This window comes from Burkholderia sp. SRS-W-2-2016 (assembly GCF_001931485.1).
In the GTDB taxonomy this organism is placed as follows: Bacteria; Pseudomonadota; Gammaproteobacteria; order Burkholderiales; family Burkholderiaceae; genus Paraburkholderia.
Map to the genome: position 1 here is coordinate 57,672 of NZ_MSDV01000060.1, position 56,884 is coordinate 114,555.

Consider the following 56,884-nt stretch of genomic DNA (forward strand, 5'->3'; position numbering starts at 1 on the left):
GCGCCAGGAAATCGCGATGATCAAGGTCGCCGCGCCGAACATGGCCTGCCAGGTGATCGACTGGGCGATGCAGGCGCACGGCGGCGGCGCGGTCAGCGACGACTTCGGCCTCGCGCGCGCATACGCGAGTTCACGCACGCTGCGCTTTGCCGACGGCCCCGACGAAGTGCATCGCAATGCGATTGCGAGCATGGAACTCGGACGCTATCTGAAGCGCTGATCGAATCGCGAGGGGGGCCGGGCTTGACCCCGACGCGCCCCTCGAAGCGTGCGCGCAAACGTACCGCGGGCGCACATAGAACAAGCCGGAGACGCGTATGAACGAACACCATTTCCCGCATTGGCCACCGCAAGTGACGCGGCATCTGACGCTGCCGCAAACCAACATCTTCTACAACGCCGAAGTATCGGCAACGCGTTTTCCCGACAAACCGTTCATCGTCTATTACGACACGCCGGTCACGTTCGCGGAGTTCCGCGACGAGGCCGAACGGCTCGCCGGCTTTCTGCAGCAGGAATGCGGCGTGCAGGCGGGCGATCGCGTACTGCTGTACATGCAGAACAGCCCGCAATGGATCATCGCGTACTACGGCATTCTGCGTGCGAACGCGGTGGTGGTGCCGGTCAATCCGATGAACATGAGCGCGGAGCTCGCGCATTACGTCGAGGACAGCGGCGCGACCACGATCATCGCGCCGCAGTGTCTGTTCGACAACGTCGAGCCGCTGCTCGGCAACAGCCCCGGCCAGGGGCTCGAACGTGCGATCGTCGCGACCTATAGCGATTATCTGAAGCGGCCGTCGCCGATCGCGGTGCCCGAGTTCGTCGCGGCGCCGCGCAAGCGGATCGAGCGCGCGGGCGTGACCGCATGGCAGGACGTGCTCGAACGACGCATCGCGCCCGGTCCGCTGACCGCCGGCCCCGACGATCTGTGCGTAATGCCGTACACGTCGGGCACGACAGGGCGGCCGAAGGGCTGCATGCATACGCATCGCAGCGTGATGAGCACGCTGCTCGGCGGCTGTGTGTGGTTCGGCGCGGCGGCCGACGGCGTGCATCTGTCGGTGCTGCCGTTTTTCCACGTGACCGGCATGCAGGGCGGAATGAATTCCGCGCTGTACTCGGGTGTGACGATCGTCGTGATGTCGCGCTGGGATCGCGATGCGGCCGCGTTCTGCATGCAGCGCTACCGGATCACCGCGTGGCAATCGATCTCGACGATGATGGTCGATTTCCTGTCGAACCCGCGGCTCGGCGAATACGATCTGTCGAGCCTGTCCGGCACGCGCGGCGGCGGCGCGGCGATGCCCGACGCGATCGCGAAGAAGCTGAAGGCGCTGACCGGGCTCGATTATGTGGAAGGCTACGGGATGACGGAGACGATCGCGGGGACCCACATCAACCCGCCGCAGCGGCCCAAGCCCCAGTGCCTCGGTATTCCGGTGTTCGACGTCGACTCGCGGGTGATCGACCCCGTCACGTTGCAGGAAGTGCCGCGCGGCGAGACCGGCGAGATCGTCGTCAACGCGCCGCAGGTGATGCAAGGTTACTGGCGCAACCAGAAGGCGACCGACGAAGCATTCGTCGAACTCGACGGCAAGCGTTTTCTGCGCACCGGCGACCTCGGCCATATTGATGAGGATGGCTACTTTTTCATGACCGACCGCCTCAAACGGATGATCAACGCGTCGGGCTACAAGGTCTGGCCGGCCGAGGTCGAAGCGCTGATGTACCGGCATCCGGCGATTCACGAGGTTTGCGTGATCGGCGTGAAGGACGAGAAGCGCGGCGAGACCGTCAAGGCGTTGGTCGTGCCGACGCCGGCGCGCGCCGCCGATATCAGCGCGCAGGAAATCATCGACTGGGCGCATGAGCAGATGGCTGTATACAAGGCGCCGCGTATCGTCGAATTCGTCGCGTCGCTGCCGAAGTCGGGCAGCGGCAAGATTCTGTGGCGCAAGCTGCAGGAAGAAGATGCCGCGCGGACCGCGGCAGCCAATGCGGTTGATGCAGGCAACGGAGGCGCGACGCAATGAACTGGCTCGACAGCTTGATGGACCAACCGTTCGTCTGCATCACCGACATGCTGCGGCGCTTCGCGAGCGAGCGTGCCGAGCATCCGGCGCTGATCTGCGGCGACGAAGTACTCAGCTATGCAGCGCTCGATGCGCGCGTCGACCGCTTCGCCGCCGCGTTGCAGCGCGACGGCATCCAGCCGTGCGACGCGATTGCGTTGTGCGCGAACGCATCGATCGACTACGCGGTCGCGTTTCTCGGCGGCTTGCGCGCGGGCGCGGCGGTGGCGCCGCTCGCGCCGTCCTCGAGCGCGGCGAGTCTGGTCGGGATGATCGGCAATTCCGGCGCGCGGCTGCTGTTTCTCGACGCCGAGGTCAAACGCCTGCTCGAACCGGTCGCCGCGCAAATCAGCGCAACGCCGGTCGCGCTCGACGCGCACGCCGGCAGCATCGCGCTCGACACGTGGCTCGCCCCTGCGGGCGCAACGCCCACGCCGGTCACGATCGATCCCGCGTGGCCGTTCAACATCATCTATTCGTCGGGCACGACCGGCACGCCGAAGGGCATCGTGCAATCGCACGGGATGCGCTGGGCGTACGCGCTGCGCAGCGTGCAACGCGGCTACGGACCCGATGCGATCACGCTGATCTCGACGCCGCTCTATTCGAACACGACGCTGGTCAGTTTCATGCCGACGCTGACGTTCGGCGGCACCGTCGTGCTGATGCCGAAGTTCGACACGACGCGCTACCTCGAACAGGCGCAACGGCATCGCGTCACGCACACGATGCTGGTGCCGGTTCAGTATCAGCGGCTGATGGCGCATCCGGAGTTCGACCGCTACGACCTGTCGAGTTTTCAGGCGAAGTTCTGCACCAGCGCGCCGTTCGCGGCGAGCCTGAAGGCCGACGTCGTGCGCCGCTGGCCCGGCCGGTTGACCGAGTACTACGGGATGACCGAGGGCGGCGGTTCGTGCCAGCTGGAAGCGGACGAGTGGCCGGACAAACTGCATTCGGTCGGCCGGCCGATGGACGGGCACGACATCCGTCTGATCGACGAGCGCGGCAACGAGGTCGCGATGGGCGAGGTCGGCGAAGTGGTCGGCCATTCGCCGGCGATGATGACCGGCTATTACCGCCAGCCCGACAAGACCGCCGACGCCGAATGGTACGACCCGCACGGCAAGCGCTTCATCCGCACCGGCGACATGGGCCGCTTCGATGCCGACGGCTTTCTGACGCTGCTCGATCGCAAGAAGGACATGATCATTTCGGGCGGCTTCAACGTCTACCCGAGCGATCTCGAAGGCGAATTGCGCCAGCATCCGGAGGTCGCGGATGCAGCAGTGGTCGGCGCGCAGTCGGAGCAGTGGGGCGAGACGCCGGTCGCCTTCGTGGTGCGGCGCCCGCACGCGCGGATCGACGAGGCCGCGCTGCTCGCGTGGGTCAACGTGCGGGTCGGCAAGATGCAGCGGCTGTCTGCGCTGAACTTTCTCGACAGCCTGCCGCGCAGCGCGATCGGCAAGGTGCTCAAGCGCGAGTTGCGCGAGCAGTTCTATCCGGCCACATCCATCCGCAATGGGGCAACGCATGAATAATTTCGCAGAAAAGGTCGCGGTCATCACCGGCGCGGGCTCCGGCTTCGGCCGCGAGTTCGCGCGGCTCGGCACGAAGCTCGGCATGCGGCTCGTGCTCGCCGACGTGCAGCAGGACGCACTCGACGAAACCCTCGCCGAAGTCACCGCGGCCGGCGCGCAGGCGATCGCGCGGCGCGTCGACGTATCGAACGGCGAAGCAGTGGACGCACTCGCGCGCACGACGCTCGATACATTCGGCGGCGTGCATCTGCTGTTCAACAATGCGGGCGTCGGCGGCAACGGCGGGCTCGTGTGGGAAAACACCGAGCGCGACTGGCAGTGGCTGCTCGGCGTCAACCTGTGGGGCGTGATTCACGGCGTGCGCGCGTTCACGCCGTTGATGCTTGACGCCGCGAAGCGCGATGCCGGCTATCGCGGGCATATCGTCAATACCGCGTCGATGGCGGGGCTGCTCGCACCGCCGCTGATGGGGCCGTACAACGTGTCGAAGCACGCGGTGGTCGCGCTGTCCGAATCGCTGTATCAGGATCTGTCGCTGGTCACGCAGCAGGTCGCGTGTTCGGTGCTGTGTCCGTACTTCGTGCCGACCGGCATCGCGAACGCGCAACGCAACCGTCCGGCCGAGCTGTCGAACGACGTACCGCCGACGCTGTCGCAACGCGTGGCCCGCGCATTGAGCGAGAAGGCGGTCAGCTCGGGCAAGGTCAGCGCGGAAGCGGTCGCGGCGATGGTGTTCGACGCGATCCGCGACGAGCAGTTTTATATCTACTCGCACCCGCATGCGCTGAACCCGGTGAAAACGCGCGCGGAAGATATCGTGACGCCGCGCAATCCGACCGATCCGTTTGCGGAGCGGCCGCAGGTGCGCGAGCAGATCGTTGCGGCGCTGAAGGGGTAATCGAACGAAGCGAAGCGGGGATAACGGAACCGGGGAGGTTTCCGCCCGCTGTAGAAAGCAAAGGCGCCGTGAAATTCACGGCGCCTTTTTCATGCTGCTGCTTTCGCGGTTGCTTCGGCTAGAGCGCTTATTTCGCCGCCGTCAACGAACTGAGCGACGCCTCCTTCAACTGGCCGCCCTGAATCACCGCCGCGAGCGGATTGCCGATCACGAAGCCGCCACGATCGTCGACGCCGGTCACGCTCTGCGGATTGTTCTGCGGCGGCAACGCCTTCACGGCCTTGTCGAACTGATTGCGGATCGCGGTCGCATCGCTGGTGGTGCCGGCGAGTTTCATCGCGAGTGCAGTCGCATACACGGCCGTGTAGTTCAGCGACACCTCCTGGCTCGGATCGCGTCCGTTGTGCGTCTTGCGGAAACGTTCGACGAACGACTTCGCGTTCGGCGTCGTCTCGTTGGCGAGCGGCAGCACGCCGATCGCGCCGTTCAGCGGCGCGTAGCCGTTGGTGACCTTCGCGACCTCGTCGAGCTTGGCCTGGTCCATCACGATGAAGCCGCCCTTGAAGCCGAGTTCGCGCGCCTGCTGCGCGACGAGACCGGTCGGCTCCGACGGTCCGCCGATGAACATCACGTCCGGCTTCGCCGCGAGCACGCGGCTCACGCCGCTGTAGAAGTCGGTCGCGCGGTTATACGACATTGCGTTGTCCGCGACGATCGTGCCGCCGGCCGCTTCCCATGCGGGCTTGAACGCGGCGACCCAGACCTTGCCGTAGTCGGTATCGGTCGCCGCGAGCGCGGCCTTCTTGCCGTAGGTCTTCATCTCGTACTTGATGAACGAGTCCAGATACGACGTGAACGCGGGCGGAATCCGCACGGTCAGCTTGTTACCGCGTTCGCTGATCTGCGGCACGCTGGTGTACGACAGCAGCAACAGCTTCTGCTGCTCGTTGCTGGTCTGCACCGCGAAGCCGCCGCCCGAATGCGGGACCAGCACGACCGCGGCCTGCTGTTCCTGGGCGAGCCGCCGCGCGTTGATCGCGGTTTCGCTCGGGTTGTATTTGTCGTCGAGCGGGACGATTTCGAGTTTGATCTTCTTGCCGGCCACGTCGACGCCGGCCTGGTTCACGTCGTCGGCGGCCATCCGCATCCCGTCGAGCACTTCCTGGCCGTACTTTGCGGCGCCGCCGCTGAGCGGCCCCGAAAAGCCGATGTGCACGACCTGCTGCGCCATCGCGGCGCCCGAGCCGAGCAGCGCGGCGGCCGCGGCGATCGCCAGCAGTCCGGTGCGAGCGCGCAAGCGTTGTTTCGTCATACCTGTCTCCATGGGATGGTTGCCCGTTCTGCGGGATGAGATGTGTAGAGGTGCGAAGCGTCGCTAACTAACGGCCGCTAACCGCCGACATACGCGCGCCGCACCGCCTCGTTGTTCATCAGGCTCGCGTGATCGCCTTCGAGCACGATGCGGCCGTTCTCGATCACATACGCGCGATGCGCGATCTTCAGCGCGGCGAACGCGTTCTGTTCGGCAAGCAGCACCGTGGTGCCCGCGCGATTGATCTGCTGGATCACGTCGAACACCTGTTTGACGACCAGCGGCGCGAGGCCGAGCGACGGCTCGTCGAGCAGCAGCACCTTGGGCCGCGCCATCAGCGCGCGGCCGATTGCGACCATCTGCTGCTGGCCGCCGGACAGCGAACCGGCCGCGTGATCCTTGCGCTCCGCGAGCAGCGGGAACAGGCTGAACACCTGGTCGAGATTGCGCCGGTTGCCGGAGCGGTCGCCGCGATGCACGTACGCGCCGAGCGTCAGATTCTTCAGCACCGACATGCCCGGAAACAGCTTGCGTCCTTCCGGGCACTGGATCACGCCGCTTCTGACGATCTGCGCGGGCGTCATCCCGAGCAGTTCTCGATCGCCGAAGCGCAGGCTGCCGCCGGCCGCGCGGCGCAGCCCGCTCATGGTCAGAAAGATCGAACTCTTGCCCGCGCCGTTGGCGCCGAGCAGCACGACGAGTTCGCCGTCGCCGGCATGCAGGTTGATGCCGTCGAGCGCGCGGAAACTGCCGTAATCGAGCGATACGTTGTCAAACTTCAGCATGCTCGCTCCCGAGGTAAGCGTCGATCACGGCCGGGTTCGCGCGAATTTCGGCCGGCGTGCCCTCGGCGATCTTGCGCCCGTAGTTGAGCACCATGATGCGGTCCGCGAGCTTCATGATCATGTTCATCTTGTGTTCGACGAGGCATACCGTGATGCCGTGCTTGACCAGTTTGCGGATCAGTTCGGCCAGTCCTTCGGTTTCCTCAGGATTGACGCCGCCGGCCGGCTCGTCGAGCAGCATCAGGCTCGGCTCGGTGGCGAGCGCGAGCGCGAACGCGACGCGCTTGCGTTCTTCCTGCGAGATATCGCCGGCGAGCCGCTCGGCGACCGCGGCGAGGCCGACGAAGTCGAGCGCTTCGCGGGCTTTCTCGCGACAGACCCGTTCTTCCTGTTGTAGTCGGCGCGTATTCAGCAGCACATCCCACAGCCCCGATTGCGTGCGCAGCCGGTGACCGACGATCAGGTTATCGAGCACCGTCGCGCGATCGAACAGCGCGGTCGACTGGAACGTGCGCGCGACGCCGAGCCGCGCCATCCGGTCGGCGCCGAGTCTGGTCACGTCCTCGCCCTTGAACACGATGCGCCCGGACGAGGGCAGATGCGTGCCGCTGATCAGATTGAAGAAGGTGGTCTTGCCGGCGCCGTTCGGCCCGATGATCGCGTTGATCTTGCCGGCCTCGATGCGGGTGCTGACGTCGTCGACCGCGACGAGACCGCCGAAGCGTTTGCTGAGCGAGTCGATTTCAAGCATGACCGTCTCCATGCGTGGGCCGCGGCGCGCGCGACGATTGCGCCGCATTGACGCCGCCGTTCGATGCCGCCGCGCGACGCGCGCGCTTATGCTGGCGCGCGTGATACAGCCCGACGATGCCGTTGGGCAGAAAGATCACCAGCAGAATCAGGATCGGGCCGAACACCACGAAGCGGTATTCCTGCAGGAACTGCAGATACTGTGTGAGCCACGGCACCAGCAGCGCGCCGAGCAGCGGACCGGCCAGCGTGCCGATGCCGCCGACCAGCATGTACATCGTCATGTCGAAGGTATGTTCGACGCCCGCGAGGTCCGGGCCGAGGAAGCGCACCGCGCCCGCATACAGACCGCCCGCGAGCCCCGCATAGATCACCGACAGCACGAACGCGAGCACCTTGTTGCGCATCAGATTGATGCCGAGCGATTGCGCGAGTCCGTCGCTGTTGCGGATCGCCATGAAAGTGCGGCCGAGCAGCGAATTGACGATCCGGTGCATCAGCCACATGCCGAGCACCAGAAACGCGAAGGTCAGGTAATAGAGCGCGCGCGGCGTCTCGAACGACACCAGCCCGAAACCCGACGGCGCCGGAATGCCGATGATGTCCGTCACCCCATGCGTGAGCGAATCCCATTTCTCGATCACGAGAAACATGATGTAGCCGACGCACAGCGTGAAGATCGAAAAGTAGTGGCCGCGCAGACGCAGCGACACCAGCCCGACCAGCGCGCCGAACACCGCGACCACCACGCCCGCGGCGACGAACGCGAGCCAGAACGGCACCTGATGATCGACAGTCAGGATACCTACGGTATACGCGCCGAGCGCCATGAAACTGCCGTGCGCGAGATTGAACTGGCCGGTGTAGCCGGTGATCAGGTTCAGCCCCACGGTGGCCAGCGCGAAGATGTACGCGGTGGACATCACGGTCAGCATGTAGTCGTTGGCCACGGCGAACGGAAACGCGAGCCCGAGCGCGAATAGCAGCGTCCAGCCCGTCTTGCCCTCGAATAATTTCATGATGCGCGCAGTTGCCTCGTGAAGAGTCCTTGGGGACGTACCGACAGAATCACCACCAGCAGCACGAACGCGATGATGTCCTTGTAGTCGGTCGAGATGTAGAAGGCGCCGAAGCTCTCCGCCATGCCGATGATCAGCCCGCCGACGATCGCGCCCGGCACGCTGCCCATGCCGCCGAGAATGATGATCACGAAGGCCTTCAGGATCACCAGCTGGCCCATTGCGGGATAGACCAGATTGATCGGCGCGTAGAGGGTGGCGGCGACGGCCGCGAGCAGGCCCGAGATGCCGAACGTGAGCATCGTCACCTTGTTGGTGTCGATGCCCATCAGCGACGCGCCTTCGCGGTCCTGCGCCATCGCGATCACGCTGGCGCCGATCACCGTGTAGCGCAGGAACAGTTGCAGCAGCGCGACCAGCGCGAAAGCCGCGCCGATGATCAGCAGCCGCTGCAACGGCGCGCTGACGCTGCCCAGCTCGACGATGCCGGTATAAGGCGTCGGCATCCGGTGAAAATCGGCACCCCACAGCGCCTGCGCGCCGGCTTCGAGAAACAGCAGCAGACCGATCGCGGCGATCATCGGATGCAGCTCGGAAGACTTGCGCAGCGGATGGAACACGAGGCGCTCGGCGAGGATCGCGAGCAGCGCGACCGCGAGGCCCGAGCCGATCATCGCGAACCAGTAATTCACGCCGAGGCGGCTGATCAGAAAGAACGACACGAACGCGCCGACCATATAGAACGCGCCGTGCGCGAAGTTCGGCACCGCGAGAATGCCGTAGACCAGCGTGAGACCGAGTGCGACGAGGCTGTAAATGCCGCCTAGCGTCAAACCGTTGAGGACCTGCTGCAAGAACATATCCACGCTTCGACATCCTCCCACTGGACGTACCGCTGTGCGTTGCATCGACTACGGCGCATGCCGCGCGGCGACACGCGACAGCTGCGGACGGAGCGACGGCCGCGGGTCGAAGTTCAAACCGGACCACGACCGCCGATGCTTGAAACCGCGCGCTTTCGTAGCGCATTGCCGAACACGAAAAGGCGCGGTGGTGCGAGAGAAATTTGGCACGGGCGTTCACTTTTCGTCAATAGGTTTTTGCGCCCGCATGTTCTGCATTGCAGATTATTAGGGAAGTCACTTAGGCGGTTGACGAACGCAGGCGAGACGCTGGCGAGCGATTGCGCGGCGATGCGATGAGCCGCGCCGGTGCTTGCGATCCGTGCGGAAGGCGCGGCAGATCGTACGGATGCGGGGAAGGCTGGCAGGGTTCTAATGACGCGTTGATGGAGCGGACCGCGGGGCTACCTATTCTGCAATGCAGAAGCTATCGAACGGGGCGCACATGTCTGTCGACACATCGCGCTGGCGTTCGACTTTCTAACGCGAATGGGCGAGTGGAACGCGCCGATTAAAGCGGTCCCGATTCGATATGCGCTGGCCGTTTGATCACAGCAATTGGGTCATTTAAAAATCGGGTCCGGTTGTCTTTATTGCTATTAAGCCGCTCGGTTAAATAGCGAAAAGTCCGAAAGCGCATCGTACTTTTCCGAGTGTGCAGCCAATACCAATCACCTTACGCGCCATTTAAGGGCCACGGTTTTGGCAACCCTTTCACGCAATTTTTACCGATATTGCGGCGCTTTTCGCCTCACATCGACATTGTCAATAAATGTCATATAACCCCGGGGATCGGGTTTGTATTCGGATTAGTCCGATTCCCACTACGACAAGCCACAAGTTACGATCGTAAAAAAATTGAAAGCATGGTGCAAGCTTTCGATGCTCAAGTAACCCCGAATACCCCCAGGCGGATCGTATTGCGACTCCGAGGGAACCCTTTTGCTCTTTCGTATAACAGGCATAAAGATGAATAAGGCTTATCGCTGCATCTGGAATAGATCGTTAAATGCGTGGGTTGCGGTGTCCGAACTTGTTGCGCGCAGCGGCAAGTCTAAATCGGGTAGCGATACCATTGCCGCTAGCGCGCGTATCGGGCGTGTTTTCGTCAGAAAGCCGATCGCCGCGGCGGCCGCCCAGATTGCACTGCTGGCGACCGCGCCGTTTGCATCGGCGCAGGTGGTAATTCCGGCGGGAACCGATATCGGCACTTATCTCAATGCCGGCACGAACTGGTCCGCCTCCGCATATGGCTTTACGCTCAATTCCAATTCGACATGGAATAACCCCGTATTGTTGAATACGGCCGCTCATTCCACGCTGGAGCTCGACGGCAATGGCAATACCGTAACGCGCAGCGGTAGTTACGTATTCAACCTGACTGGCGCGGTCAATAATAATTCCATTACGCTTTCAAATCTGAATGTCGGACAAAGCGCTAATTCGGCGTATGCGATTTTCTACGACTACGGCGGCGCGCATACGTCGAATATCAACCTGAACAACGTCACGTTCAACGGCTTGCGGGGCGGTTTCGGCAACGTGTTCTATCTGAACGGCACGACCGGCAGCACGTATATGAACGTGAATGCCGGCAATGGGGCCGATGGCGTCACGTTCTCGAACAACGTATCGACCGGCGACGGCGGCGGCGTGATCTCGATGTACGCCGGCAACATGACGTTAAACGGCGACTACACGTTCGACTCGAACACCACCGACAACCACGGCGGCGCCATCGCGATGTACCAGAACAACGGTGTGATGACGTTCAACGGCAACACCGTATTCAACAACAACTCCGCGATATACCGCTTCGGCGGCGCGATCGACATCTGGGGCGGCGCGTCCACGCTCACGTTCAACGGCGACACCACGTTCACCGGCAACCACGTCGTCAGCGCGCAGACCGGCGTCACCAATCCGCGCGGCGGCGCGATCAATATCGGCTACCTCGACCCCGGCTCGAGCGGGTCGGTTGTGCAGTTCAACGCTCCCGTGCTGTTCGACGGCAACTATGTCGTCTCGACCGGCGCGGGCGGCTCCGCGTACGGCGGCGCGCTCAGCGCGTTCGGCAACGGCGCGTCGTACAACTACCGCTACATCTTCAACGACGCCGCGATCTTCCAGAACAACTACGCGATCAAGGCAGGCAGCGGCGCCGGCGAAGGCTCGGGCGGCGCGATCTACTACGATTCGGCCGCGGCGCTGGTGAGCCTGCAATCGGGCACCCAGTTCCTCAACAACTACGCGTCCACTAACGGCGGCGCGATCTATCTGCAGTCCGGCACGGTCGCGCTGAACGCGCTGACGGACAACATCGTGTTCCAGGGCAATGAACAGGGTGTCCAGTTCGACTCGTCCTACCAGCCGGTCGCGGGCACCGGCACGCCGAATGCGATCTATCTCGGTTCGTCGGGCACGCTGAGTCTGAATACCGCGGCCGGCAATCAGATCCTGTTCTACGATCCGCTCGGCTCGATCGCGGGCTCGACGGTCACGGTCAACAAGACCGGCGACGGCGACGTGGTTTTCCACGGCGACAACGGCGCGACCACGAATTACGATTCGGCGATTCAGGCCAATACATCGGTGCAGGGCGGTAACTTCGTGCTGGCCGACGGCGTCAATTACGGCAGCAAATCGGGCGGCACCTTCACGATCACCACCGGCACCGATAGCTCCGGCAACAGCACCGCGGGCACGCTGCTGGGCAACGACGGAACGAGCGTGCGCGCGCAGACGCTGAACCTGCAAAGCGGCGGCACGATCGACGTCGCCGGCGGCCTCTTCACGCTCGACGCGAACAACATCAACGTCAGCGACGGCGGCCAGATTTCGGGCAGCGGTACGCTCGCGGCCACCAGCAACATCAACCTTAACGGCAATGCACTGGCCACCGTCGAAGCCGGCAACACGCTGAACGTAACGGGCCTGCTGGCCGGCAGCGGCGGTCTCACCGCGCAGGGCGGCGGCACGCTCGAACTGTCGAACGGCGCGAACAGCTATACCGGCGCGACCGTGGTCGCGAGCGACGCCACGCTGCTCGGCACTGTCGCCAATGCGTTTTCGGGCAGCGGCACCGTTGCAGTCGACGGCACGCTGGACCTGAGCCAGAACAACCTCGACCAGACCGCGAACGGCCTGTCCGGCATCGGTTCGGTGCTGCTCGGCACGGCTGACCTGACTTCCGGCGGCAGCGCCACCACCACGTTCTCGGGCGTGATCGACGGCTCGGGCGCCCTGAACAAAACCGGCACCAGTACGCTGACGCTCGCCGGCACCAACACCTACACGGGCGGCACGACGATCTCGGGCGGCACGCTGGGCGCAACCAGCGGCAGCGCGCTCGGCAGCGGCGCGATTGCCAATAGCGGAACCCTGCAGCTCGACTTCGCGAACGACAGCACGCTGGCCAACCAGATCAACGGCTCGGGCACGCTGCTGAAGACCGGCGCGGGCACCGCGACGCTGACCGCGGCAAACTCCGACGCGGGCACGGTCAACGTCACGGGCGGCACGCTCGCGTTCGAGCAGAACGGCGTGTTCACGGTGTCCGATAGCCTGACCACCGGCAGCGGCGCGGCGACCACGCTCGGCGTCGACTCCCAGCTCGAGATCGCCAACGCGCTCACGCAGCAGGCCGACTCGGTGCTCAGCGTGAACGTCAGCAGCCAGAACGGACCGCTGATCACGGCCGATACCGCATCGCTCGGCGGCACGCTGAACGTGTCGGGTTTTAGCGCCGCGCAGCCGGGTTCGGCCAGCGAGGTGACGGACTCGACGATTACCGTGATCAGTACGACGAACGGTATCAGCGGCGACTTCTCGTCGGTGAGCGTGGGCGGCGCGACGAGCCCGGTCGATTATCTGTCGGTCGCGACGCAGAAAAGCGCGGACAACCTCAGCTACGGCGTCGGCCTTGGCCTGACGTGGAACGCTGGCGCGACCGAAGGCAACGGCGCGTTCACACTGACGGATGCGTCGGAGGCGTTCAATCTCGACGTCGCGTTGTCCGACCAGGCGGCGTCGGCCACCGGCTGGAACGGCGCGGATCTGACCAAGAACGGCGCCGGCACGCTGACGCTGTCGCAGCAGAACACCTACACGGGGGCGACCACGGTCAACGGCGGCACGCTCGCTACCGGCATCGACAATGCGTTCGCCGACAGTTCGAGCGTAACGATCGCCAGCGGCGCGACGCTCGCGTTGAACGGCCATTCGCAGACGGCCAACGAGTTGTCGGGCGCGGGCTCTGTGGACCTCGGTTCATCGGCTGACGCGGTGCTGACGGCCAATAACGCGTCCGATCTGACGCTGTCCGGCGAGATCACGGGCGCGGGCAGCCTGACCAAGACCGGCGCGGGCGAACTGACGTTGACCGGTATCAACAGCTACAGCGGCGGCACCACGATCGCGGACGGCGCGCTCGTCGCGACCAGCGCGAGCGCGCTCGGCACCGGCGCGATCACCAACAACGCGGCGCTGCAACTCGACTTCGCCGACAGCGGCGCGTTGTCCGGCAACCTGTCGGGCACCGGCAGCCTCACGAAGACCGGGGCCGGCACCGCGACGCTGAATGCGGCGACGAGCGCGGGCGCGGTATCGGTCGACGCCGGCACGCTGCAACTGAGCCAGAGCGGCGCGTTCGCCGTGACCGACTACACGACGCAAAGCGGCGCGACCACGACGATCGACGGCGCGTCGCAACTCGCGGCGAGCGGCACCTTCACGCAGGCGGCCGATTCGACGCTGAACATTCTGGTGGGCGCAAACGCGCCGGTCGTCAGCGCGGCTAGCGCGAATCTGGACGGCGCGCTGCACGTTACCGGCTTCTCGACGCCTGAGCCCGCATCGGCGAGCGCGCTGACCGGTTCCGTGTTCAACGTGATTCAAACCGCCAACGGCATCACCGGCGACTTCACATCGGTCGACCTCGGCGGCGCGGCCAGCACCGTCGACTATCTGACGCTCGCCGCGCAGAAGAGCGCGGATAACCTGAGCTACGGCGTCGGCTTCGGCCTGAAGTGGGAGGCGGGCGCAACCGACGGCAACGGCAGCTTCACGCTCGCGAACGCAACCGAAACCTTCAACGCCGACACGGTGCTGTCCGACCAGGCCGCGTCGGCCACCGGCTGGAACGGCACGGACCTGACCAAGAACGGCGCCGGCACGCTGACGCTATCGGCGCAAAACACCTACACCGGCGCCACCACCGTGAACGGCGGCACGCTCGCCACCGGCATCGACAACGCGTTTGCCGACAGCTCGGCGGTGACGGTCAACAGCGGCGCGACGCTGGCGTTGAACGACTTCTCACAGACCGCGAACAACCTGGCGGGCGAAGGTGCGGTGAACCTGGGTTCGTCGGCGCAGACCGTGCTGACGGCCAATAACAGCTTGGATACGACGTTCGCGGGCACGATCGACGGCGCGGGCAGCGTCACGAAGACCGGCGCCGCCACGCTGACGCTCGGTGCGGCCAACAGCTACGCGGGCGGCACCACGATCGCCGACGGCACGCTGGTCGGCTCGGCGGCGAGCTTCGGCTCGGGCGCGATCGTCAACGACGGCGCGCTGGTGATCGACCAGTCGAGCGCCGCCACTTTCGCGAATGCGATCAACGGCACCGGCAGCCTGACCAAAACCGGCTCGGGCTCGCTCAATCTGACCGGCGACAGCAACCTGTCCGGCGCGACCACCGTGCAGAACGGCCTGCTCAGCGTGAACGGTTACCTCGGCAATTCGGCGGTGACCGTGCAGAACAATGCGACGCTCGGCGGCAACGGCACGCTCGGCCAGACGAGCATCGAGTCGGGCGGCACGATCTCGCCGGGCAACTCGATCGGCACGCTGCACGTGAACGGTGACTTCTCGCAGGCCGCCGGCTCGACCTACCAGGTGCAGGTCGATCCGTCGAACAACACCACCGACCAGATCGTCGTGAACGGCGCGGCGACGATCGATCCGGGCGCGGTGCTCAATGTCGAGAAGATCGCGCCGGGCGTGTATCCGCTCAACGCGCAGTACACGGTGTTGAGCGCAACCGACGGCGTGACCGGCGCCTACTCGCTGAGCGGCGATCTGAACGGCGCGTTCTACGGGCTGACCGGTGTGTACGACGCGAACAACGTCTACCTGAAGTCGGTAAAGATCCGCAACTTCGTCGATGCCGCCAACACGCGCAACGAAATCGCCACCGCGGCTGCGTTGCAGACGCTGCCCGACGGCAACGCGATGAAGGACGCGGTCAGCATGCAGAGCAACGACGAAAACGCGCGTCTCGCGTTCAACCAGTTGTCGGGCGAGCTGCACGCGTCGGTCAAGACCGCGTTGATCGAAGACAGCCGCTATATCCGCGACACCGCGATCAGCCGCGTGCGGCAGAGCTTCTGCGCGGCGGGCGGTGATGGCGGCATCGCGACGGCGGGCGGCGCCAACGCCGGCTGCTCGGCTCGCGAAACGGAGCCGGCGGTGTGGGCGCGTGCGTTCGGTGCGTGGGGCGACACCGGTAGCGACGGCAATGCCGCGCGTCTGAGCAGCACCACCGGCGGTTTCCTCATCGGCACGGACACGCTCGTTGGCGAACGTTGGCGAGTCGGCGCGCTGGCCGGTTACAGCCATAGCGACCTCAATGTAGACGACCGCAATTCGTCGGCCAGCAGCAATAACTATCACCTCGGCGTTTATGGCGGCACGCAGTTGGGCAACCTGGGCTTGCGAAGCGGTGCGGCGGTGTCCTGGCATTCGCTCGACACCGGCCGTTCGCCGTCGTTCGTCGGCTATTCCGACAGTCTGAGCGGCGGTTATAACGCCCGCACCGCGCAGGTGTTCGGCGACGTCGGCTACAGCTTCAAACTGCCGGCCGCGACGATCGAGCCGTTCGTCAACCTGGCCTATGTGAATCTGCACAACAGCGGGTTCAATGAACAGGGCGGCGCGGCGGCGTTGGCCGGCAAGTCGGGCAACACCAACACCGCGTTCTCGACGGTGGGTGTGCGCGGCTCGACCGACCTCGCGCTCGGCGGCAAGACGAAGGTCACGCTGAACGGCACGCTCGCATGGCAGCGCGCGTTCGGCAGCACCGTGCCCGAGTCGACGCTCGCGTTTGCCGGCAGCGATCCGTTCACCGTCGCCGGTGTGCCGATTGCGCGCAATGCGGCGCTGGTGCAGGCGGGTGTGGACTTCAAGGTGAGCGACGCGACCACGCTCGGCTTGAACTACGCCGGCAAGTTCGGCGGCGGCAACACGAGCCAGACCGTGCAGGGCACGTTCAAGATGAAGTTCTAAGCAGCGCTTGAGATGTAACCCGCGGGCGACGCAATGCCGATCAGGCATGCGTCGCCCGTTTCTTTTTTGGGCGTGCCGCGAGCGGTGCAGGCCTCGTTCAGAACGTATGGCGGATGCCGACGTTCACGCCCGCGGTTGTGCCGGTCGGCAGATTCAGCGCATTGTTGACCGACAGCCCGGTATGCATGCCGCCGTGATTGGTCACGAAGCCGACCTGCGCATAGGTGACCGTTGCTTTGGACAACGAATAGGTGAGCCCGCTCGACGCGAGAATCGAATTGTTCGAGCCGTCGTTCGCGTCGCGCGTGACCCAGATACCCGCATCGATATTCAGCGCCGGCGTGATGCCGTAGCTCGCGCCGCCCGAGTACACGCGATTGTTGAACGAACCGGCGACCTTGTATTGCGTGTACGACGCTTTCAACGTGAGGTTGTCGAACGAGTAGCGCGCGCCGAGCGTGCGTCCCCAGAACGCGACCACGCTCGGAATCGCGATCGATGCCGCGCTGCCGCCCGCGTTGCCGCTGTACAGCCCGCCATCGAGCGTCAGGCCGCCGAAGTGATAGCGCAGGCTCGCCGAGTACTGACGCCCCGCCTGGAAGTTGCCGGCGGCGCCGCCGAACGCGAACATGCCGCTCGCCTGCAAGCCGCCGATTTCCGGCGACGTGTACGAGATCCCGTTCGGGTTGAACAGGCCGGTCACGTACACGTTGTTCAGATAGGTGATGAGACCGCTGCCGAAGTAGCCCATCTCGCGCGGATCGGCGTCGTAGATCGCGAGGAAGAACGGCGAGAACTGCAAGCCGGCCTTGACGTTACCGTAGCGGCCATCGATACCGACCCACGCCTGGCGGCCGAACAGATTGCCGTTCGAGTTGTCGAACGAACCGTTGGCCACGCTGAAGCCGCTTTCGAGCATGAAGATCGCGCGCATGCCGCCGCCCAGATCTTCCACGCCGCGCATCCCGAAGCGCGAGCCGGACAGCCCGCTATCGGTGAACGAGTATTGATGACCGGCATTCTGGCCGGTCGCCGCGTTGAGCGTTTTACTCGTATAAAGCAGCGATCCATCGACGATCCCGAACAGCGTGACGCTGCTTTGGGCCTCGGCATGCGGGGCCGCGCCCAGCGCACATGCACCCACCAGACCAAGAATGGCTCCCACCCTGTTGCGATGACTTGCCGGCATGCTGCTGTCTCCTTGTTTTTACGTTATTGGATAAACGGCGAAACAGGTGCTGTGCTGCGGGGCGGTTTCGCTGGGCAATGAGCTTCCCTCGCAATCGGATAAGGAATGCGAAATATCGATCGATTGACGAGGGGGCCGCAGATCGAACGCGCTTCTTGTAGGTGTGCTGATCTCCTGATCACAGATGACGCGCGCGCTCGGCACTGCGAATGCGCCGCAGCGAATCAAGCCGTTTGCACGCGAAGTGCAGGGCGAAATTTCGCACGATCGTTCGGACTATGTCAACGAGGGAAACCGACCGAAAAACTGCAATGCAGGCCAAAATAGGGAAAACACCTAAATCGCGCGCGGCGTTTTATAGACCGGGTAAGTGGCTGTAATGAATTAAGAAATATGGAATCTACCGATTTGAAATGCTTATTCCCGTGCTCTCGCATATTCTGCATAGCGGAATTCACTCACAATGCGACGTCGTGACTGAAAAGCACGTGGCGTGCAGCCGACCAAGCCTTCGCAACAGGCTTCGAAAGCGCTATCCCAATTCCGCGTATTTGCCTGTAAGCTGCCAGAGACGGATTCGCGAGGGTGGCTACGTTGATCCGTTATGGTGCATTCGCTTTACAGCTGGACTACAACTTATTACCAATTCATTGCAAGGGATAATCAGTTATGAAGAGCTTCGCTATCAAACGAATCATGCTTGGGATTTCGGCTGCCGCATTCATGGCCGGTACGATCCCGCTCGCCTGCGCGCAAGGCACCGATGCCGCCGCGCCGGCCGCAAGCGCCGCGAAGCCCTCCAAGGCCGAGCTTAAGGCCGAACACAAGGCCGCTCGCAAACAGGCTCGCGCGAAGAAGAACGCCGAGTTGAAGAAGCTCGAAGACGCGGGCTACCAGCCGGCGGCTAACGATCCGAACTACCCGAACAAGCTGCAGGAAGCGCAGAAGAAGGTCGGCGCAAGCCAGTAAGCGCGCTCGGCAGACCCGGCGCAACGCATCGGTCATCGAGCGGGCGCCGGGTGTTTTCACTGCCTTCATGATGCTGTCATCCCAGTCGAAATTCCCGGTCGAATTCCGGCCCGCTTCGCCCCCTCCCGTACGCAGATAAAAACACGATTGCTTCTCGCTCACCCCATGTTTTAGGGCCTTTCGTGCCGCGGTTTTCGAATCGGTTACGCTGAGCCGTGAACAACGCGACCCGAACCGCACGAGATCATGGCAACGAAGCATGAAGTCAGGCGCTACAAGGCGAATCTCTCCGACGAACTGCACAGCGCCGCCCTCTACGAGACGCTCGCGAGCGTCGAACCCGATCAGTCCCGCAAGCAGGTTTATCAGGACCTCGCGCAGTCCGAGCATAGTCACGCGCAGGTGTGGGCCGACAAGCTGAAGGCCCACGGCGTGCAGCCGAAGGGTCACGGACACGCGGTGAAAACGCGCCTGATGAAAGGCCTCGTGCGCGTGTTCGGCGCGAACTTCGTGTTGCCGACGCTCGCCGCGGCCGAATACGCGGACCGCAATAAATATCGAGGCCAACGCGACGCGGGCCGCATGTCGGCCGACGAACATCATCACGCGGCCGTGGTGCAGACGCTGGCCGGCGGCGATCCGACTTTCGCCCCGGGCGCGCGCATCGCCGTGGCCGAGTCGTGGCACAAGAGCGCCGCGTCGGGCAACGATCTGCGCGCCGCGGTGCTCGGCGCGAACGACGGTCTCGTGTCGAACTTCTGCCTGATCATGGGCGTGGCGGGCGCGGGCACCGGCAACCAGACGATCCTGTTGACCGGCCTCGCCGGACTGATCGCCGGCGCCTGTTCGATGGCGCTCGGCGAATGGCTGTCGGTCACCAATGCGCGCGAACTGGCGAGCACGCAGATTGCCAAGGAGGCCGAAGAAATCGACGAACAGCCGGAAGCCGAGGAGCATGAACTCGCGCTGATCTATCGCGCGAAAGGGCTCGACGCGAACGAGGCGAAACGCGTCGCCGCGCAGATGATGCGCAACAGGGACAAAGCTCTCGACACGCTCACGCGCGAAGAACTCGGCCTCGATCCGGCCGAGCTCGGCGGCAATCCGTGGTCGGCGGCGGGTGTGTCGTTCTGCCTGTTCTCGCTCGGCGCGATCTTTCCGGTGCTGCCGTTTCTGTGGAGCCAGGGCGTCAGCGCGATCGTTCAGTGCGTGGTGCTCAGCATGCTGGCGCTCGCGTCGATCGGCGTGTTCACGTCGTTGTTCAATGGCCGCGGCGCGGCTTTTTCCGCGTTGCGGCAAATCGTGATCGGCCTGATCGCGGCGGGCTTTACGTTCGGGGTCGGGCGCTTGCTGGGGGTGTCGATTTCGTGAGCGGCGGCGCGCCGGCCGGGTACCCTCAAGCCCTTGCCCGGCAACGCTTTCCCTGCCGTCAAGGCGCACCTTACGGCTGTCAGGTGTCGCATTTCCTCATGTGGTTGTCGTAATTAGTCGGCAACCCACACTTTTTTCTGGCAACTATGTAGTCAATGCGCGGACAACGCTCCGCACGCCAGGAGAGCATCCGATGAATTCCCCCAAGGTCGTGGTCGAAGGGCTGTGCAAAGTATTCGGCAGTAATCCGAAACAGGCGCTCGCGATGCTGGCCGGCGGCGCGACGAAAGAAGACGTGTTCGCGCGCACCGGTCAGATCGTCGGCGTACACAACGTGTCGTTCGAGGTTCAGGAGGGCGAGATCTTCGTGCTGATGGGCCTGTCCGGCTCCGGCAAGTCGACGCTGATTCGCCTGATCAATCGGCTGGTCGAGCCGACCGCCGGCAAGGTGCTCATCGATGGCCGCGACGTCGCCGCGGTGCCGCGCGGCGAGCTGATCGCGGTGCGCCGCAAGGACATGAGCATGGTGTTCCAGTCGTTCGCGCTGATGCCGCAGCGCAACGTGCTGTCGAACGCGGCGTTCGGGCTGGAGGTGGCCGGCATCGGCCGCAAGGAGCGCGAAGCGCGCGCGATGACCGTGCTCGAGCAGGTCGGCCTCGCGCCGTTCGCGCACAAGCTGCCGTCCGAACTGTCGGGCGGCATGCAGCAGCGCGTCGGACTTGCGCGGGCGCTCGCGGTGAATCCGTCGCTGATGATCATGGACGAGGCGTTCTCCGCGCTCGATCCGCTCAAGCGCAAGGAAATGCAGAACGTGCTGCTGGAGCTGCAACGCGAACAGCAGCGCACGATCCTGTTCGTGTCGCACGATCTCGAAGAGGCGATGCGCATCGGCACCCGCATCGCGATCATGGAGGGCGGGCGCGTAGTGCAGATCGGCACGCCGCAGGAAATCATCAAGAACCCCGCCGACGACTACGTGCGCGCGTTCTTCGAAGGGATCGACACGAGCCGCTACCTGACGGCCGGCGATCTGATGCAGACCGACGCGGTGCCGTTGATGCACGCGCCGCAGATCGACGCGTCGAGCGTCGCCGCGACGCTCAACGGCAGCGCCGACTACGCGTTCGTGCTCGACGGCGCGCGGCGGATTCGCGGCTTCGTGTGCCGCGACGCGAGCGGCAGCGCGTCGCCGCAACTCAATCAGATCGAGTCCATTCATCGCAGCACGCCGCTCAACGATGTGGTCGAGCGCGTGGTGGCCAGCCGCGCGCCGCTGCCGGTCGTCGAAGCCGACGGCTCCTATTGCGGTTCGGTCAACAAGACGAACGTGCTGAACGTTCTTTCGCGCCATCGAGGTTCCCATGTCTGAAATCATTCCGATCGGCGCCTGGGTCGATCACGGCGTTCACTATCTGCTCGAACACGACGCGCAGACCTTCGACACGATCGGCAAGGTCATCGAAAGTTTTGCCGCGGCGGTCGAACACGGTTTGCAGGCGGTGCCGATGTGGGCGCTGATGGCGTTCTTCGTCGGCGTCGGTTTATGGCGGGTCGGCTGGCGTTTCGCGCTGTTCACGCTGGCGGCGCTGCTGCTGATCTACGGCACCGGCTTCTGGGATCAGATGGTGATCACGCTCGGCCTCACGCTGTCGTCGACGGTGATCAGTCTTCTGCTCGGCGTGCCGCTCGGCATCTGGATGGCGAAGAGCCGCACGGTCGAGATGATTGTGCGCCCGGTGCTCGATCTGATGCAGACGATGCCCGCATTCGTCTACCTGATTCCGGCCGCGATGCTGTTCGGCCTCGGCCGGGTGCCGGGGATTCTGTCGACGGTGATCTTCGCGATGCCGCCGGCGGTGCGTCTGACCGCGCTCGGCATCAAGCACGTGAATCACGAGATCGTCGAGGCGGGGCAGGCGTTCGGCTGCACACCGTGGCAGCTGCTGTACAAGGTGCAGTTTCCGAATGCGTTGCCGTCGGTGATGACCGGCGTGAACCAGACCATCATGATGGCTTTGTCGATGGTGATCATCGCGTCGATGGTCGGCGCGGGCGGTCTCGGCAACGACGTGCTCGCGAGTATCCAGCGGCTCGATATCGGGCTCGGTTTCGAGAGCGGGATGTCGGTGGTGATGCTGGCGATCATTCTGGACCGCATCACCGAGAGCTTCGGCCGCGCGCCGGGCAAGGCACGCGCGCCGCTGTTCGCCGGGCTGCGCAGCGCGATGAAGGTGCGCCGCGAGCCGGCCGCGCAACACGGCTGATCACGCCGATGAAGCGCGACACGCTCACCGCAGTCGACTCCACCCGGGCCGAGGGGGCCGACCCGCGGCTCGCGAAAGTCGCGCACGTCGGCTTTCTGACCTTGCCGAACTTTTCGATGATCGCGTTCACGAGCGCGGTCGAAGTGCTTCGGATGGCGAACTATGTGGGCCGCGCGCAGCACTACCGCTGGTCGGTGATCACGCCGGACGGCGAACCGGCCGCCGCGAGCAACGGCATCACGGTGAAGCCGACCACCACGCTCGCCGAGGCCGGCGTGCCGGATCTGCTGTTCGTCTGCGCGGGCTGGCATGTACGCGATTACGTGACCGATACGGTGGTCGCGCTGCTGCGCGATCTCGCCGAGCAACAGGTGCCGCTCGGCGGGATCTGCACCGGACCGTACGCGCTGCTCGCGGCCGGCGTGCTCGACGGCTATCGCGCGACCGTGCATTGGGAGGACATGTCGCCGCTGCATCAGCGCTATCCGCACGTGCGGTTCGCCGACGAACTGTTCGTGATCGACCGCGACCGGCTGACCTGCACCGGCGGCACCGCGCCGCTCGATCTGATGCTGCATCTGGTCGGTTTGCGGCTCGGCCAGGCGGCGGCCGCGCAGGTGTCGGAGCAGTTCATCGTCGAGCGGATTCGCGGCTCGACCGACTACCAGCACATTCCGGTCGATGCGCGGGTCGGCTTTTCGCGCGCGGAACTGGTCGAAGTGGTGCGGCTGATGGAAGCGAATATCGAGGAGCCGTTATCGCTCGACGAACTCGCGCGGCTCGTCAAGCTGTCGCAGCGTCATTTGCAGCGGATGTTCAAGATGTTCCTGAACGTATCGCCGACGCATTACTACCTGAGCTTGAGACTGCGCCGCGCGCGCGAACTGCTGCGCAATACCGATGCGTCGATCGCGCGGGTGACCGCGGTGTGCGGTTTTCATTCGCCGTGCCATTTCAGCAAGGCGTATCGCGCGCAGTTCGGGCATGCGCCGAGTGTTGAGCGGCGGGTGGTGGGATAACGTCTCCGTCTCGCCCCCAGGCCCGCCGCTTGCTGCCAACAGCAGCCCGCCACCCTCCACTCGACGGGCGCGTTCCGCTTCGCGGCAGCGAGGCCGCAACCGATCGCCCGCGCCGCATCTGAACCAGGAGAGGTGTGATGGGAGACGACACTCACCAGAATCAGGGCTACGACCGGCGCCGCTTTCTCGCCGGCGTAGCCGCCGTGGCCGGCGGCGTCGCGCTATCGGGTTGCGGCGGCGGGGGCGGCGGGATCTCGGACGGCGGCGACGCGCCCGCGCCGTCGGTCACCGATCTGCCGTCGCCCGACGGCGCCGACCGCTACAGCCTGCCGCGCCCGGCGCTGCCCGCGCCGGCCAGCTCGGGTGTCGACTTCATCGTGCTGGTCACGATGGAAAACCGTTCGTTCGATCACTACCTCGGCTGGGCTCCCAACGCCGAGGGCCGGCCCGCCAGCCAGCAGTTCAAGGACGCGTTCGGCGCGACCCAAACGCCGTTTTCGCTCGCGGCGAATGCCGCGTACGGCTATCAGGCGTGCGCATACCAGGACCCCAATCACAGCTACGACGGCGCCCGCACGCAACTGGCGTCGGGCGAGATGAACGGCTGGCTGCTCACGCCGGCCACCAGCGCGCACCAGGGCGACCTGCTGCCGATCGGCTACTACGAGTCGGCCGATCTGCCGTTCTTCAACGCGGTCGCCAGTCACTACACGATCGGCGATTTCTACTTCAGCGGGATCCTGACCAGCACCTTTCCGAACCGCCTGTACCTGCACAGCGGCGCGACGGACCGGCTCGACGAGCGCATCGACACGTGCTCGCTCGCGACGATCTGGGACCGGCTCAGCGACGCCAATGTCGGCTGCAATTACTACTATCGCGACGTGCCGTTCACCGCGCTGTACGGCACCCGGTATCTCGGCATTTCGAAGCCGTTCACGGACTTTCTCAGCAAGGCGGCGACCGGCACGCTGCCGCCGTTCTGCATGGTCGACCCGACGTTCGCGGGCGAGCTGGCCGGCGTGTCCGGCGACGATCATCCGCACGCTGACATCCGCAACGGCCAGGCGTTTCTCGATCAGGTCTACGAAGCGCTGCGCACGAGCCCGACGTGGAACCGCACGCTGATGATCATCGTGTACGACGAATGGGGCGGTTTCGCCGACCACGTGGTGCCGCCGACCCGGCCGATCAGCAACAGCGAGCATGCGCTCGGCAACGACGGCAAGCTCGGCTTCCGGGTGCCGCTCGCGCTGCTGGGCCCGCGCGTGCCCGCTGGCACGGTCACGCGTTATCCGTTCGATCCGAGTTCGATTCACGCGCTGCTGCAATGGCGCTTCGGCCTGCAGCCGCTCGGCGTGCGCGGCAACGACCCGGCGACCGTCAATCTCGCCTATGCGCTCGATTTCAACGCCGCGCCGCGTACCGACGCCCCGGCGTTCACGGTGCCGCAGGGGCCGTTCGGCGGCCGCTGTGCGCTGACGCCCGCCGCACCGTCGTCGAGTTCGGTGGGGGCGATCGATCAATCCGAACGGGCGCTCAATCCGACCGTGGACCGCTTCGCGGAGCTGCGCGCGAAGGCGGCTTTGTCAGGATTCCAGACCAGCGGCGGCTAAGCCGCGCTTGAACAGACCGGCTTCGTCAGATCGCCTGCGCGCGGCCCGGGAAGGTCTCGTCGTAGCCCGAGCCGTCGTCCACCTCGGCGGCGGTGCCGCGCTGCTCGCGATACATGACCGGCGGGAGTCCGAACTGTTTGCGAAATTCGCGCCCCAGGTGCGACGCATCGGAAAAGCCGCAGCTCGACGCGATATCGGCGACGGTCTTGTCGGAACTGGTGAGCAGCCACGCGGCGGTGCGCAGCCGCACCTGCTTCGCGTATGCCTGCGGCGCCTTGCCGGTCTGCGCCTTGAACAGCCGTTCGAGCTGGCGCGGCGACAGGTCGAGCTTGCGCGCGAGTTCGTCGAGCGACAGCGCGCGGCCCACGTGCTGCTCCATCAGCAGGATCGCGCGCTTGACCTTCGGATGCGCGGCCGGCGCGAGACCCGGCGGATGCGGCTGCGGCGCGTTGCCTTTCTGCAGGTCGTCGACCAGCAGGATGCGCAGCGCCTTTTGCACGGTCGCGGTTTCGAAATGGCGCAGCAGGATCGCGGCGGCGACGTCGATCGATGCGCGCCCGCCCGAGCAGGTGATGCGCCGCCGGTCGATCACGAACAGCCGGTCGGCCACCAGCATCTCTTCGTCGACGGTCGGAAAGCGCTCGATGAAATCCCAGTAGTGAAACCAGCTCACGCAGATCCGGTGGCCGTCGAGCACGCCCGCGCGCATCAGCGAGAACACGCCGGTGCACATGCCGACCAGCGTCGCATCGCGCGCGGCGGCGCGGCGGATAAACGCGAGCGTCGCGTCGCTGGTGGCCGGCCCCGAGTGCAGCAGGCCGCCGACCACCACCACGTAATCGAACGGCTCGGCGCTGTCGAAGGTTTCCCACGGCGTGATCTGGATCCCGCAACTCGCGCGCACCGGAGCCAGGGTTTCCCCGATCACGCTCCATGAACAGCGCACCGGCTTGCTGAAGTCGCCTTCGTCGGCGGACAGGCGCAGCAGATCGACGAAACCCGAGAATGCGGTCAGCGTGAAGTTCGGCAGCAGGATGATGCCGAAGCGGATGCGCTGCTTCGGCGCGCCGTCGAGCGATTGAAGGGGAAGCGAGTCAGCGGGATTCATGCGCGCGGCCGGTCGGCAAAAAAGAAAGCGGGAGCGTACCAGCAACCAAAAAACATCTGCAAATGCGTGCAATAAGCATAGCACCGCGTCGGCGCGAACAAATTCGCCGGCGCCGGCCCGCGGCCGGCCGTCCCAACACTCGATCAAACCGGTCCCGAACCCCGCCCACAGCCGCATTGACGGCGCTATCCCAGCGCGATGCCGTTTTTGTTCTATCGACCGGTTTCTGGCTGCGGTCCAATAAGCGCACAGTCAACCCGGCATCGCAACGCCCCAACGCCCCGCGCAAAGGCCCAGCTATGAACGTCAGCGTCTTCGATCTGTTCAAGATCGGCATCGGCCCCTCCAGCTCGCATACGGTCGGGCCGATGATCGCCGCGTGCCGCTTCGCGTCGCATATCGAGGATGCGAACCTGCTCGGCTTCGTGCGCCGCGTCCGGGCCGAACTGTTCGGCTCGCTCGGCGCGACCGGCAAGGGCCACGGCACCGACAAGGCGGTGCTGCTCGGCCTCGAAGGCAATCTGCCCGATCTGATCGACCCGGACCTGATCGAGCCGCGGCTGCGCGCGATCCGCGAGACCAGACAGTTGAACCTGCTCGGCAAGCAGACGATTGCTTTCGACGAGCGCGAGCATCTCGGCTTTTATCGCAAGCTGATGCCGGGCGCGCCCGGTTCGAGCGTCGTGCATCCGAACGGGATGCGCTTCCAGGCGTTCGACGAGAACGGACAGTTACTGGTGGAGAAAGAGTATTACTCGATCGGCGGCGGCTTCGTCATCAATCGCGAAGGCGACCGCGTGAACGGTCTGCGCGCGAGCGCGGAAGTGCCGTACCCGTTTCGCACCGGCGACGACCTGATGCGCGTATGCCGCGAAAGCGGTCTGTCGATCGCGGCGGTCACGCTGGCCAACGAATGCGCGACGCGCTCCGAGCACGAGGTGCGTGAAGGACTGCTGGCGATCTGGCGCACGATGGCCGCCTGCGTCGAGCGCGGCTGCAAGGCGCACGGCGAGCTGCCCGGCCCGATGCACGTGAAGCGCCGCGCGGCCGACCTGTGCGTGCAATTGCGCACGCGCTCCGAAGAATCGCTGCGTGATCCGCTGTCGATGCTCGACTGGGTCAATCTGTACGCGATGGCCGTCAACGAGGAAAACGCGGCCGGCGGCCGGGTCGTCACCGCGCCGACCAACGGCGCGGCCGGCGTGATCCCCGCGGTGCTGCATTACTACGTGAAGTTCATGCATGCATCGAACGACGCCGGGATCGTCGAATTTCTGCTGACCGCCGCGGCGATCGGGATCATCTACAAGGAGACCGCGTCGATCTCCGGCGCTGAAGTGGGCTGCCAGGGCGAAGTGGGCGTCGCCTGCTCGATGGCCGCCGCCGCGCTCGCGGCGGTAATGGGCGGCACCGCGGCCCAGGTCGAGAACGCCGCCGAGATCGGCATGGAACACAACCTGGGAATGACCTGCGACCCGGTCGGCGGGCTCGTGCAGATTCCGTGCATCGAGCGCAACGCGATGGGCGCGATCAAGGCGATCAACGCCGCGCGCATGGCGATGAAGGGCGACGGCAAGCACGTGGTGTCGCTCGACAGCGTGATCCGCACGATGCGCGAAACCGGCGCCGATATGAAAACCAAGTACAAGGAGACGTCGCGCGGCGGGCTGGCCGTGAACGTCATCGAATGTTGAACCGCTGTTGAACCGCTTTGAACCGTTACACCGCACCAGCGAAACCGCCAAAGGAACCACGATGAGCCGCTATTCGATCTTCAGCCTGTTGCGCAACGGGATGTCGTACCACGAGAACTGGGAGCGGCAGTGGCGCAGTCCCGAGCCTAAAACCGAGTACGACGTGGTGATCGTCGGCGGCGGCGGGCATGGTCTGGCGACCGCGTACTACCTCGCGAAAGAGCACGGCGTGCGCAACGTCGCGGTGCTCGAGAAAGGCTGGATCGGCGGCGGCAATACCGCGCGCAATACCACGATCGTGCGCTCGAACTACCTGTGGGACGAATCCGCGGCGCTGTACGAAAAAGCGATGAAGCTGTGGGAAGGGCTCTCGCAGGATCTGAACTACAACGTGATGTTCAGCCAGCGCGGCGTGATGAATCTCGCGCATACGCTGCAGGACGTGCGCGACACAGAGCGCCGCGTGAACGCGAACCGCCTGAACGGGGTCGACGCCGAATTCCTGACGCCCGCGCAGATCAAGGAAATCGAACCGACGATCAACCTGAACAGCCGCTACCCGGTACTCGGCGCGTCGATCCAGCGGCGCGGCGGCGTCGCGCGTCACGATGCGGTCGCGTGGGGCTATGCGCGCGGCGCGGATCAGGCCGGCGTCGATATCGTGCAGAACTGCCAGGTCACCGGAATTCGCCGCAACGGCAGCCAGGTGACCGGCGTCGATACGACCAAAGGCTTCATCAAGGCGAAGAAAGTCGCGGTGGTCGCGGCGGGCAATACCTCGACGCTCGCCGATATGGCCGGCATCCGTCTGCCGCTCGAAAGCCATCCGTTGCAGGCGCTGGTGTCCGAGCCGATCAAGCCGGTCGTCAATACGGTGGTGATGTCGAACGCGGTGCACGCGTATATCAGCCAGTCCGACAAGGGCGATCTGGTGATCGGCGCGGGCGTCGATCAGTACACCGGCTTCGGCCAGCGCGGCAGCTTCCACATCATCGAAGGCACGCTGGAGGCGATCGTCGAAATGTTCCCGGTGTTTTCGCGGGTGCGGATGAACCGCCAGTGGGGCGGCATCGTCGACGTGTCGCCGGATGCGTGCCCGATCATCAGCAAGACCGACGTGAAGGGCCTGTATTTCAACTGTGGATGGGGGACCGGCGGCTTCAAGGCGACGCCGGGATCGGGTTGGGCGTATGCGCACACGATCGCCAGAGACGAGCCGCATCCGCTGAACGCGCCGTTCTCGCTGGACCGGTTCTATACCGGCCACCTGATCGACGAACACGGCGCCGCGGCGGTCGCGCACTAACGCCGCCCGATGCAACGACAAGGAGATACCACATGCTGCTGATCGAATGCCCATGGTGCGGTCCGCGCGCCGAAAGCGAATTTAGCTGCGGCGGCGAAGCCGATATCGCCCGCCCGCTGAATCCCGAAACACTGAGCGACAAGGAATGGGGCGACTACCTGTTCATGCGCAAGAACCCGCGCGGCGTGCACCGCGAGCAATGGCTGCACACCCAGGGGTGCCGCCGCTGGTTCATCGCGCAGCGCGACACCGTCAGCTACGCGTTCCAGGGTTACGACACGTTCGAGCGGCCGCTGCTCGCGCAGGACGCACCGACGAACACAGCCGCGGTTAATCAGGTACAGGCAGGCCAGTCACAAGAGGGCAAAGCATCATGAGCCAGAACGACCGACTCCCGAACGGCGGGCGCATCAATCGCGCGATCGCGCTGAGCTTCACGTTCAACGGCGTCACCTATCAGGGCTACCAGGGCGACACGCTGGCGTCCGCGCTGCTCGCGAACGGGCTGCGCTTCGTCGCGCGCAGCTGGAAGTATCACCGGCCGCGCGGGATCATCACCGCCGGCGTCGAAGAACCGAACGCAGTCGTGCAGCTCGAAACCGGCGCATACACGGTGCCGAATGCGCGCGCCACTGAAGTGGAGCTGTATCAGGGGCTCGTCGCGACCAGCGTGAACGCGAAGCCGAGCATCGAGAAAGACCGCATGGCGATCAACCAGAAGTTCGCGCGCTTCATTCCGGCGGGCTTCTACTACAAGACCTTCATGTGGCCGCGCAAATTCTGGCCGAAGTACGAAGAAGTGATTCGCGACGCGGCCGGTCTCGGCACCGCGCCGACCCAGCGCGACGCGAACCGCTACGACAAGTGCTTTGCGCATTGCGACGTGCTGGTGGTCGGCGGCGGGCCGAGCGGCCTCGCGGCCGCGCACGCGGCGGCGAGTTCCGGCGCGCGCGTGACGCTGGTCGACGATCAGCCCGAACTCGGCGGCTCGCTGCTGTCGTGTCCGGCGACGATCGACGGCAAGCCGGCGCTGCAATGGGTGCAGAAAATCGAGGACGAATTGCGGCAGATGCCCGACGTGCGGATTCTGAGCCGCAGCACCGCGTTCGGCTATCAGGATCACAACCTCGTCACCGTCACGCAGCGTCTCACCGATCATCTGCCGGTGTCGCAACGCAATGGCACCCGCGAACTGCTGTGGAAGATTCGCGCGAAGCGCGTGATTCTCGCGACCGGCGCGCACGAGCGGCCGATCGTCTTCGGCAACAACGATCTGCCCGGCGTGATGCTCGCGTCGGCGGTGTCGACCTATCTGCATCGCTATGCGGTGCTGCCGGGCCGCAACGCGGTGGTGTTTACGAATAACGACGACGGCTATCAATGCGCGCTCGATCTGAAAGCGGCCGGCGCGCAGGTGACCGTGGTCGATCCGCGTACCGGCGAATCGAAGGGCACGCTGCCGACACTCGCGCGCCGTCACGGTGTGAAGGTGCTGGCCGGCACGGTGGTGACCGCCGCGCACGGCAAGCTGCGGGTCGCGTCGGTGGACCTCGCGGCGTACGCGAACGGCCAGGTCGGCGCGAGCCAGGGCCAACTGTCGTGCGATCTGCTGGCGACCTCCGGCGGCTGGAGCCCGGTGCTGCATCTGTTCGCGCAGTCGGGCGGCAAGGCGCACTGGCATGACGAAAAAGCCTGCTTCGTGCCGGGTAAGGCGATGCAGGCGGAAACCAGCGTCGGCGCATGCGCGGGCGACTTCGCGCTGGCCAGCGGGATGCGCTTCGCACTCGACGCCGGCGCCGAGGCGGCGCGCGCGGCCGGCTACATCGTCACGCGGCCGAAGGCGGTGCAGGTCGCCGAGCAGACCGAAACGAAGATGCAGCCGTTGTGGCTGGTCGGGGGACGCGAGCAGGCGACGCGCGGACCGAAGCAGTTCGTCGATTTCCAGAACGACGTGTCGGCGGCCGATATTTTCCTCGCCGCGCGCGAAGGCTTCGAATCGGTCGAACACGTGAAGCGCTATACCGCGATGGGCTTCGGCACCGATCAGGGCAAGCTCGGCAACATCAACGGGATGGCGATTCTCGCGCAGGCGCTCGGCAAGACGATCCCCGAGACCGGCACGACCACGTTCCGGCCGAACTACACGCCGGTCACGTTCGGCACCTTCGCCGGCCGCGAACTCGGCGAGTTTCTCGATCCGGTGCGCAAGACCGCGGTACACGAATGGCACGTGCAGCACGGCGCCGCGTTCGAGGACGTCGGCAACTGGAAGCGCCCGTGGTACTACCCGAAGGCGGGCGAGGACATGCACGCGGCGGTCGCGCGCGAATCGCTGGCAGTGCGAACCAGTGTCGGCATTCTCGATGCGTCGACGCTCGGCAAGATCGACCTGCAAGGGCCCGACGCCGCGAAGCTGCTGAACTGGGTCTATACGAATCCGTGGACCAAGCTCGAAGTGGGCAAGTGTCGCTACGGTCTGATGCTCGACGAAAACGGCATGATCTTCGACGACGGCGTCACGGTGCGCCTCGCCGAACAGCACTACATGATGACGACCACGACCGGCGGCGCGGCGCGCGTGCTGACGTGGCTCGAACGCTGGTTGCAAACCGAGTGGCCCGACATGCGGGTGCGGCTCGCGTCGGTCACCGACCACTGGGCGACCTTCGCGGTGGTGGGCCCGAATAGCCGCAAGGTGCTGCAGAAGGTGTGCGAGGACATCGACTTCGCGAACGCGGCGTTCCCGTTCATGACCTATCGCGAAGGCACGGTGGCCGGCGTGGCGGCGCGCGTGATGCGGATCAGCTTCTCGGGCGAACTCGCGTATGAAGTGAACGTGCCGGCCAATGTGGGGCGCGCGGTGTGGGAAGCGTTGATGGCGGCGGGCGCGCAATTCGACATCACGCCGTACGGCACCGAAACGATGCACGTGCTGCGCGCGGAGAAGGGCTACATCATCGTCGGTCAGGATACCGACGGCTCGATGACGCCGAACGATATCGGCATGGGCGGGCTGGTCGCGAAGTCGAAAGACTTTCTCGGCAAGCGTTCGCTGAGCCGCTCGGATACCGCGAAGGCGGGGCGCAAGCAGCTGGTCGGACTGTTGACGCAGGAGGCGTCGCTGGTGCTGCCGGAAGGCGCGCAGATCGTCGCCGGGCCGTTCCAGGGCGACATGGCGCCGATGCTCGGGCACGTGACGTCGAGCTATTTCAGCCCGATCCTGAAGCGCTCGATCGCGATGGCGGTCGTCAAGGGCGGCCTCGACAGGATCGGCGAAGCGGTCACTATTCCGCTCGCGGGCGGCAAACAGATCAGCGCGAAGATCACCAGCTCGGTGTTCTACGACAGCGAAGGAGCACGTCAACATGTGGAATGAAACTAGCAGCACGGTGTCGATCGTGGACCGCGCAGTTGGACGGCAAACCGGTGTGTGGCAGGAGTCGCCGCTGGTGGGCGTGGATGCGCTGCTCAAGCAGCATCAGGCTACGGCGACCGCCGCGTTCCGGCTCAATGAGCGGCCGTTTCTCGAACTCGTGAACGTGCGCGGCGATACCCGCGACGCGGCGTTCATGAACGCGGTCGAACAGGTGATCGGCTGCAAGCCGCCCGAGAAGGCCAATACGGTCGCGCGCGGCAACGGCTATCAGATCATGTGGCTCGGCCCGGACGAGTGGCTGATCGGCTCGGCGGCCGCGCACGACGCGACCCGCACCGCGCCGCTCGAAGCGAAACTGCGCGCGGCGTTCGCCGGACTGTTCGCGTCGGCGGTCGATATCGGCAGCGGCTATACGGTGCTCGAAATCAGCGGCGCGCGCACGCGCGACGTACTCTCGCGCGGCTGTCCGCTCGATCTGCATCCGAAGCTGTTCGGCGTCGGGCAGTGCGCGCAGAGCCACTATTTCAAGGCGTCGATTACGCTGCTGCCGACCGGCGCGGACAGTTTCGATATCGTCGTGCGGCGCAGCTTCGCGGATTACTTCGTGAAGATCATGCTCGATGCAGCCGAGCCGCTGAAGGGCTGAGCGTCGTCGAGCGCGAATGCGCGGCCAAGCGGTGGGCGGTGCGTAGCGCATCGTCCGCCGTTTGCCGCGAGTCGTCCGCTTTATCCGTCCACCATGAATTCGACCCGCGTTACGACCGCGCGGCTGACCGCGCTCGCATGCGATCAGCGCGATGCCGGCGCCGCGCTTGCGCTGCTCGATCAAAGCATCGCGTTGCGGCATCGGCGGATCGCGCTGATTCGCTACCTGCTGGCGAAACAACTCGGCGCGCCGCTCGAAGCGCGCCATCATGCTTACGTCGAAAAGATCGCCGCGCGTTTGAGCGCCGAAGCGCTCGCGCAGATTGCCGGCGCGGCGCGGGCGAGGTTGCGGACGTAGAGGCGTCGCTGCGTTATTTCGCGCCTTGTTTCGACTCTCCGGCCAGCGCCGTCAGAATCCGATGCGCGGCCTCGACCCGTGCTTCATTCGGAATATTGCGGTTCGCCAGCATCACGATGCCGATCCGCTGTTGCGGCACGAACGCGACATACGCGCCGAAGCCATTCGTCGAACCCGTCTTGTTGATCCACACATTCTGCTGCGGCGGCAACGGCGGGTCGATCGCGGTCGCCGGCGTGCCGTTCAGAATCAACTCCAGCTTATTGCCGGTTTCCAGCGTGCTCAGCGCGACCGGATACGGATACTGCTCCCAGATCAGATCCTGTGTGAACACGCTCGACTGAAAGTAGCCGGTGTGCGTCGCGGTGATCGCCTGCTGCCAGGTGTTGTCGAGCGGGATCAGGTTCATGTTCGCCTGCACGAAGCGCAACAGGTCGGCCGCGTTGGTGCGGATGCCGTACGCTTCGGCGGCCAGCACGCCGCCGGTCATGCGGACCGGCTTGTCGTCTTTCGCATAGCCCTGCGCATAGTCCGGCATTTTCGCGGCCGGCACATGCAGATAGCTGCTCTTCATCCCGAGCGCCGGAAACACGCGTTGCTCCATCAGCGCGGAAAAGTCCTGATTCATGCTCTTCGCGGTAATCAGCCCGAGCGTGCCGATCCCCGGATTCGAATAAGTGCGGAACGTGCCGGGCGGATGCGCGGGTTGCCAGTCGCGGAAGTACTCGAGCAATTGCGCGTTGTTATGGATCTCGTCGGGCACCTGCAGCGGCAGACCGCCCGGCGTATGCGTGCCGAGATTGAGCAGACTGACCTTGCCGAACGGCCGGCCGCGCAGTGTCGGCAGATAGCGCTCGGTGTCGTCCGTCAGCGACAGCTTGCCGTTCAGTTGCGCATAGGATGCGAGCGTCGCGGTGAAGGTCTTGCTGATCGAACCGATCTCGAACAGCGTCGCGTCGGTCACCGGCTTGCGGGTTTGCGTCGACGCGAGCCCGTAGTTGTACACGTACGGCTTGCCGTCTTCGATCACGCCGACCGCCATCCCGGCGATCCGGTATTTCTCCATCAGCGGCTGGATCGCCGCGTCGACGGTGGGTTTGAGCTGGCGCGCGGCGGCGTCGGCCGCATGGCTCGCGGGCGACATCATGCAGAGCGCAAACGCCGCGTAGCTGGCGGTCCTGATCAGGTTGAGCGCGGGGTGTTTCATCGGCAACGGGTCCTCCAAAAGGGTTGAACGGAAAGCGTGTGTCGAATGTGTGTCGAATGCAGGCGCGAACTATCGCGCTTTTACGATCCGCCGACAAACGAGGATTAGTTGCGCGGGGGTAAAGAAAAAGTTATGTCGGCTTCAGCCAAACTCGTGTCGGGTTCGGCACAGGTATGCGCGCGGACCGCGATTACGCTCGTTGAACGGCGTCGCCGCGCACTTCGCGGGCGCGCCGCTCACGCACATGGAGACGAGACAATGAGCAGCAATCGCGGCGTCGTGTATCTGGGGCAGGGCAAGGTGGAAGTGCAGTCGATCGACTATCCGAAGATGGTCGATCCGCGCGGCCGGGCGATCGGCCACGGCGTGATCCTGAAAGTGGTGAGCACCAATATCTGCGGCTCCGACCAGCATATGGTGCGCGGCCGCACGACCGCCGAAGTCGGTCTCGTACTCGGCCACGAGATCACCGGCGAAGTGATCGAAATCGGCCGCGACGTCGAAACATTGCAGATCGGCGATCTGGTCTCGGTGCCGTTCAATGTCGCGTGCGGACGCTGCCCGACCTGCAAATCGCAGCACACAGGAGTGTGTCTGAATGTGAACCCGTCGCGCGCCGGCGGCGCATACGGGTATGTCGATATGGGCGGCTGGATCGGCGGCCAGGCCGAATACGTGATGGTCCCGTACGCGGACTTCAATCTGCTGAAATTTCCGGACCGCGCGCAGGCGATGGCGAAGATTCGCGATCTGACCTGTCTGTCGGACATCCTGCCGACCGGTTATCACGGCGCGGTGATGGCCGGCGTGAAGCCGGGGGCGACCGTCTATATCGCCGGCGCGGGACCGGTCGGGATGGCGGCCGCGGCGTCGGCGCGGCTACTCGGCGCGGCCTGCACGATCGTCGGCGACATGAACGAAGCGCGCCTCGCGCACGCGCGCGAGATGGGTTTTCAGACCATCAATCTGGCGAAGGACGCGACGCTCGGCGAGCAGATCGAACAGATCCTGCGCAAACCCGAGGTGGATTGCGCGGTGGACTGCGTCGGCTTCGAAGCGCACGGTCACGGCAGCAGCGGCTCGCACGAAGAGGCGCCGGCCACCGTGCTCAATTCGCTGATGGAGATCACGCGCGCGGCCGGCGCGATCGGCATTCCAGGTCTGTACGTGACCGACGATCCCGGTTCGAGCGATGCCGCCGCGCGGCGCGGCAGTCTGAGCCTGCGCTTCGGGCTCGGCTGGGCCAAGTCGCACTCGTTCCATACCGGACAGACGCCGGTGATGAAATACAACCGCGACCTGATGCAGGCGATTTTGTGGGACCGGCTGCCGATCGCCGACATCGTCAACGTGACGGTGGTGTCGCTCGACGATGCGCCCGAAGGCTATCGGCAATTCGACGGCGGCGCGCCGAAGAAGTTTGTGCTGGACCCGCATGGGTTGTTGAAGAAGGCCGCGTGATTTAACGCTCGCGTTAGCGGCGCGGCGGCCGGCGGGTCGCCGCTCGACTTTCGCTCGACTGTTGCTCGACTGTCAGGCGCTGCCGGCCGCCTCGCGGCAGCGCTTACGTCACGCCGCCAGCACCGGCGGCGCGCTCCCCAACGACGGCGCCTGATTACGCCGCTCGCGCGTCGGCGCGGTGCCGAACGCATCGCGATAGCTCTTCGAGAAGTGGCAGGCCGACTGGAAGCCGCACGCCATCGTGATGTGCATGATCGACATATCGGTCTGCAATAGCAGCTCGCGCGCGCGGCGCAGGCGCAGCGTCAGATAGTAGTGGGTCGGCGTCATCCCCAGATGCTCGCGGAACAACCGCTGCAATTGCCGCTGCGACATGCCGGCGAGCCGCGCGAGTTCTTCGCGCGACAGCGGCTCCTCGATGTTGTTCTCCATCAGCGAAATCACTTCGAACAGCGACTTGTTGGCCGAGCCGAGTCGCGCGACCAGCGGCATCTTCTGTTGCGCGCTGGTGTCGCGCACGTGTTCGACGATGAACTGCTCGGCGATCTGCGTGACCCGCGCGGTGCCGACGCGCGGCGCGATCAGGTTCAGCATCATGTCGAGCGGCGCGACGCCGCCGGTACAGGTCACGCGATCGCGATCGACCACGAACAGTTCTTTCAGAAAGCGCGTATCGGGAAACTCCTCTTTCAGCGCGCTCATGTTCTCCCAGTGAATCGCACACGCGTAGCCGGCCAGCAGACCGGCGCGCGCGAGCGCATAGGTGCCCGTGCACAGACTGCCGAGCACGCAACCCATGCGGGCGAAGCGGCGCAGCGCGGACAGATGCTCGGGCGTGGTCGCGCGCTGCACGTCGATGCCGCCGACCACGAACACGATATCCGGCTGGCCGACACATTCGACCGGCCCGGTATCGACCGACAGACCGTTGCTCGCCGCTACCGGGCCGCCGGTGGGACTGACGATCGACCAGCGGTACAGCGGTTGCCCCGTCAGATAGTTCGCCATCCGCAGTACTTCGATCGCATTGGTGAACGCGATCATCGTGAAGTTGGGGACCGGCATAAAGGCGAAATGCGACAACGACGCCGTGCGATCGGTGGACATGGGAATCGTGATTCCTGAGATGAATATCGCGTCGCTGTGGGGAGGAGCGACTACTGAGATTTTGAGTATCAGGGCAACTCCCGTGCCATCAGGCTAAACCCCTGGGCGCTCAGCATAAAACCTGGAATAGCTAACTAAACGCCGAAAGAACTCGCACCGGTTGCGCGCATTCGCGCCCGGGAAACGCACCCGAACGGCGCACGACAGTGCTATTTGCGGGCGTGTCCGAAAGGGTTTTCCCGCGGGCTGGCGGGCAATAAGCGGGCAGACAAGCGGGCGGTTTGCCGCCGACTTGTCGAAAAAGGACGCGCATGGCGGAAAAGGTAAAGAACGCGTCTGAATTCGTAAATCGACGCGCGGGCCGACCGTCAAGAATAGACGCAAGGCAACGGTGTTCCCATTTACTGAATCCGGTTGGAGCAAACGATGAGTCAACTGCACGAGAACAGCATCATCATCGACGGTCTGAACATTTCGAAGTTCGAGCGCTCGGTGTTCGAGGACATGCGTAAAGGCGGTGTGACCGCGGTGAACTGCACGGTATCGGTATGGGAGAGCTTTCAGAAAACCGTCGACAACATTGCTGAAATGAAACAGCAGATCCGCCAGTACAGCGAGATCCTGACGCTGGTGCGCACGACCGACGACATCCTGCGCGCGAAGAAAGAGAACAAGACCGGAATCATTTTCGGTTTCCAGAACGCCCATGCGTTCGAGGACAACCTCGGCTATATCGAAGCGTTCAAGGATCTCGGCGTGAACGTGGTGCAGCTTTGCTACAACACGCAGAACCTGGTCGGCACCGGCTGCTACGAGCGCGACGGCGGGCTGTCCGGTTACGGCCGCGAAGTGATCCAGGAGATGAACCGGGTCGGCATCATGGTCGACCTGTCGCATGTGGGCGGCAAAACTTCGTCCGAGGCGATTGCCGCGTCGAAAAAGCCGGTCTGCTATTCGCATTGCTGCCCGTCCGGACTGAAGGAACATCCGCGCAACAAGAGCGACGAGCAGTTGAAGGAGATCGCCGAGGCCGGCGGCTTCGTCGGCGTGACGATGTTCGCGCCGTTCCTGAAGCGCGGCCCGGACGCAACCGTCGACGACTATCTGGAAGCGATCGACTACGTGGTGAACGTGATCGGCGAAGACCAGGTCGGGATCGGCACCGACTTCACCCAGGGCTACAGCACCGAGTTCTTCGACTGGATCACGCACGACAAGGGCCGTTATCGCCAGCTGACCAACTTCGGCAAGGTCGTCAATCCGGAAGGCATTCGCACGATCGGCGAGTTTCCGAACCTGACCGCCGCGATGGAACGCGCCGGCTGGAGCGAGACCCGTATCCGCAAGATCATGGGCGAGAACTGGGTCCGGGTGTTCGGCGAAGTCTGGAAAGTCTGAACGGCCACTGCGCGCGTTACGCGCTTTCACTGCACCTATAACGGAGTTCCCCCATGCAACCGCAACTGCCGATCGACGTCGATCCGAACACCGGCGTCTGGACCACCGACTCGCTGCCGATGCTGTACGTGCCGCGCCATTTCTTCACCAACAACCATACGGCGGTCGAAGAAGCGCTCGGCCGCGATACCTACGCGGAGATTCTCTACAAGGCCGGCTACAAGTCCGCGTACTTCTGGTGCGACAAGGAAGCGAAGCAGCACGGCCTGACCGGCATGGCGGTATTCGAGCATTACCTGAACCGTCTGTCGCAACGCGGCTGGGGGCTGTTCAGGATCATCGAGGCCGATCCGGCCAGCTCGCATGCGCGGATCGAATTGCGCCACTCGTCGTTCGTGCTCGCGCAGCCGGGCAAGAGCGGCAAGCTCTGCTACATGTTCGCGGGCTGGTTCGCCGGCGCGATGGACTGGGTCAACGACAGCGCGCCCGACGGCGTCACGAAGGGCCCGCGCTCGCAATCGAAAGAAGCGCGCTGCGCGGCCGAGGGACACGAGCATTGCGTGTTCGAAGTGTCGCCGCTCGCGGCGTAACACCAGCAGCAACCGGCGGGCGCAACCCGCTATCCATTCCGAGGTCGATCGCGATGCGTTACCCGAACCTTTTCAAGCCGCTCACGTTGAATCAGCTGACACTGCGCAACCGCATCGTCAGTACCGCGCACGCGGAGGTCTATGCGGAGCCGGGCGGGCTGCCCGGCGACCGTTATATCCGCTACTACGAGGAAAAGGCCAAGGGCGGCGTTGGCCTCGCGATCTGCGGCGGCTCGAGCCCGGTGTCGATCGATAGCCCGCAAGGCTGGTGGAAATCGGTGAATCTGTCCACCGACCGAATCGTCGATCCGCTCGCGCGCCTCGCCGAAGCGATGCATACGCACGGCGCGAAGATCATGATTCAGGCTACTCATATGGGACGCCGCTCGGCGTTTCACGGCGAGCACTGGCCGCATCTGATGTCGCCGTCCGGCGTGCGCGAACCGGTGCATCGCGGCAACGCGAAGATCATCGAGGTCGAGGAAATCCGCCGGATCATCGGCGATTTCGCAACCGCCGCGAAGCGGGTGAAAGACGCGGGGATGGACGGCATCGAAATTTCCGCCGCGCACCAGCATCTGATCGATCAGTTCTGGAGCCCGCGCACCAACTTCCGTACCGACGAATGGGGCGGCTCGCTCGAAAACCGCCTGCGTTTCGGCGTCGAAGTGTTGCAGGCGGTGCGCGCGGCGGTCGGCGCGGACTTCTGCGTCGGCTTGCGGATGTGCGGCGACGAGTTCCACGAAGACGGGCTCGATCAGCAGCAGCTGAAGGAAATCGCTCAGGCGATGAGCGAAACCGGTCTGATCGATTATCTCGGCGTGATCGGTTCCGGCGCGGACACCCACAACACGCTCGCCAACTGCATGCCGCCGATGGCGCTGCCGCCCGAGCCGTTCGTGCATCTGGCGGCCGGTATCAAGCAGGTCGTGAAAGTGCCGGTGATGCACGCGCAAAGCATTCGCGACGCGGGCCAGGCCGAACGGCTGCTGGCGAGCGGGATGGTCGATCTGGTTGGGATGACGCGCGCGCAGATCGCCGACCCGCATATGGTGATCAAGATTCGCGATGGCCGCGAAGACGAGATCAAGCAGTGCGTCGGCGCGAACTACTGCATCGACCGTCAGTACAACGGGCTCGACGTGCTGTGCGTGCAGAACGCGGCGACCTCGCGCGAAGCGACGATGCCGCACGTGATCGCGAAGACGCGCGGGCCGAAACGCAAGGTCGTGGTGGTCGGCGCGGGGCCGGCGGGACTCGAAGCGGCGCGCGTCGCGAAGTCGCGCGGTCATGACGTGGTGCTGTTCGAGAAGAACGATTACGTCGGCGGGCAGATCATGCTGGCCGCGAAGGCGCCGCAGCGCGAGCAGATGGCCGGCATCGTGCGCTGGTTCGATATGGAAACGAAGCGCCTCGGCGTGGATCGCCGGCTCGGCGTCGCCGCCGACGAACAAACCATCATGGCCGAGAAGCCCGACATCGTCGTGCTGGCCACGGGCGGTTCGGCGTTCACGTCGCAAGTCGCCGCGTGGGGTGTCGATGAAGGGCTCGCGGTCAGTTCATGGGATGTGCTGGCGGGGCGCGTGGAGCCGGGCAAGAACGTGCTCGTGTATGACGGCGTCAGCACGCATGCGGGTGCCGGCGTCGCCGATTTCATCTCCAGCCGCGGCGGCAATGTCGAGATCGTCACGCCGGACGTGAAGGTCGCCGACGACGTCGGCGGCACCACGTTCCCGATCTTCTACCGGCGCCTCTATGCACAGGGCGTGATTCACACGCCGAACTACTGGCTCGACAAGGTCTACGAGGAAGACGGCAAGAAGATCGCGGTGATCCGCAACGAGTACACCGAAGAGCAGGAAGAGCGCGCGGTCGATCAGGTCGTGATCGAAAACGGCAGTACCCCGAACGATCAACTGTACTGGACGCTGAAGCCGGAATCGCTGAATCGCGGCCAGGTCGACGTGCACAAACTGTTCGCGTCCGAGCCGCAACCGTGTCTTAGCGAAGAACTCGGCAACGGCCGCTTCCTGCTGTTCCGGGTCGGCGACTGCATCTCGATGCACAACATTCACGGCGCGATCTACGACGCGCTGCGTCTTTGCAAGGACTTCTGACGATGAGCCCCGTGTTTGTCATCACCGTGCTGCTGTGGGTGTCGGTGGCCGGCCTTGCGTTCGCGCTCGCGCGCCGGGCCGCCTACTGGCGCGAAGGCCGCGCGACCGTCGCCGGCGCGTTCGGCTGGGCCAATCTGCTGGCGATTCCGAAACGCTACTTCGTCGATCTGCATCATGTGGTTGCGCGAGATCCGTATATCGCCCGCACTCACGTCGCGACCGCCGGCGGCGCGATCCTTGCGATGGCGCTGGTATTCGTCAATTACGGTCTGGCGATCTACTCGGTGTGGCTCGACCGGCTGATTTTCATCGCCGCGCTGGCGATGCTGATCGGCACCGTGTTCGTGTGGCGGCGCCGTCACGGTGCGAAGGCGGCGCCCGCGCGGCTCTCGCGCGGGCCGTGGGACCAGTTGCCATTGTTGCTCGGCTCGTTCGCGCTCGGTCTCGCGCTCTTTATGTTGCTGCCGGCCGGCGCGATGTCCGGCGGCTTCGCGGTGCTCGTCGCGCTGCTGATCGCCGCGGGCGCGTTCACGATGACCTTCGGCGCGGCGCGCGGCGGACCGATGAAGCATGCGTTGGCGGGGCTGCTGCATCTCGCGTTTCATCCGCGTCAGGAACGCTTTGCGGACTTCGCCAGCGCGCGCCACGCGAACTCGCACGATGCGGTGCCGCCCACCGCGCTGAAGCTGCCGCAGCTCGACGCGAAGGAATACGGCGTCGGCAAGCCGGTCGAATTCCGCTGGAACCAGCTGCTCAGTTTCGATGCGTGCGTGCAATGCGGCAAATGCGAAGCCGCGTGCCCGGCGTTCGCGGCCGGCCAGCCGCTCAATCCGAAGAAGCTGATTCAGGATCTCGTGACCGGGATGGTCGGCGGCACCGACGCCGCTTACGCGGGCAGCCCGACGCCCGGCATCGAAGTCGGCAAACATGCGGGCGCGCCGGGCAAGCCGCTGATTTCCAGCCTGATCGAAGCGGACACGCTGTGGTCCTGCACCACCTGCCGCGCGTGCGTGCAGGAGTGCCCGATGCTGATCGAGCACGTCGATGCGATCGTCGATATGCGCCGCAATCAGACGCTGGTTGAAGGCGCGGTGCCCGGCAAGGGACCGGCGACGCTCGCGAATCTGCGCGAGACCGGCAGCGCGAACGGCTACGACATCGGCGCGCGTTACGACTGGGCGGTCGATCTGCAAGTGCAGGTCGCGCAGCCGGGCCGTCATGTCGATGTCTTGCTGGTCGCCGGCGAAGGCGCGTTCGACATGCGTTATCAGCGCACGCTGCGCGCGCTGGTCAAGGTGCTGAATCGCGCGGGTATCGACTACGCGGTATTGGGCGGCGTCGAGACCGACACCGGCGACACCGCGCGCCGGCTCGGCGACGAAGCGACATTCCAGCAACTCGCGCACGCGCTGATCGGCACGCTCGCGCAGTACTCGTTCGACCGTATCGTCACCGCCGATCCGCACGTGCTGCACAGCCTGCGCAACGAATATCGCGCGCTCGGCGGTCATTACGAGGTCGTGCATCACACCGCGCTGATCGATGAACTGGTGACCAAAGGCAAGCTGACGCCGCGCGCGGTCGAAGCGCTGGCCGAACGCCGGATCACCTATCACGACCCGTGCTATCTGGGCCGCTACAACGGCGAGACGGAAGCGCCGCGCCGCGTGCTGAAAAGTATCGGCATCAAGGTGGTCGAGATGGAGCGTCATGGCATGCGCGGCCGGTGCTGCGGCGGTGGCGGCGGCGCCCCGTTGACCGATATCCCCGGCAAGCGGCGGATTCCCGACATCCGTATCGACGACGCGCGCGCGACCGGCGCCGAGATCGTCGCGGTCGGCTGCCCGAATTGCACCGCGATGCTCGAAGGGGTAGTGGGACCGCGTCCGGAAGTGCTGGACGTGGCCGAACTGGTGGCCGCGGCGCTGGAGTAATGCGATGAATACGCTCAAACGAATCGATCCGCGCCGCCCGTTCACGGTGACCGCGCAAGGACTGCGGCGCATTACGCTCGGCTTGACTGGCGCGGCAGGAGTGGCGGCTGGCGACACGCATGCAGCAATGTTCGGCACACAGCACGCGGCCGGGCATCGCGAGCAAGGCAAGCCGCGCCGCACCACGGCATCGCCGCAACATGCGTTGCTGGTCGCCGCGCACGCGGATCGCGGCGCGCTCGATGACCACGCGCGCCAAACGCTCGCGGCCGCCGCGCTGATTGCGGATGCGCAAACCGAAGTCGTGCTGCTGGTGTTCGGCGAATTCAGCGGCGACGCCGCCGCGCTCGGCGCGGACAAGCTGATCGAGTTACCGGACTTCGACCGCCGCTCGTATGCACCGGCGGAAGAGTTGAACGCGCTGGCCGCGTGCGTCGCGACCTATGCGCCGGTTCATATCTTCGTGCCCGACAACGCGACCGGCGACGGCGATCTCGGCCGTCGTTACGCGGCGGCGGCCAATGCCAGCGTCGCGACTCATGTGGTCGAGATCGATGCCGCGCACGTCGCCACTTATGTGCATGCGCAGACCTCGTTCGCGGTTCGCGCGTTGCCTGAAGTCGTATTGCTCGCGCCGAACGCGGTCGATCCGAAGCTGCCGTTCGTCGGCGCGGGCGAGCGGGTCGCGTGGCGCTTCGACCGCAACGCGGATGCGCAGGCGCAAGCGGCACAACGCGCGTCGATACGCGATCTCGGCATCGAGGAAATCGACGCCGCGCAAGTCGCGCTCGAAGAGGCGGATTTCATCGTGTCGGCCGGCAACGGCGTCAGCGACGTCGCCGCGTTCGAACGGCTCGCGGCGACGCTCGGCGCGGCAATCGGCGCGAGCCGCGTCGCCGTCGACGACGGCAAGTTCACCCGCGACAAGCAGATCGGCGCGACCGGCAAGACAGTCGAGGCGAGCGTGTATATCGCGTTCGGCATCTCCGGCGCGGTCCAGCATCTGCAAGGGATCAAGGATTGCCGCCATGTGATCGCGGTGAATCTCGACGCGAGCGCGCCGATCGCGAAACGCGCGAACCTGACCGTGATCGCGGACGCGCGCGAAACCATCGCCGCGCTCAACGACGCCGCCGCCGCCGCGCGGGACGCGCGCGGAACGTCGGCCGCGTTATTGAAGCCGGGCAAGCTCGCCGAAGGAGTACTCGCATGAAGATCGCGGTTCTGGTGTCGATTGGACGTCATCCGGTCAGCGGCGTCGCGCGCTATAGCCGCAACGATGCGGCGGCGCTGACGCTCGCGCTGCAACTGGCGAAAACGCGGGGCGCGACGCTCGACGTGCTGCATGCGGGCGATGCGGCGAGCCCCGCGCTGAAGGAGTATCTGGCGCTCGGCGCGCGTAGCGTCGAAGTGCTCGACGTCGCGGCGGGTGCGGACCCGCTCGCACCGCTCGCCGCACGGCTGCACGGCTACGACCTGATTTTGACCGGCACGCGCGCCGAAGGCGCGTTCGACAGCGGGATGCTGCCGTACCGCGTCGCGCATGCATTGGGACTGCCGCTGGTCGGCGCGGCTGTCGATATCACGTTGCGCGAGCGCTGCGCCGAAGTCCGCCAGTTCATGCCGAAAGGCGTGCGCCGTCGCGTCGAAGTGCAACTGCCGGCGCTGATCGCCGTGCATCCGCTCGCGAATGCCTCGCCGTCGTATGCGTATGCGCGGCTGCGCGAAGGGACGATCGCAAGCGCGGCAGCCGCGGTAACGCAACCCACCAGCAACCCCGACGACCTCGCCTGGACCGTGCGCGCCGCGAGCGCGAAACCGGTGCGCCTCGCCGCCGCCGAAAAACGCTCGGGCCACGCGCGGATGCTGTCGGCGACCACCACCGAAAGCCGTGGCGGCAGCGTCGTAATTGAAGGGAGTTGTGTCGAAAAAGCGCAAGTGATCCTCGCGTATTTGCGCGAGCATCAGCTTGTGGACTACTGATTTCCAGTTCCGGCCAGCATGCGACCAGGAGGGCCTGGCGCGGCGCCAGACGTGACACGCAACGGAGCACACAATGAAAGTTTCCGCAGACGTTCGCGCGATGATCGAACGCCGCAAGCAGGGCTATACGCTGGAAGCGCCGTTCTATACGAGCGACAGCATCTTCGCGCTCGATATGGACGCGATCTTCCGGCAGCACTGGATTCAGGTCGCGGTCGAGCCCGACGTGCCCGAGCCCGGCGATTACGTGACGGTGGAGATCGGCGACGATTCGATCCTGATCGTACGCGACGACGACTTGCAGGTGCGCGCGTTTCACAACGTCTGCCGCCATCGCGGCGCGCGTCTGTGCAATAACGACAAGGGCTCGCTCGGCAATATCGTGTGCCCGTATCACAGCTGGACCTACAACCTGAACGGCGATCTGATGTTCGCCGAACATATGGGCGAGCAGTTCGACCGCTGCAAACATAGTCTTAAAGCGGTGCATGTCGAGAACCTCGCCGGCCTGATTTTCATCTGTCTCGCCGATACGCCGCCCGCCGATTTTTCGGTGATGCGCGCGGCGATGGAGCCGTATCTGCTGCCGCACGATCTGGCCGGCTGCAAGATCGCCGCATCGATCGATATCGTCGAGGACGGCAACTGGAAGCTGACGATGGAGAACAATCGCGAGTGCTATCACTGCGTCGCGAACCATCCGGAGCTGACTATTTCGCTGTACGAATACGGCTTCGGCTATCAGCGCACGCCGGCCAACGAAGAGGGCATGGCCGCGTTCGAGGAAACCGTCGCGCGCCGCACCGCGCAATGGGAAGCGATGCAGTTGCCGTCGGCGGAGATCGACCGGCTCGCCGATCTGGTGACCGGCTTTCGCACCCAGCGGCTGCCGCTCGATCGCGACGGCGAATCGCAGACGCTCGACGCGAAGGTCGCATCGAAGAAACTGCTTGGCGGTTTCGAGTCGGCCGATCTCGGCGGGCTGTCGTTCTGGACCCAGCCGAATTCGTGGCATCACTTCATGAGCGACCATATCGTGAGCTTTTCGGTGATTCCGCTGTCCGCGGGCAAAACGCTGGTGCGCACCAAATGGCTGGTGCACAAGGACGCGCGCGAAGGGATCGATTACGACCTCGACAATCTGACCGCGGTCTGGCGCGCGACCAACGACCAGGACCGCACGCTGGTCGAGTATTCGCAGCGCGGCGCGCGCAGCAGCGCGTATCAGCCGGGACCGTATTCGCCGTTCACCGAAGGGCTGGTCGAGAAGTTCTGCGACTGGTATATCGGCCGTCTCGCGGATTACGACGCCCACCCGCAGGTCGTGCACGACGAGAAAGTCGTGTCGTTCGTGCGCTGAGCGCGACCTCGCAGCCACGAGCAGGAGAGATCCATGATGCGCGAGCAGGCGAACTTTCAGACCGGCATCGGACCGTTGATGGCAACGCTGCATCAAGCCGGCCCGGCGCTCACTTCATTCGACGCGCCGAGCCGCGTCACTCAACCGCGCTTCTGGGACGCGCTGCCCGCGCGCTGGAGCAGCGACGCGGACGACACGCTGGTGTGCTGCCAGGTGCGGCAGGAAACGCACGACGTAAAGAGCTTTTTCTTTCGCGCGCCGTCGGAGCGGGCATTCGTGTTCGAGCCGGGGCAGTTCATTACGCTGGAGCTGGAGATCGACGGCGAGCCGATTAATCGCTGCTATACGATCTCGTCGCCGCCGACCCGTCCGCATACCATTTCGATCACCGTGAAGCGGGTGCCGGGCGGCAAGGTGTCGAACTGGCTGCACGACAACCTGCATGCGGGCATGCAGGTGCGGGTGCTCGGACCGGCCGGCGAATTCAGCTGCGCGCGGCATCCGGCGCGCAAGTATCTGTTTCTGTCGGCGGGTTCGGGCATTACTCCGCTGATGTCGATGAGCCGCGCGCATCACGAACTCGGCGAGGACAGCGACATCGCATTCGTGCACAGCGCACGCACGCCGGACGACATCATCTTCGCGCGCGAACTCGATCTGATCGCCGCGAACCAGGCGAATTTCCGCACCGCGTTCGTGTGCGAGCGGGTCGGCGCGCGCACCAATTGGCCGGGCGTGACCGGGTTTCTGACGCTGCCGTTGCTGAAACTGATCGCGCCGGATTTTCTGGAGCGCGAAGTGTTTACCTGCGGACCGGCGCCGTATATGGCGGCGGTGCGCAAGCTGCTCGACGAGGGTGGTTTCGATCGGCGGCACTATCACGAGGAAAGCTTTTCGTTCGGCAGTGGCGATGATGTGGAGGTGCTATTGCCGGAAGTACGCGCTGGCGAGGCGGTGCCGGATGCGATCGTGAATAGCGCGGCCGGTCTCGTAGCCACTGCAACTCCGGAAGCACCCGTGGTGGCAGGGAAGTTCGAGCAGACGGCAGCGGACGCACGCAACCTCGAACCCGCGCCCGTATCGGTTGAAGCGGCTGAAACGGTTGAAACGACCGAAACGGTCGAAACGGTCGAAACGGCAACGCGCTTCAAGGTGAGCTTCGCGCGCAGTCATCGCGAGATCGAATGCGGCAATGACCAGCACGTGCTCGATGCGGCGAAGAAAGCCGGCGTGCGTCTGCCGTCGTCGTGCACGCAGGGGATGTGCGGCACCTGCAAGGTCAAGCTGGTCTCCGGCGAAGTCGCGATGAAGCACGCGGGCGGCATCCGTCAGCGCGAAATCGATCAGGGAATGGTGCTGCTGTGCTGCAGCAAGCCGCTCTCCGATCTGGTGGTCGACAAGTAATACGGGAACGACACAATAACGGCGAATTCGCGTGGAAGTCGCGTGCGGACAACTGGATGTCGTAAAACAACGCTACCCGGCAATTCTGGTTGGCGATTCTAAATAAACGGGCACCGGTCACACCGCCGACGCGGCGACTGGGGCAGCGGAAAAAAGGAAAGCGGCAAACAGTAAACGGCAAACGGCGAGCGGGCAAACGGCATTCGGCCAGACAGGTAAACGGGTGACAGGAGAAGCGGCGATGAGACTGATCGGAAAAATCGTAGTGGCGAGCGCGCTCGGCGCGCTGCTCGCGGCGGCTAGCGTGAGCGTGTCGGCGGATTCGAAGCCGACCATCAAGATCGGCTACGTGGAGGGCTGGGACGACAGCGTCGCGACCTCGAACGTGGCCGCGCAGGTGATCGAAAAACGCCTCGGCTATCCGGTGAAGCTGGTGCCGGTCGCGGCCGGCGTGATGTGGCAGGGCGTGGCGCGCGGCGACCTCGACGCGACGCTGTCCGCGTGGCTGCCGGTCACGCACGGCGCGTACTGGAACAACTTCAAGGACAAGGTGGTCGACCTCGGCCCGAACTTCAACGATGCGAAGATCGGCCTGATCGTGCCGGATAACGTCGACGTGAAGAGCGTCGGCGATCTGCAGGCGAAGAAGGCGGAGTTCGGCGCGCGCATCGTCGGTATCGATGCCGGCGCGGGCGTGATGCAGAAAGCCGGCGAGGCGATCAAGGCTTATGGCCTCGACTATCAGTTGATGCCGAGTTCCGGCAGCGCGATGACCGCGGAACTGGCGCGCTCGGAAGCGGCCAGCAAGCCGATCATCGTGACCGGCTGGAAGCCGCACTGGATGTTCGCGAAGTACAAGCTGAAATTCCTCGACGACCCGAAGAAGGTGTTCGGCGAAGCGGAGCATGTGGATAGCGTGATCAATCCGGAACTCGAGAAGAAGGCGCCGACGGTGGTCGCATTCCTGAAGAAGTTTCAGTGGCAGCCGGGCGAGATCGATACCGTGATGCTGGCCACGCAGAACGGCCAGAAGCCGCCGGCCGCCGCCGATCAGTGGATCAGCGCGCATTCGGAGCGGGTGGATAGCTGGGTGAAATAAGTATTGGAAGCGGGCCGCTTGCCATGGCCCGCTTCAAACCGTCTTCAATATCCTCGGCCGCAAATCGCTGCCCGACACCACCGCGCTCGCCGGCGTCTCTTCCTTCGTGGTCTGTAACGACAGATAGCGCAGACAGCAGACCCGCAAAAACGACGCGAAGTTGGCCGGCGCCTCGCCGCGCAACGCGATCAATTCGTCATACAGTTTGACCGCGAACTGACTGGTGGTCATGTTTTCGCGCGCGGCGATTTCCTGCAGCACGTCCCAGAACAGGTTTTCCAGCCGGACCGTGGTGATCACGCCGTGAACGCGCAGCGACCGCGTGCGCGCTTCGTAGAGGATCGGGTCCGCGTTGACATAGATACCGCACATGGTGGGTCTCCGGTAGTCTCGAGTGGAAAAACGCCTGGCCATAAACATACGCCAGAGCGCCCCGGCCACGCAAACGCCGCGTTGCTGAAGCGGGTTGGCGCAACCGGGGCGAGCCTTCTTCGATCCCTCATCAGATCGTTCTGCGCTTCATCTGCTCCGCGATGTAATCGGACTGACGGATCGCCAGCGTGACGATCGTCAGCGTCGGGTTTTCGGCGGCGCCGGTCGTGAACTGGCTGCCGTCGGACACGAACAGATTGCGGATGTCATGCGTCTGGCCATGCGCATTGACCACGCCTTCCTCCGGCTTCGCGCTCATCCGGCAGGTGCCCAGGTTGTGCGTCGACGGATAGGGCGGCACGCGGTACACGGTCTTCGCGCCGACCGCTTCGTACACCGCGGAACCCTGTTTGAACGCGTGCTCGCGCATCGCGTCGTCGTTCGGGTGGTCGTCGAAATGCACGTTCGGCACCGGCTGGCCGTACTGGTCTTTCACGCTGTCGTTGAGCGTCACGCGATTATTCGCGCGCGGCATGTCTTCGCCGACGATCCACATTCCGGCGGTATTCGCGTAGTGGTCCATCGCGTCGGTAAACGACGGCCCCCATGCGCCCGGATTCAGAAACGCCGCATAGAACGGCAAGCCGAGCGACACCGTCTCCATGTGATAGCCGCCGACGAAGCCGCGCTTCGGATCGTTGCGCGCCTCGTCCTCGATGATGCCGGCCATCGTCGTGCCCTTGTACATCTCGACCTTCTGGTCGAAGGTCGCGTACACGGAGCCGGTCGTGTGGCGCATATAGTTGCGGCCCACCTGGTCGGACGAGTTCGCGAGGCCCTTCGTGAACTTTCCGGAATGCGAATTAAGCAATAGCCGCGGCGTCTCGATCGTGTTGCCGGCGACCGCGACCACGCGCGCTTTCTGGCGTTGCAGTTTGCCCTGCGCGTCGTAATAGAGCACGCCGGTCACCTTGCCGCGCGCGTCGTGCTCGATCCGCACCACGTGCGCTTGCGGACGCAGTTCGAGGTGGCCGGTCGCCTGGCCGCGCGGCAGTTCCGTATACAGCGTCGACCATTTCGCGCCGGTACGGCAGCCCTGAAAACACAGGCCGCGTTGAAAGCAGTGACTGCGATCGTCGCGCACGGTGCTGTTGATCGCCATATGGCCGGTGTTGCACTGCTTGTAGCCGACCTTCATCGCGCCGGCCGACATCACCTTGAAGTTGTTGTTGCCGGGCAGCCCCGGCAGTCCGTTGGTGCGGGTCACGCCGAGCTTCTTTTCCGCGCGGTCGTAGTACGGATCGAGGTCCGCGCGCGTGAGCGGCCAGTCGAGCAGCGTCGCGCCCTGAATGTCGCCGTACACGGTGCGCGCCTTGAACTCGTGCGGCTGGATGCGCAGACTCGCGCCGGCCCAGTGCGTCGAGGTGCCGCCCACCGTCTTGCAGATCCATGTCGGCAGATTCGGAAAATCCTTCGCGATGCGCCAGTTGCCCGAGGTCGTGCGTTTGTCGAGCCACGACAGCAGCTGGAACGAGCCCCATTCGTCGGTCACGTAATCGGCCTGGGTATGCAGCGCACCGGCTTCCAGTACGACCACGTCGATGCCTTTCTGCGCGAGTTCGTTCGCGAGCGTCCCGCCGCCCGCGCCCGAACCGATCACGACGACCACGTTGCTGTCGGTAAGCGCAAAGTGCTTCTGGTTCAGATCCATGATCGGTCTCCTCGCTTAGCTGTCTTTCGGGATCGGGCCGCTGGCATCGGCCGGCGGATCGGGCAGCCACGACAGGTTGTTGAAACCCTTGTCCAGGTAGCCGCCGTCGCCCTCCGACGCGCCGTAGCCGAAGTGCTGATAAGCGAGCGGATTCGCGTAGAGCGACACGACCGCGGTGCTGCGCACCGTCGTGAAGAACGGCGTGCCGGCCAGCGCGGCGACGTCGCGCGCTTGCGCCGCGCTGTCGCGCTTGGACCAGTCGGCGCCTCCCGCGGTGGTGTCCAGCTGTTTGACGCCGTCGGCCAGTTGCTGACGCACGGCCGGATCCTTTTGCGCCTTGCCGTCAAGGTCCTTGACGACGAGCGCGTAGACCGCGTTGTCGAGCGTCGCATGCGGGTAGATCTGACGCGTGAACGCGAGCAGCACGTCGCCCTGATGGGTGTCGAGGCCTTGCAGTTCGAGCGCCCATACGCGGCTCGGCGCGAGCATCGCGAGGATGGACGACAGCGCCAGCGTGCCGGTCAGCACGCCGGTGCCTTTCAGCAGTTCGCGTCGCGTGAGCTTGATGCGCAGCGCGGGATCGAGCGCGTGCCCATCCGGGTCGCGAGCGATCGGAATGATCGTGGGGTTCATGGTTGTCTCCGTTTCTATTGGTCTCGCGCCGTGGGTCGGCGACGCGCGCCGCCGTGCAGGATAGCTAACGATAATGGCCGTGCTTTTCCAGTACTTCGATCTTGTAGCCGTCGGGGTCCTGAATAAAGAAGTAGCGGGCGATCAGCGCGCCGTCGTCCGCATGAAATTCGCGCAGATCGTTCGGCGCGAGTCCCATGTCGAGTAGCCGCTGACGATCGGCTTTCGCATCGTCGACGACGAACGCGACATGACCGTAGCCGTCGCCGTGCGAGTACGGCTCGGCGCGTCCCTTGTTCCAGGTGAGTTCGAGTTCGGTGTCGGCCTCGTCGTTGCGCAGATAGGCGAGGGTGAACTCGGGGAAGTCGAGCCGGTGCGAGACCTTGAAAGCGAACACCTTGTCGTAGAAGTCCAGCGAGCGCGACAGGTCCTGCACGCGAATCATCGTGTGAATGAGCTTGGGCATCGGGTGTCTCCTCCGTCTGCGCGATCCGCCACGCGGGTGGCTTGTATCGTGCGCAGTGACGCCAGTTTAGGCGCGGCGGCAGAGGCCGGGTAATGGCCGGCTAAATCGCGCCTGGGGCTTGCCCTTAGGGCGGCGCGGCGACGCCCGGGCGCTATCCGGACGATCAGGTTCGAGCCGGCCCCGGCGGTCAAGCCCGCGGCTTGTATTGAACGATGTCCTGCAGTTTCCAGCTTCGATCGAACCACGGCTGCAGCGGGCCATACAGGCGAAAGATCGTGAACCACGACTTGCCGGGTATCGTCTGGATCCAGTTCGACTCCCGTCCCGCGGGCGGCTGTGGGCCGAAGTAAAGATCGACCGAACCGTCCGGATTCTTTTGCAGGTTCTTTTCGCTGGAAAGGCTCGGGAACTGCTGGTCGGTTTGCAGCATCGAGCGGGTCTGCGTGTCGTACACGACCACCGACCAGAGGTCCTTCACGGGCACGTTGGCCGGTACGCGCAGCACGTACTGCGTGCCGCCGTCGAGCGGCTGTCCGGCGCCGTCGGTATTGGCCGCCGCGTACTGCGAACCGATCCCGGGCATCGCCACCGCCATCGCGGGCGTGTCGATCGTCGCCGCGTAGAAGAACATCGTGCGCGCATCGAAGTTGCGCGCGCCGTCGTTCAGCCATTGGTAGCTGCCGCCGATAAACGGCGTGGTCCAGTGCCGGTCCGGATAAATCAGCGCGGCGGGGTTGCGGTTCGCGAAGTCGATCGAGCGCGCGGTCGCGTTGCCGACCGCCACGGCATCGGTGAGAATCCGCCGCATCCGTTCATCCGGCGCGAACGGCTTGCCTTTGACCATGCCGATCGACGCGAACAGGCCGGTCATGTCCGGGCCATACGCGCCCGCGGGTTCTTCCTGAACGATCTGGTTGATCTCGTCGTAAAACTGGATCGTGTTCGCGTGCACGGTGTTCATCACCTTGCCGGACAGATCGATGAAACGGGTGGCCGGCGGTTGCGCGGCGCGCGCGAGCGGGTACACGCGCAAGCCCGCCTTCAACGCGGCCACGCCGGGGCGCGGGTCGCCGTTCTTCATGAACGCGCGGCCGAACAGCAGGTTGCCGTAGGTCGGCGATCTGACGACGAAGTATCCGCTCGCGGGCAACGCGCCGGTATAGCCCGGCGGCACGAACAGATACTTGCCGCCGCGGCCCTTGTCGGGGCCGGCGTTGCCCATGTCGGTGACATAGCGGAACCAGAAGTCGTCGACCACGCCGAGAATGTTCGGCGGCGTTTCGACGACGACCGGTCCGTCCTTCAGATCCATCCAGTTGAAGAAATAGACGGTTTCGCTGTTCGCGGTGAGAAACAGCGATCGGGAATCCGCCAGCGATTCGAATACGCCGACCGTGCTGCCGGTCGCGCCGGCCTCGCGCAGACCGGCGCGCAGCGCGGCCATCGACGCGCCCGGGATGCCGTTCAGAAACGCCTCGACCGCGCGCATGAAGACGAGGTTGTCGTACACGAGATCGGCGGTCTGCGCGGTGGGCACGCCGTCGAAATACGACAGCTTGCCGATGCGGGTATCGACCGCCGGCGGCGTTGTGATTTGCGGCGGGATCGGCGTGGTCATCCGGTAACCTGGCGGCGGTGCGCCGGCGCTGCATGCCGTAAGCGCCGTGATGGCGAGAGCGGCGAGAACGGTGCATGCGCGTGAAGCTTCAGTCATTCTGAACAGGCTCGACATACTCACTCCGGGTTCGAAGTTCGCTGCAAGCAGCGGCTCGTGTGCATCACAGCGATGCCGTGCGGCGACGTTCAGGACATCGGAACAATGTCATCGGGCTTCCAGCTCTTGTCGAAGAACGGCTTGAGCGGACCGTAGAAGCGCACCAGCGGGAACCATCCTTTGCCCGGCAGCGTGCGGACCCAGTTCTTCTCATGGCCGGCGGGCGCCTGCGGGGCAAAGAAGATATCGACCGAACCGTCGGCATTGACGACCGGCCCGGTGTATTGACTGACCGTTGGGAACGGCTGGCCGTTGGCCAGCATCGAGCGGGTCTGCGCGTCGTAGACCACCACCGACCAGAAGTTCTTCGCCGGTATGTTCGCGGGCAGATGCAACCGATAGCTCTTGCCGCCATCCAGATACGCGCCGTTCGAATCGCGCGAGACGACCAGGTATTGCGAGCCGGCGCCGACCACCTGCTGAACCATCGCGGGCGACATGCCGATCGCCTGATACGCAAAACCCGCGCGCCGGTCGCTGTTCAGATAGCCCTGCGAATCCCAGCTCGCGCTGCCGCCGACGAAGGCCCATTCCCAGCGGCGATCCGCGTAGACGAGGCGGGCGGGATCGGTCGAGTTGAAGGTGTTGTTGCGGGCGATCGCGCCGCCGAGTTTGCCGGCTTCGTCGAGCAGCGCGTGACGCGCGCTGTCGGGCGCGAACGGCTTGTCGTGCGCGATGCCGATCGACGCGAGCATGAAGCGGTCATGCGACGGCACGATGCCGGCCGGCTCGCTGGCGACGATCGTCGCGAGGTCGTCGAAGTACTGGTAGTTGTCGTTGAAGAGCGTGTCGATGTCGGTGTTCGAGCCGTTGACGAAGGTCATCGGCGGCGGATTGGATGCGCGCGCGAGCGGATAGAGCCGCGCCGATCTGATCAGCGCGACCGCGCGATCGGGCTTGCCGTCCACCAGAAAACCGCGCAAGCCGAGCACCGCGCGATAAGTCGGCGAGCGCTTCACGATGTAGCCCGCGGGCGGCGTGCCGCGCCAGTCCGGCGGCAGAATCAGAAACTTGCCGCCGCGCCCCTTGTCGTCGCCGGTCGGCCCGATCCCGACGATCTCGCTTTGCCACAGATCGGACAGGCCGCCGAGCAGATTGGGCGGTGCGTCGAGCACGACGGGACCGTCGCGCTTCAGATCGAGCGCGCCCACTGCGTACACGGTCTCCGAATTGCCGGTCAGCAGCAGCGTGCGCGCATTCATCAACTGTTCCCACACGACGATCTGGTTGGGCGCGCCCTGAGCCGCGCTGCCGACACCTTTCCAGACCCGGTACCACGACACCGCCGGCATTTGCGCGAGATAGACTTCGACCGCGCGATTCAATACCAGCAGATCGTCGAGTTTGCGGCTGGCATCCGCGCTGGGATAGCCGCCGCTGAAATCGAACTGGCCATAGCGTGTGTCGAGCGTGCCGGTGCCCAGCCAGCCGCGCTCATTGACAGCGGACGACTGCGCGGCGGCCGGTGCGCTAAACGCGATGGACAGCGCCAACGGCAGCAGCGTGGCACGCCACGCGAAACGTTTCTCTGTTTGCATCGTCATTCCCCGGTTGGTCCGTCACTTTCCGAACGTCATGTTCAAGCCCGCGAAGATCTGCCACTTCGGCACGTTGCCCGAGTGGGCGACCGAGTACTGCGGCTCGACGAACGCGTTGTAGATCGTCGAGCCGCTTTTCCACGCCTTACCCGCGCCGAGGCCCAGCGGGATGTAGTAATCGCCGTGCTGAAGGTCGAACGTCCATGTGCCGGTCGAGCGCAGGTACCAGCCTTCGGGCAGATTCCAGATCACGAACGGCTGGGTCGTCAGCGACTGCACGTCCGGCCGGCTGCTCTGGCCGGCGAACGAGTGTTGCCATTGCACGAGCGCGCCGAGCAGACGCTGCCGGCTCGCATTGACGACCACCGCGGCGAGCCCCGCCTGCCACTTGCCGGTGCCGAGCGTGCGATCGGTCGCGGTGGGCAGCGTGACGAGCGGACCGACGCCGATCTCGGTCGCGCCGCCGTGCAACAGGAAGATGTCGAACAGATTGATGTCGCCGAGCCCGGTGTTGTAGCCGCCGGCCGGATCGGGACGCGTGCTGACCGGCACCGTCAGACGGAAAATCTGCGGCACCGGGATCAAGCCGTTCGGTCCGACCGGGATGGTCGGACGCAGCAGGAAGTCGTTGGTGTGGCTGCTTACGCCGAACAGGCTCGGCGTGTAGAAGTTCTGCAGATTGAACGACGCGGCCAGATTCAGCGGGTTATTGCTTTTGTTTGCATCGTCGGCGGCGGTTTGCGCAAAGCACGCGGCGTGAATGCCCGCGCACAGCAGCGCGACGATCGTGCGTTCGGGCGCGAGCGGGCGCCGCCGTGTGCGCTTGCTCAGGTCGAACTGGCCGTCTTCGGGATCGATCCATCGCGACGGCGCGACGGCGCGTCGGCCGGCGTGGCGCTCGACACATACGCGATCAACCGCAATAGCGCCGCGGATAGCCGGCGCGGCTTCGGATCCGCCACGTTCCGCCCTCGAAAATAATCGCCGCCGGTGATCCGCTCGCCGGTTCAACGCGGCGCGTTCACCACGATGTATTGCACGCTGGTGCCGACGTACTGCGGCTGATACCAGGTCGCTCCGCAATGCTGGTACGTGAGGCCGTTGACCACGACCGCGCTGCAACTCGGCGGCAAGGCCGCCACCGCGGTGCCGATCACGAGCGCCGACGTGACGCCCACGGCAACGCCGACCGCCACCGGATCGGCGTACCAGCCGTAGGGGCCGGGTGGAGGCGGCGGTGGGCCGGGAG

General features: G+C 64.9%; 43 protein-coding genes and 1 pseudogene (1 of these 44 running past the window's edge). 27 read left to right on the plus strand and 17 right to left on the minus strand.

All coding sequences use genetic code 11. From position 1 onward, the window contains the following. From BTH42_RS26125 to BTH42_RS26140, 4 genes are all read left to right on the plus strand, one after another. Nucleotides 1–220 carry the 3' end of an acyl-CoA dehydrogenase family protein gene (locus BTH42_RS26125; RefSeq protein WP_075304066.1) on the plus strand. 1,004 nt of this gene lie to the left of the window's left edge, so 220 of the gene's 1,224 nt are visible here — the last part of the coding sequence; the start codon falls outside the window, past its left edge; it ends in the stop codon at nucleotides 218–220. 97 nt (nucleotides 221–317) lie between these two features. Further along, nucleotides 318–2,036, plus strand: a complete 1,719-nt coding sequence (locus BTH42_RS26130) for a long-chain fatty acid--CoA ligase (protein WP_075304067.1) — start codon at nucleotides 318–320, stop codon at nucleotides 2,034–2,036. Next, on the plus strand, nucleotides 2,033–3,613 hold the full coding sequence (locus BTH42_RS26135; RefSeq protein WP_256702275.1) for a class I adenylate-forming enzyme family protein: 1,581 nt from the start codon (nucleotides 2,033–2,035) through the stop codon (nucleotides 3,611–3,613). Before BTH42_RS26130 ends, BTH42_RS26135 begins: the two co-directional genes overlap by 4 nt. Continuing rightward, nucleotides 3,606–4,511: an SDR family oxidoreductase gene (locus BTH42_RS26140; RefSeq protein WP_075304068.1), complete on the plus strand. Its 906-nt coding sequence runs from the start codon at nucleotides 3,606–3,608 to the stop codon at nucleotides 4,509–4,511. The genes BTH42_RS26135 and BTH42_RS26140 overlap by 8 nt, the downstream gene beginning before the upstream one ends. Nucleotides 4,512–4,638: 127 nt before the next feature. Here BTH42_RS26140 and BTH42_RS26145 read toward each other — a convergent pair whose 3' ends face one another. From BTH42_RS26145 to BTH42_RS26165, 5 genes are all read right to left on the minus strand, one after another. Continuing rightward, nucleotides 4,639–5,823: an ABC transporter substrate-binding protein gene (locus BTH42_RS26145; protein ID WP_075304069.1), complete on the minus strand. Its 1,185-nt coding sequence runs from the start codon at nucleotides 5,821–5,823 to the stop codon at nucleotides 4,639–4,641. A gap of 77 nt (nucleotides 5,824–5,900) precedes the next feature. Then, nucleotides 5,901–6,608, minus strand: coding sequence for an ABC transporter ATP-binding protein (locus BTH42_RS26150; RefSeq protein ID WP_075304070.1), 708 nt, complete (start codon nucleotides 6,606–6,608; stop codon nucleotides 5,901–5,903). Continuing rightward, a complete protein-coding gene (locus tag BTH42_RS26155) occupies nucleotides 6,595–7,359 on the minus strand; it encodes an ABC transporter ATP-binding protein (RefSeq protein WP_075304071.1) in 765 nt (254 codons plus the stop codon). Before BTH42_RS26155 ends, BTH42_RS26150 begins: the two co-directional genes overlap by 14 nt. Beyond that, the gene (locus tag BTH42_RS26160; RefSeq protein WP_075304072.1) at nucleotides 7,352–8,377 is read right to left on the minus strand and encodes a branched-chain amino acid ABC transporter permease; all 1,026 of its coding nucleotides are present in this window, start codon (nucleotides 8,375–8,377) and stop codon (nucleotides 7,352–7,354) included. The genes BTH42_RS26155 and BTH42_RS26160 overlap by 8 nt, the downstream gene beginning before the upstream one ends. Continuing rightward, complete coding sequence (locus tag BTH42_RS26165) at nucleotides 8,374–9,237, minus strand: branched-chain amino acid ABC transporter permease (RefSeq protein WP_372237287.1); 864 nt, start codon at nucleotides 9,235–9,237, stop codon at nucleotides 8,374–8,376. The genes BTH42_RS26160 and BTH42_RS26165 overlap by 4 nt, the downstream gene beginning before the upstream one ends. A 1,011-nt stretch (nucleotides 9,238–10,248) precedes the next feature. On the opposite strand from BTH42_RS26165, the gene BTH42_RS26170 reads away from it, so the two are divergent. Further along, the gene (locus tag BTH42_RS26170; protein ID WP_075304074.1) at nucleotides 10,249–16,569 is read left to right on the plus strand and encodes an autotransporter domain-containing protein; all 6,321 of its coding nucleotides are present in this window, start codon (nucleotides 10,249–10,251) and stop codon (nucleotides 16,567–16,569) included. Nucleotides 16,570–16,666: 97 nt separating this feature from the next. Here BTH42_RS26170 and BTH42_RS26175 read toward each other — a convergent pair whose 3' ends face one another. Next, nucleotides 16,667–17,758: a porin gene (locus BTH42_RS26175; RefSeq protein ID WP_075304075.1), complete on the minus strand. Its 1,092-nt coding sequence runs from the start codon at nucleotides 17,756–17,758 to the stop codon at nucleotides 16,667–16,669. A 669-nt stretch (nucleotides 17,759–18,427) separates the two neighbouring features. Between BTH42_RS26175 and BTH42_RS26180 the strand changes: the two genes are divergently transcribed. The 6 genes from BTH42_RS26180 (at nucleotide 18,428) to BTH42_RS26205 (ending at nucleotide 24,997) form a co-directional block, all read left to right on the plus strand. Then, nucleotides 18,428–18,727, plus strand: a complete 300-nt coding sequence (locus BTH42_RS26180; RefSeq protein ID WP_083654916.1) for a hypothetical protein — start codon at nucleotides 18,428–18,430, stop codon at nucleotides 18,725–18,727. Between the two features lie 246 nt (nucleotides 18,728–18,973). Further along, nucleotides 18,974–20,098 carry a VIT1/CCC1 transporter family protein gene (locus BTH42_RS26185; RefSeq protein ID WP_075304076.1) on the plus strand — a complete coding sequence of 375 codons (1,125 nt, stop codon included), beginning with the start codon at nucleotides 18,974–18,976 and terminating at the stop codon, nucleotides 20,096–20,098. Nucleotides 20,099–20,291: 193 nt separating this feature from the next. Continuing rightward, nucleotides 20,292–21,467, plus strand: a complete 1,176-nt coding sequence (locus BTH42_RS26190; protein WP_075304077.1) for a glycine betaine/L-proline ABC transporter ATP-binding protein — start codon at nucleotides 20,292–20,294, stop codon at nucleotides 21,465–21,467. After that, the gene (gene choW, locus BTH42_RS26195) at nucleotides 21,460–22,362 is read left to right on the plus strand and encodes a choline ABC transporter permease subunit (protein WP_075304078.1); all 903 of its coding nucleotides are present in this window, start codon (nucleotides 21,460–21,462) and stop codon (nucleotides 22,360–22,362) included. Before BTH42_RS26190 ends, choW begins: the two co-directional genes overlap by 8 nt. A gap of 8 nt (nucleotides 22,363–22,370) precedes the next feature. Further along, a complete protein-coding gene (locus BTH42_RS26200) occupies nucleotides 22,371–23,381 on the plus strand; it encodes a GlxA family transcriptional regulator (RefSeq protein ID WP_075304079.1) in 1,011 nt (336 codons plus the stop codon). A gap of 137 nt (nucleotides 23,382–23,518) precedes the next feature. Beyond that, on the plus strand, nucleotides 23,519–24,997 hold the full coding sequence (locus BTH42_RS26205) for an alkaline phosphatase family protein (RefSeq protein ID WP_075304080.1): 1,479 nt from the start codon (nucleotides 23,519–23,521) through the stop codon (nucleotides 24,995–24,997). Nucleotides 24,998–25,022: 25 nt separating this feature from the next. Here the strand turns inward: BTH42_RS26205 and BTH42_RS26210 are convergent, their stop codons facing one another. After that, nucleotides 25,023–26,105 (minus strand): GlxA family transcriptional regulator, encoded by a 1,083-nt coding sequence (locus BTH42_RS26210; RefSeq protein ID WP_075304081.1) that lies wholly within the window; start codon nucleotides 26,103–26,105, stop codon nucleotides 25,023–25,025. A 299-nt stretch (nucleotides 26,106–26,404) separates the two neighbouring features. Between BTH42_RS26210 and BTH42_RS26215 the strand changes: the two genes are divergently transcribed. The 6 genes from BTH42_RS26215 (at nucleotide 26,405) to BTH42_RS26240 (ending at nucleotide 33,484) form a co-directional block, all read left to right on the plus strand. Next, the gene (locus BTH42_RS26215; RefSeq protein WP_075304082.1) at nucleotides 26,405–27,799 is read left to right on the plus strand and encodes an L-serine ammonia-lyase; all 1,395 of its coding nucleotides are present in this window, start codon (nucleotides 26,405–26,407) and stop codon (nucleotides 27,797–27,799) included. Nucleotides 27,800–27,860: 61 nt separating this feature from the next. Beyond that, nucleotides 27,861–29,105, plus strand: coding sequence for a sarcosine oxidase subunit beta family protein (locus tag BTH42_RS26220; protein ID WP_075304083.1), 1,245 nt, complete (start codon nucleotides 27,861–27,863; stop codon nucleotides 29,103–29,105). Nucleotides 29,106–29,137: 32 nt separating this feature from the next. After that, a complete protein-coding gene (locus BTH42_RS26225) occupies nucleotides 29,138–29,482 on the plus strand; it encodes a sarcosine oxidase subunit delta (RefSeq protein WP_075304084.1) in 345 nt (114 codons plus the stop codon). Then, a complete protein-coding gene (locus BTH42_RS26230) occupies nucleotides 29,479–32,481 on the plus strand; it encodes a sarcosine oxidase subunit alpha family protein (RefSeq protein WP_075304085.1) in 3,003 nt (1,000 codons plus the stop codon). The genes BTH42_RS26225 and BTH42_RS26230 overlap by 4 nt, the downstream gene beginning before the upstream one ends. Continuing rightward, nucleotides 32,471–33,127 (plus strand): sarcosine oxidase subunit gamma, encoded by a 657-nt coding sequence (locus BTH42_RS26235; protein ID WP_075304086.1) that lies wholly within the window; start codon nucleotides 32,471–32,473, stop codon nucleotides 33,125–33,127. Before BTH42_RS26230 ends, BTH42_RS26235 begins: the two co-directional genes overlap by 11 nt. Before the next feature lie 93 nt (nucleotides 33,128–33,220). Continuing rightward, nucleotides 33,221–33,484: a hypothetical protein gene (locus tag BTH42_RS26240; protein WP_075304087.1), complete on the plus strand. Its 264-nt coding sequence runs from the start codon at nucleotides 33,221–33,223 to the stop codon at nucleotides 33,482–33,484. Nucleotides 33,485–33,497: 13 nt separating this feature from the next. Here BTH42_RS26240 and ampC read toward each other — a convergent pair whose 3' ends face one another. Then, a complete protein-coding gene (gene ampC / locus BTH42_RS26245; protein WP_075304113.1) occupies nucleotides 33,498–34,691 on the minus strand; it encodes a class C beta-lactamase in 1,194 nt (397 codons plus the stop codon). A 258-nt stretch (nucleotides 34,692–34,949) separates the two neighbouring features. On the opposite strand from ampC, the gene fdhA reads away from it, so the two are divergent. Further along, a complete protein-coding gene (fdhA, locus tag BTH42_RS26250; protein ID WP_075304088.1) occupies nucleotides 34,950–36,152 on the plus strand; it encodes a formaldehyde dehydrogenase, glutathione-independent in 1,203 nt (400 codons plus the stop codon). 108 nt (nucleotides 36,153–36,260) lie between these two features. Here the strand turns inward: fdhA and BTH42_RS26255 are convergent, their stop codons facing one another. Then, on the minus strand, nucleotides 36,261–37,259 hold the full coding sequence (locus BTH42_RS26255; protein ID WP_075304089.1) for a GlxA family transcriptional regulator: 999 nt from the start codon (nucleotides 37,257–37,259) through the stop codon (nucleotides 36,261–36,263). Between the two features lie 426 nt (nucleotides 37,260–37,685). Between BTH42_RS26255 and BTH42_RS26260 the strand changes: the two genes are divergently transcribed. The 9 genes from BTH42_RS26260 to BTH42_RS26300 all read left to right on the plus strand — a co-directional run bounded on the left by BTH42_RS26260 (nucleotide 37,686) and on the right by BTH42_RS26300 (nucleotide 49,144). Continuing rightward, nucleotides 37,686–38,657, plus strand: coding sequence for a dipeptidase (locus BTH42_RS26260; protein ID WP_075304090.1), 972 nt, complete (start codon nucleotides 37,686–37,688; stop codon nucleotides 38,655–38,657). 53 nt (nucleotides 38,658–38,710) lie between these two features. Further along, nucleotides 38,711–39,247 carry a DUF5943 domain-containing protein gene (locus tag BTH42_RS26265; RefSeq protein WP_075304091.1) on the plus strand — a complete coding sequence of 179 codons (537 nt, stop codon included), beginning with the start codon at nucleotides 38,711–38,713 and terminating at the stop codon, nucleotides 39,245–39,247. 53 nt (nucleotides 39,248–39,300) lie between these two features. After that, nucleotides 39,301–41,364: an NADH:flavin oxidoreductase gene (locus BTH42_RS26270; RefSeq protein ID WP_075304092.1), complete on the plus strand. Its 2,064-nt coding sequence runs from the start codon at nucleotides 39,301–39,303 to the stop codon at nucleotides 41,362–41,364. A 2-nt stretch (nucleotides 41,365–41,366) separates the two neighbouring features. Next, nucleotides 41,367–43,298 (plus strand): (Fe-S)-binding protein, encoded by a 1,932-nt coding sequence (locus tag BTH42_RS26275; protein WP_075304093.1) that lies wholly within the window; start codon nucleotides 41,367–41,369, stop codon nucleotides 43,296–43,298. Nucleotides 43,299–43,302: 4 nt separating this feature from the next. Then, nucleotides 43,303–44,511: an electron transfer flavoprotein subunit alpha/FixB family protein gene (locus tag BTH42_RS26280; RefSeq protein WP_075304094.1), complete on the plus strand. Its 1,209-nt coding sequence runs from the start codon at nucleotides 43,303–43,305 to the stop codon at nucleotides 44,509–44,511. Beyond that, the gene (locus tag BTH42_RS26285) at nucleotides 44,508–45,281 is read left to right on the plus strand and encodes a drug:proton antiporter (protein ID WP_075304095.1); all 774 of its coding nucleotides are present in this window, start codon (nucleotides 44,508–44,510) and stop codon (nucleotides 45,279–45,281) included. Before BTH42_RS26280 ends, BTH42_RS26285 begins: the two co-directional genes overlap by 4 nt. 73 nt (nucleotides 45,282–45,354) lie before the next feature. Beyond that, nucleotides 45,355–46,641, plus strand: coding sequence for an SRPBCC family protein (locus BTH42_RS26290; RefSeq protein ID WP_075304096.1), 1,287 nt, complete (start codon nucleotides 45,355–45,357; stop codon nucleotides 46,639–46,641). 33 nt (nucleotides 46,642–46,674) lie between these two features. Continuing rightward, nucleotides 46,675–48,045, plus strand: coding sequence for a hybrid-cluster NAD(P)-dependent oxidoreductase (locus BTH42_RS26295; RefSeq protein ID WP_075304097.1), 1,371 nt, complete (start codon nucleotides 46,675–46,677; stop codon nucleotides 48,043–48,045). 241 nt (nucleotides 48,046–48,286) lie between these two features. Further along, on the plus strand, nucleotides 48,287–49,144 hold the full coding sequence (locus tag BTH42_RS26300; RefSeq protein WP_075304098.1) for a glycine betaine ABC transporter substrate-binding protein: 858 nt from the start codon (nucleotides 48,287–48,289) through the stop codon (nucleotides 49,142–49,144). 33 nt (nucleotides 49,145–49,177) lie between these two features. Here the strand turns inward: BTH42_RS26300 and BTH42_RS26305 are convergent, their stop codons facing one another. From BTH42_RS26305 to BTH42_RS35625, 8 genes and pseudogenes are all read right to left on the minus strand, one after another. After that, nucleotides 49,178–49,516, minus strand: coding sequence for a ribbon-helix-helix domain-containing protein (locus tag BTH42_RS26305; RefSeq protein ID WP_075304099.1), 339 nt, complete (start codon nucleotides 49,514–49,516; stop codon nucleotides 49,178–49,180). A gap of 130 nt (nucleotides 49,517–49,646) precedes the next feature. Further along, nucleotides 49,647–51,227, minus strand: coding sequence for a GMC family oxidoreductase (locus BTH42_RS26310; protein WP_075304100.1), 1,581 nt, complete (start codon nucleotides 51,225–51,227; stop codon nucleotides 49,647–49,649). Between the two features lie 15 nt (nucleotides 51,228–51,242). Next, nucleotides 51,243–51,860, minus strand: coding sequence for a twin-arginine translocation signal domain-containing protein (locus tag BTH42_RS26315; RefSeq protein ID WP_075304101.1), 618 nt, complete (start codon nucleotides 51,858–51,860; stop codon nucleotides 51,243–51,245). 64 nt (nucleotides 51,861–51,924) lie between these two features. Next, a complete protein-coding gene (locus BTH42_RS26320) occupies nucleotides 51,925–52,323 on the minus strand; it encodes a VOC family protein (protein WP_075304102.1) in 399 nt (132 codons plus the stop codon). A 187-nt stretch (nucleotides 52,324–52,510) separates the two neighbouring features. After that, nucleotides 52,511–53,941 carry a DUF1254 domain-containing protein gene (locus BTH42_RS26325; protein ID WP_256702278.1) on the minus strand — a complete coding sequence of 477 codons (1,431 nt, stop codon included), beginning with the start codon at nucleotides 53,939–53,941 and terminating at the stop codon, nucleotides 52,511–52,513. Between the two features lie 185 nt (nucleotides 53,942–54,126). Further along, complete coding sequence (locus tag BTH42_RS26330) at nucleotides 54,127–55,641, minus strand: DUF1254 domain-containing protein (RefSeq protein ID WP_256702279.1); 1,515 nt, start codon at nucleotides 55,639–55,641, stop codon at nucleotides 54,127–54,129. Between the two features lie 15 nt (nucleotides 55,642–55,656). Further along, complete coding sequence (locus BTH42_RS26335) at nucleotides 55,657–56,646, minus strand: hypothetical protein (RefSeq protein WP_256702280.1); 990 nt, start codon at nucleotides 56,644–56,646, stop codon at nucleotides 55,657–55,659. After that, a pseudogene (locus BTH42_RS35625) lies at nucleotides 56,643–56,884 on the minus strand (hypothetical protein); the annotation flags it as partial. The pseudogene BTH42_RS35625 and the gene BTH42_RS26335, both read right to left, overlap by 4 nt.

Bases quoted from the DNA above. Each gene is read 5' to 3' on its own strand.
- BTH42_RS26330 (WP_256702279.1), bottom strand. From the start codon at position 55,641: ATGACGATGCAAACAGAGAAACGTTTCGCGTGGCGTGCCACGCTGCTG.
- BTH42_RS26150 (WP_075304070.1), bottom strand. From the start codon at position 6,608: ATGCTGAAGTTTGACAACGTATCGCTCGATTACGGCAGTTTCCGCGCG.
- BTH42_RS26135 (WP_256702275.1), top strand. From the start codon at position 2,033: ATGAACTGGCTCGACAGCTTGATGGACCAACCGTTCGTCTGCATCACC.
- BTH42_RS26230 (WP_075304085.1), top strand. From the start codon at position 29,479: ATGAGCCAGAACGACCGACTCCCGAACGGCGGGCGCATCAATCGCGCG.
- BTH42_RS26305 (WP_075304099.1), bottom strand. From the start codon at position 49,516: ATGTGCGGTATCTATGTCAACGCGGACCCGATCCTCTACGAAGCGCGC.
- BTH42_RS26180 (WP_083654916.1), top strand. From the start codon at position 18,428: ATGAAGAGCTTCGCTATCAAACGAATCATGCTTGGGATTTCGGCTGCC.
- BTH42_RS26315 (WP_075304101.1), bottom strand. From the start codon at position 51,860: ATGAACCCCACGATCATTCCGATCGCTCGCGACCCGGATGGGCACGCG.
- BTH42_RS26160 (WP_075304072.1), bottom strand. From the start codon at position 8,377: ATGAAATTATTCGAGGGCAAGACGGGCTGGACGCTGCTATTCGCGCTC.
- BTH42_RS26145 (WP_075304069.1), bottom strand. From the start codon at position 5,823: ATGACGAAACAACGCTTGCGCGCTCGCACCGGACTGCTGGCGATCGCC.
- BTH42_RS26240 (WP_075304087.1), top strand. From the start codon at position 33,221: ATGAATTCGACCCGCGTTACGACCGCGCGGCTGACCGCGCTCGCATGC.
- BTH42_RS26320 (WP_075304102.1), bottom strand. From the start codon at position 52,323: ATGCCCAAGCTCATTCACACGATGATTCGCGTGCAGGACCTGTCGCGC.
- BTH42_RS26205 (WP_075304080.1), top strand. From the start codon at position 23,519: ATGGGAGACGACACTCACCAGAATCAGGGCTACGACCGGCGCCGCTTT.
- BTH42_RS26220 (WP_075304083.1), top strand. From the start codon at position 27,861: ATGAGCCGCTATTCGATCTTCAGCCTGTTGCGCAACGGGATGTCGTAC.
- BTH42_RS26275 (WP_075304093.1), top strand. From the start codon at position 41,367: ATGAGCCCCGTGTTTGTCATCACCGTGCTGCTGTGGGTGTCGGTGGCC.
- BTH42_RS26155 (WP_075304071.1), bottom strand. From the start codon at position 7,359: ATGCTTGAAATCGACTCGCTCAGCAAACGCTTCGGCGGTCTCGTCGCG.
- BTH42_RS26210 (WP_075304081.1), bottom strand. From the start codon at position 26,105: ATGAATCCCGCTGACTCGCTTCCCCTTCAATCGCTCGACGGCGCGCCG.
- choW (WP_075304078.1), top strand. From the start codon at position 21,460: ATGTCTGAAATCATTCCGATCGGCGCCTGGGTCGATCACGGCGTTCAC.
- BTH42_RS26130 (WP_075304067.1), top strand. From the start codon at position 318: ATGAACGAACACCATTTCCCGCATTGGCCACCGCAAGTGACGCGGCAT.
- BTH42_RS26165 (WP_372237287.1), bottom strand. From the start codon at position 9,237: ATGTTCTTGCAGCAGGTCCTCAACGGTTTGACGCTAGGCGGCATTTAC.
- BTH42_RS26140 (WP_075304068.1), top strand. From the start codon at position 3,606: ATGAATAATTTCGCAGAAAAGGTCGCGGTCATCACCGGCGCGGGCTCC.
- BTH42_RS26225 (WP_075304084.1), top strand. From the start codon at position 29,138: ATGCTGCTGATCGAATGCCCATGGTGCGGTCCGCGCGCCGAAAGCGAA.
- BTH42_RS26265 (WP_075304091.1), top strand. From the start codon at position 38,711: ATGCAACCGCAACTGCCGATCGACGTCGATCCGAACACCGGCGTCTGG.
- BTH42_RS26255 (WP_075304089.1), bottom strand. From the start codon at position 37,259: ATGTCCACCGATCGCACGGCGTCGTTGTCGCATTTCGCCTTTATGCCG.
- BTH42_RS26200 (WP_075304079.1), top strand. From the start codon at position 22,371: ATGAAGCGCGACACGCTCACCGCAGTCGACTCCACCCGGGCCGAGGGG.
- BTH42_RS26290 (WP_075304096.1), top strand. From the start codon at position 45,355: ATGAAAGTTTCCGCAGACGTTCGCGCGATGATCGAACGCCGCAAGCAG.
- BTH42_RS26235 (WP_075304086.1), top strand. From the start codon at position 32,471: ATGTGGAATGAAACTAGCAGCACGGTGTCGATCGTGGACCGCGCAGTT.
- BTH42_RS26170 (WP_075304074.1), top strand. From the start codon at position 10,249: ATGAATAAGGCTTATCGCTGCATCTGGAATAGATCGTTAAATGCGTGG.
- BTH42_RS26280 (WP_075304094.1), top strand. From the start codon at position 43,303: ATGAATACGCTCAAACGAATCGATCCGCGCCGCCCGTTCACGGTGACC.
- BTH42_RS26300 (WP_075304098.1), top strand. From the start codon at position 48,287: ATGAGACTGATCGGAAAAATCGTAGTGGCGAGCGCGCTCGGCGCGCTG.
- BTH42_RS26325 (WP_256702278.1), bottom strand. From the start codon at position 53,941: ATGACCACGCCGATCCCGCCGCAAATCACAACGCCGCCGGCGGTCGAT.
- BTH42_RS26270 (WP_075304092.1), top strand. From the start codon at position 39,301: ATGCGTTACCCGAACCTTTTCAAGCCGCTCACGTTGAATCAGCTGACA.
- BTH42_RS26175 (WP_075304075.1), bottom strand. From the start codon at position 17,758: ATGCCGGCAAGTCATCGCAACAGGGTGGGAGCCATTCTTGGTCTGGTG.
- fdhA (WP_075304088.1), top strand. From the start codon at position 34,950: ATGAGCAGCAATCGCGGCGTCGTGTATCTGGGGCAGGGCAAGGTGGAA.
- BTH42_RS26285 (WP_075304095.1), top strand. From the start codon at position 44,508: ATGAAGATCGCGGTTCTGGTGTCGATTGGACGTCATCCGGTCAGCGGC.
- BTH42_RS26310 (WP_075304100.1), bottom strand. From the start codon at position 51,227: ATGGATCTGAACCAGAAGCACTTTGCGCTTACCGACAGCAACGTGGTC.
- ampC (WP_075304113.1), bottom strand. From the start codon at position 34,691: ATGAAACACCCCGCGCTCAACCTGATCAGGACCGCCAGCTACGCGGCG.
- BTH42_RS26260 (WP_075304090.1), top strand. From the start codon at position 37,686: ATGAGTCAACTGCACGAGAACAGCATCATCATCGACGGTCTGAACATT.
- BTH42_RS26185 (WP_075304076.1), top strand. From the start codon at position 18,974: ATGGCAACGAAGCATGAAGTCAGGCGCTACAAGGCGAATCTCTCCGAC.
- BTH42_RS26190 (WP_075304077.1), top strand. From the start codon at position 20,292: ATGAATTCCCCCAAGGTCGTGGTCGAAGGGCTGTGCAAAGTATTCGGC.
- BTH42_RS26215 (WP_075304082.1), top strand. From the start codon at position 26,405: ATGAACGTCAGCGTCTTCGATCTGTTCAAGATCGGCATCGGCCCCTCC.
- BTH42_RS26295 (WP_075304097.1), top strand. From the start codon at position 46,675: ATGATGCGCGAGCAGGCGAACTTTCAGACCGGCATCGGACCGTTGATG.